Source organism: Pararhodobacter zhoushanensis, assembly GCF_025949695.1.
Classification (GTDB): domain Bacteria; phylum Pseudomonadota; class Alphaproteobacteria; order Rhodobacterales; family Rhodobacteraceae; genus Pararhodobacter; species Pararhodobacter zhoushanensis_A.
Genome location: NZ_JAPDFL010000001.1, coordinates 785,479 through 840,302 on the forward strand (window position 1 = coordinate 785,479; position 54,824 = coordinate 840,302).

Here is a 54,824-nt window from a genome sequence, read left to right on the forward strand (position 1 = left end):
GGCGGTTGCAGAAAGCGGATGCAGGCCGCGTCACGCTGGATGGCATGGACCTTGCAACGGCACCGGGGCGCGAGGTTGCCAAGCGGCTGGCGCTGTTGCGGCAAGACAACCACACCGCCGCCCGGTTGACGGTGCGCGATCTTGTGGCCTTCGGGCGCTATCCGCATTGTCGCGGAAATCCAGGCCCCGAGGATCACCGCCAGATTGCCCTCGCGCTCAGCACGCTGGGGCTGGAGCCGCTGGCCGACCGCTTTCTGGACCAGCTTTCCGGCGGGCAGCGGCAGCGGGCGCATATCGCCATGGTGCTGGCGCAGGACACCGACTGCATCCTGCTGGACGAGCCGCTCAACAATCTCGACATCAGCCATGCCGTGCGGATCATCACATTGGTACGCGAGGCGGCGCGCAGCCTTGGGAAGACGGTTGTCGTGGTGCTGCACGACATCAACATGGCGGCGGCGCATTGCGACCGGATCGTGGTGATGAAGGCCGGCCGCGTCCTGCGCCACGGCCCGCCTGAGGCAGTGATGGAGGACAGCTTTCTGTCCGAGGTCTACGAGACGCCGATCCGCGTTCACCAGCTGGATGGACGGCTGCTCGCGCTCTACTGACCTGCGGTTGTGGTCTTCCGGTTGCGTTGGGCGTGCAGCACCGGACGTCAGCAAGCGTCGCCTGAGTGCGCCCTGCAAGCGACCGCTTTTCGCGCAGTGACGCCCCGCCTCTATCGTTGGCATGCGGGATGTTTTGCGCGTGGCGTTTCCACGATCTGTCGTCCTGAAGACCCGGTTTCGAAACACGCCGCGCGGTTTCGCCGGGCAGGCAAGGCGTGTGGGATCCGGGCGGAAAACCAATGCGCGCAGAGGCGGTGCCATTGCTTCCGCGTAGGGCAATCGCACCGGATAAATACCCACGCCCATCGGGCAAGAGGCTAATGCTATCAAAGAGATGGAAATGGTGCCCAGGGGCGGATTTGAACCACCGACACGAGGATTTTCAATCCACTGCTCTACCCCTGAGCTACCCGGGCACGGGTGAAGGCATCTGCCTTCTGGGTGGCCGTTAATTAGGCGAGGGCGCGGGCGGTGTCCAGAGGGAATTTTGCACTTCCTGCGCCTTTGCCAAGATGTGATAGTAAACCTGTTCACGACCTAGGAGAGCCCATGCGCCCGATCCGCGGCATCCTGTATAAATTGATCGCGGTCACGATGTTCATCGCGATGTCGAGCATGGTCAAGTCGCTGTCCGATGACATTCCTCCGGGCGAAACGGTCTTTTTCCGCTCGGCTTTTGCGTTGCCGGTGATTCTGGGATGGCTGGCTTACCGGAGAGAATTGCGCACCGGACTCAAGGCCTCGCGCCCGCTGGGGCATTTCTGGCGCGGGCTGGTGGGCACCTGCGCGATGGGCATGGGATTTGCCGCGCTGGCCTTTCTGCCGCTGCCCGAGGTGACGGCCATCGGCTATGCCGCCCCGCTGCTGGTGGTGATCTTTGCGTCCATGTTTCTGGGCGAAGAGGTCCGCGTGTTCCGGCTGACCGCCGTTTTCGCCGGGCTTGCCGGGGTGATGATCGTGCTCTCGCCGCGCTTGTCTGTCGGCACGGATCTGAGCGACGGGCAGGCGCTGGGCGCGATGCTGGCGCTGACCGGGGCGGTCTGCGCGGCGCTGGCGCAGGTGACGGTGCGCAAGCTGGTGGCGACCGAGCAGACCTCGGCCATCGTCTTCTGGTTCTCGGTCACCTCGGCTGGGCTGTCGTTGCTGACCATCCCCTATGGCTGGGTGCTGCCCTCACCGGGTGAGGCGGGGCTCTTGGTGCTGATCGGGCTGGTCGGCGGGGTCGGGCAGATCTTCCTCACCTCCAGCTACCGCGAGGCCGATGCGTCGCTGATCGCGCCTTTCGACTATGCCTCGATGCTGATGGCGCTGGCGATCGGGTACTGGGTCTTCGGCGAGGTGCCGACGAAGACGATGCTGATCGGCGCGACCATCGTGGTGTCGGCGGGGATCCTGATCATCTGGCGCGAGCGTCAACTGGGGCTGGAACGTTCCCGCCAAAGGAAGGCGATGTCGCCGCAGGGGTGATGTCCCACGATGGGACAACTTCCGCTGCGTCTGTTTTCAAAGGCTTGCGGGCCCGTATTCGCGAAGTCTTAACGATTTTCCCGCTTTCACGCCACCCCCGCTTTCACGCCAGCGTCGTGCAGAACACCAGCCGGTTGCCGAACGGGTCGCTGATCGCCATGTCGCGGCTGCCCCAAGGCTGTTCGGTGACACCGGGTCGCGCGTTGCGGTAGCCCTTGGCGTTCAGCACGCGGCAATAGGCGTCAACGTCGTCCACCTCGATCCGAAGGGCGGCGCCGGGGCTGGCATCGCCGTAATGCTCGGACAGGTGCACCACGCAGTCGCCCATGCGCAGGCCCAGATAGAGCGGCGCATCGGCGTCGAACCGGTGCTCGAAGACGACCTCGAACCCCAGAAAACCAAGGTAGAACTCCCGCGCTCTGGTTTCGTCAAAGCTGCGCAGGATGGGGATGGGGGCGTGGGTTTTCATCGGGGGTCTCGCGTATTTGCGACAAGGTGAGGGGGCAGGGGCGTTACCGCCCCCGGAACAATCCGCCCAGAACACCGCGCACGATGGCAGTGCCGGCGCGGGTGCCGATAGACCGGGCCATGGATTTGGTGAAGGCCTCGACCACCGAATCGCTGCGCGAGGACCGGCTGGTGCTGCGCCCGGTCGAGCGGGACGGGCTGCGCGGCGTGTCGTCCCCCTCGTCGCGGCGGTTGCGAATGCTGCCCGGCGGCTGGTAGCGCCGGGCGCGGGAATAGCGCTCCTCGGTTTCCTCGTCGTCTTTGCCGCGCGCCTCGAACCCTTCGGCCTGCCGCGCAGCGGCCTCGGCCCGGCGCGCGAGCATTTCCTGCGCCGAATCGCGGTCGATCATCGTGTCGTATTTCCGCCCCATCGGTGAGGCGGCGATGATCTGACGGCGCACGGCGTCATCACAGGGCCCCATCGCCGAGGCGGGCGGGCGGATCAGCGTGCGCTCGACCATGCCGGGGATGCCTTTGGCCTCAAGGAACGAGGTCACGGCTTCGCCCACGCCGACCTCACGGATCGCCACCTCGGTGTCAAAGCGCGGGTTGGTACGGTAGGTCTGCGCGGCGCGGCGCAGCGCCTGCTGGTCGCGCGCGGTAAAGGCGCGCAGGGCGTGTTGCACGCGGTTGCCCAGCTGCGACAGGATCGTTTCGGGCACGTCATCGGGGTTCTGGGTGATGAAATACACGCCCACCCCCTTCGAGCGGATCAGCCGCGCCACCTGCTCGACCTTTTCGATCAGCGCGCGGGGGGCGCCAGAGAACAGCAAATGCGCCTCGTCGAAAAAGAACACCAGCTTGGGCTGGTCGGAATCGCCCACCTCGGGCAGTTCCTCGAACAGCTCGGACAACAGCCAGAGCATGAAGGTCGCATAGAGCCGCGGCGTGGTCATCAGGCGCTCGGCGTGCAGGATGTTGACCTGGCCTTGCCCCTGCGCGGTGACCTGCATCAGGTCGTGGATGTCCAGCGCCGGTTCGCCAAAGAAGCTGGCCGCGCCCTGATTTTCCAACACCAGCAAGCGGCGCTGGATCGCGCCGATGCTGGCGGTGGTGACATTGCCGTATTTCGCCGAAACATCCTGCCGGTTGTCGCCCAGAAACTGCAGCATCGCGCGCAGGTCGGGCAGGTCCAGCAGCGGCCAGCCCTCTTCATCGGCCATGCGGAAGGCGACGTTGATCACCCCTTCCTGCGCCTCGGTCAGCTCCAGAATGCGGCTCAGCAGCAAGGGCCCCATATCGGCCATGGTGGTGCGCACCGGGTGGCCGTTCTGGCCGAACAGATCCCAGAAGGTCACCGGCATCGCGCCGTAGTTCAGCGTACCAAGCCCGATGGTATCGGCGCGGCGCTGGAAGGCGTCGCGCGGCGTTCCGGCCACGGCCATGCCGCCGACGTCGCCCTTGATGTCGGTCAGAAACACCGGCACCCCGGCGCGGCTGAATTCCTCGGCCATGATCTGCATGGTGATCGTCTTGCCGGTGCCGGTGGCGCCCGCGATCAGCCCGTGACGGTTGCCGTATTTCAGCAACAGTGCCTCGGGCGTTGCATAGGCTTCGCCGCCCCCGCCGATGACGATGCTCTCCTGAGCCATGCTCACCCTCCCTGCAGGGCGACTCCGCGCCCTTTCATCTTGCCAAAAATACGCTGCGGGGGTGTGGGGGTGCAAAACCCCCACGTCCGACGCCTCGATCGGCGCTGGCTCAGACTGCCGCGAAATCGCTCACAGCGTAACCCTGAAGATACAGCAGCGCGGTGAGATCGCCGTGATTCACCCGCAACTCGCATTGCGCCGCGACCGAGGGCTTGGCGTGCAGCGCAACGCCCGCGCCCGCCAGATGCAGCATGCCCAGATCATTGGCCCCGTCGCCCACCGCGATGACATCCGCGGGGGTGAGGCCCAGCCGGTCGGTGATCTCGATCAGCGCGTCGACCTTGGCCTGTTTGCCAAGGATCGGCATCGCGACCGTGCCGGTCAGTTTGCCATCGGCTTCCAGCAGCGTGTTGGCGCGGTTTTCGTCAAAGCCGAGGGCGGCCGCGACTTTCTGCGTGAAGGCGGTGAACCCGCCCGACACCAGCGCGGCGTGGCCGCCATGCGCTTTCATCGTGGCGATCAGCACCTTGCCGCCGGGCATGTAGGTGATGCGTTCGGCCAGCACCTGTTCGATGACGGTGACGGGCAGGTCTTTCAGCAGCCCGACCCGCTCGTTCAGCGCCGCCTCGAAATCCAGCTCGCCGTTCATCGCCCGCGCGGTGATGCCCGCGACATGCGCGCCGACACCGGCCATGTCGGCCAGCTCGTCGATGCATTCCTGCTCGATCATGGTTGAGTCCATATCGGCCAGCAGCATCGCCTTGCGGCGATTGGCGCTGTCTTGCACGCACAGGTCCACGCCCATGGATTGCAGCTGGTCCCAGGCTTCCCACCGGCTGGCGGGCAGGGTGGCGACCTCGAACTCGGCGGCGATACCGGGGTTCAGCCAGCGCAGCGTGCCGCCGCCCCAGGCATTGCGCAGCGAATCGGCCAGCGCGGGTTCAAGGGTCGGAGCGGTGGGTGAGGTCAGCAGCGTGGCGGTGAACATGGCGGCGTGGGGCCCTTTTCGTGCAAGCAAAACACGGGGGCGGTTAAACACGAATGCGGCGTTGATGCCAGTGTCTGTGCGGTTTCCCGCGCGCGATGCGCAGGTTTCCGATCGGGAACAGCGGGGGTGAGGAATCGTCAGGGGCGGGCGCGCGGCCGCGATTTTCCCGCTTGTGGAACCGGGGGTGTCGCGGCTATGCCCTGCAGCGGGACACCTCTCCCCAACGAGAGGCATCTATCTGGAAGGGTACTATGTCTACCATGACCACCCCGGCCACGCGGCCGGCAAATCCGCGTTTTTCTTCTGGCCCCTGCGCCAAGATCCCCAATTTTTCGCTGGACATGCTTGCTGACGCGCCGCTGGGCCGTTCGCACCGCGCTGCGGTGGGCAAGTCCAAGCTGGCCGAGGCCATCGACCTGACCCGCGAGGTTCTGGGCGTGCCCGCCGACTACCGCATCGGCATCGTGCCGGGTTCGGACACCGGCGCTGTCGAGATGGCGATGTGGTCGCTGCTGGGTGCGCGCCCGGTCGAGATGCTCGCCTGGGAAAGCTTTGGCGAAGGCTGGGTGACCGATGTGGTCAAGCAGCTGAAACTGGACGCGGTGGTCAAGAAAGCCCCGTATGGCCAGATCGTCGACCTGACCACCGTCGATTTCGACAAGGACGTCGTGTTCACGTGGAACGGCACCACCTCGGGTGCGCGTCTGCCCAACGGCGATGCGATCCCGGCGGACCGAGCGGGCCTGACCATCTGCGACGCCACCAGCGCCGCTTTCGCGATGGAGCTGCCCTTCGACAAGCTCGATGTGGTGACCTTCAGCTGGCAGAAAGTGCTGGGCGGTGAGGGTGCGCATGGCGTGCTGATCCTGAGCCCGCGCGCGGTGGAACGGCTGGAAAGCTACACCCCCGCCTGGCCGCTGCCGAAGATCTTCCGCATGACCAAGGGCGGCAAGCTGATCGAGGGCATCTTCAAGGGCGAGACCATCAACACGCCCTCGATGCTGGCGGTCGAGGATTACCTCGTGGCGCTGAAATGGGCGCAGTCGCTGGGCGGCCGCAAGGCGCTGATCGCACGGGCCGAGGCCAATGCGCAGGTGATCCATGATTTCGTCGCTGCGAAGCCCTGGATCGCCAATCTGGCCGAGGACATGGCGATTGCCTCGACCACCTCGGTCTGCCTGAAGTTCACCGATGCGCGCATCACCGATGGCGCTGCCTTCGCCAAAGCCGTTGCCAAACGGCTGGAGAAGGAAGGCGTGGCGCTGGATATCGGCGCGTATCGCGATGCCCCGGCGGGTCTGCGGATCTGGTGTGGTTCGACGGTGGAAACCGCCGATGTGGCCGCGCTGATGCCGTGGCTTGAATGGGCCTTCGAGGCCGAGATCGCGGCGCTGGCCGCCTGACATCACAAGGGTGGGGTTCAACCCCACCCTACAGAGCCCCGCCCGTAAGGTGGGGTTCAACCCCACCTTACCCCAGATTTCAGGAGCCCCCTCATGGCCCCCCGCGTTCTCGTTTCCGACGCCCTGTCCGAATCCGCCGTCCAGATCTTCCGCGATCGCGGCATCGATGTCGATTTCCAGCCCAAACTGGGCAAGGACAAAGACAAGCTGGCCGAAATCATCGGTCAGTATGACGGTCTTGCCATCCGCTCGGCGACCAAGGTCACCGAAAAGATCATCGCCGCTGCGACCAATCTGAAAGTCATCGCCCGCGCCGGGATCGGCGTCGACAACGTGGATATTCCCGCCGCGTCGAAAAAGGGCATCATCGTGATGAACACGCCCTTCGGCAACTCGATCACCACCGCCGAGCACGCAATCGCGATGATGTTCGCCGTGGCGCGTCAGATCCCCGAAGCCAATGCATCGACCCATGCCGGCAAGTGGGAAAAGGCCAAGTTCATGGGGGTCGAGCTGTTCAACAAGACGCTGGGCGTGATCGGTGCGGGCAACATCGGCGGCATCGTCTGCGACCGCGCCGTTGGCCTGAAAATGAAGGTCATCGCCTATGACCCCTTCCTGTCGGAAGAGCGTGCCAAGCAACTGGGCGTGACCAAGGTCGAGCTGGACGAACTGCTGGCGCGGGCTGATTTCATCACCCTTCACGTGCCGATGACCGACAAGACCCGCAACATCCTGTCGCGTGAGAACCTTGCCAAGACCAAGAAAGGCGTGCGCATCGTCAACTGCGCCCGTGGTGGTCTGATCGACGAGGACGCGCTGGCCGAGATGCTGACCGCAGGCCATATCGCGGGCGCTGCGCTGGACGTCTTCGCCGTCGAGCCCGCCACCGAGAGCCCGCTGTTCAACCTGCCCAATGTGGTCTGCACCCCGCACCTGGGTGCCTCGACCACCGAAGCGCAGGAAAACGTCGCGCTGCAGGTTGCCGAACAGATGTCGGATTACCTGCTGACCGGCGCCGTGCAGAACGCGCTGAACATGCCCTCGGTCACCGCCGAGGAAGCCGCCGTCATGGGCCCGTGGATCGCGCTGGCCAAGCATCTGGGCACTTTCGCCGGGCAGCTGACCGAAGAGCCGATCCGCGCGATCAACGTGCTTTATGACGGCACCGCCGCCGAGATGAACCTCAAGGCGCTGGATTGTGCGGTGATCTCGGGCGTGATGAAATTCTCGAACCCCGATGTGAACATGGTCTCGGCCCCGATCGTCGCGCGCGAGCGTGGCATCCAGATCTCGACCACGCATCAGGAGAAGTCGGGCAGCTTCGCGGGCTACATCAAGATCACCATTGTCACTGACAAGCGCGAACGCTCGCTGGCGGGCACGGTGTTCTCGGATGGCAAGCCGCGCTTCATCCAGATCAAGGGCATCAACATCGACGCCGAGATCGGCGAGCACATGCTCTACACCACGAACGAGGACGTGCCGGGCATCATCGGTCTGCTGGGCATGACCATGGGCAAGAACGGCGTCAACATCGCCAACTTCACGCTGGGTCGGTCGGGTTCGGGCGAGGAAGCGATTGCGCTGTTGTATCTGGATGAGGCGATTGATCCCAAGGTGGTCGATACGCTGAACCAGACCGGCATGTTCCGTCAGGTGCGCCCGCTGAAGTTTGAGATCGCCTGAGGCGGATCAGCCGCATGAATGTGAGAGGGGGCCGCGTTTGGCCCCCTCTTTTTTGCGTATTTTGGGCAAGATGAAGGGTCAGAGCGCCAGACGTGCGCCGGTATGGCCGGTGGTGCTGTCGGGGGTGTTGTGGCTGCGCGAATGGGTCTGATACCGCTCGCAATAGCTGGCGTGGCACAGGTACGAACCGCCGCGAATCACCCGGCCCGGGCCTTGGGCCGGTCCCTGCGGATCGCGCGGTGGCAGGGCGGCGGCGTGCGGCAGGTCGCCGAACCAGCTGGCCGTCCAGTCCCAGACATTGCCGGTCATGTTGTGGATCCCGTAGCCATTGGGCGCGTAGTGATCGGCGGGGCAGGTGCCGGTAAAGCCATCATCGGCGGTGTTGGTGTGGGGGAAGTCCCCCTGCCAGATGTTGTGGCGATGGCCTGAGGCGGGAACGAGGTCATTGCCCCAGGGATAGCGCTTGCCCTTCAGCCCGCCGCGCGCGGCGAATTCCCATTCGGCCTCGGTCGGCAGGCGGGTGCCGGTGAATTCGGCCAGCGCCTGCGCGTCAAACCAGCTCAGATGCACGGCGGGGTGGGTGGCGCGGTCGTGCCAGTCGCTGCCCGGCCCTTCGGGCGCGGCCCAGGTTGCCCCGGCGACGGCGCGCCACCACGGGGTTTGCACCGGGAACTCGCGGTATCCGGCGGGGTCGGCGAGGAACAGGTGGAAGACGAAGGACCAGCCTTCGGTTTCCGCCGTGGTGCGGTAGCCGGACTCGGCAACGAAGGCAGCAAAAAGCTCGTTGGTGACGCTGGTGCGCGCGATCGAGAAGGGCGAGAGCCAGACCCGGCGCGGTGGGCTGTCGCGGTCATCGGGGTAGCGGCCTCTGGCGGCGCCCATCTCGAAGAAGCCGCCCTTGAGCGGGACCAGCGTGGCGGCCACCAGCGCTTTGAGCTCATCCGAGGCACGCCGGGTCAGGGCCGGGGCGGCGGGGACAGTGCCCCTGCCCGATGGTGCGCAACAGCTTTTGCCTTGCATGGCTCCCTCCGTTTTCCCCGACATGCACCGGGGACGCGCCAAAGGCAACGGGCGGCCCCGAAGGACCGCCCGCGCCACCCGGCCGGGAGGGGGTTGCGATTACCAGCCGAATTGGAGTGTCAGGCCGGTTTGTCCGCCGTTCTGGGCGACGGCGGCGTTGGTGTTCTGGCCGAACTGGAAGAGGCCGTAGGCGTTGTTGCCGCCCTGTTGCGAGATCGTGCCGGTGTGGCCTGCGCCTTCCTGATGGATGATCGCCTGATCGGTGGCGCCTTGGGCGATGCCGGCGGCGTTGTTGACGCCGTGCTGGGTGACATGGCCGTTGGCGCGGACGTCGCGGTGCAGGGCATAGGCGGCGAGGCCGAGGCGCAAGAGGTTGGCTTCCTGCTGGTTCGAGGGGGCGACGTTGATCGAGAGCGAGCCCGAGGCCTCGGCCGGGGTGGCGATGGGCAGGGTGGCCGAGGTGGCGAGGGCGGCTGCGAGGGCGAGTTTGGGGAGGAAAGCGGTCATGGCGGGGTTCCTTGGCAGAGGAGGGGTGAAAATTGGGGGCGAGGAAAGTCTGAGGGGTGAAAAGCGGTCGATGAAACGTCAGGGGTCGTCAAAATCCGGTGGCTGGGCGCGGGCCAAAGGGTCCGGGGGTCGCCCGGCCACCGGTGCCGCGTCAGAGGCTGGGATCGGCGCAGGTGAGCCGGCGGCCGTTGACGCGGATTTCGAGATCGACGCTGTGGCTGGCGGGGGAGCCGGTCAGCTCGGTCTCGCCCAGCGGGGTGCGGACATGGGCCGGGGCGGTGAAATCGCCCGACTGGCGGATGGTGGCGCGGCCGCCGGATGAGCGGCTGGTGATCGCCATCTCGTAGGTGCCGCTGATCGGGGTCGGCGAGAGCACGGTGCCGCCGATCTGGGTGCCGCCGGGCAAGGCGCTGAGCGCGATCTCGCAGCGCAGCGGGCCATTGGCGGTATCCGCGGTGGCCGAAGCCGAGGAACAGGCGGCGGCAAAGCCGGCGAGGCTCAGGCCCAGGAAAATGGCGGGGCCACGGTGGCTGGTGCTGAAAGGGCGCATGGGAAACTCCTGTGGCGAAAAGGCGGGATGCGGGGGCGCGCTGCCCCCCGCGAGAGAGGTCAGTACTGAACGATGGCGGCGACGTTGTTCGAGCCGTGCTGCTGCACCGAGGTCGAATGGCCGTTGCCGATCTGCACGACGGCGGCGACGTTGCGGTTGCCGTACTGGCCGACGGTGGCGTCGTTGTTGTTGCCCATCTGGCTGACGCCGACGACGTTGCGGCGGCCATACTGGTCGGTGTCGACCGAGTTGTAATAGCCGGTCTGGCCGACAGCGGCCTCGTTGCGGCGGCCGTCCTGGGTGTTGATCGACAGGTTGGCGCCGCCGTTCTGGATCACGGTCAGGCGCTGGCCACGGCCACCCTGGCCGCCACCGATCTGGTTGTTCCAGCCGTATTGCTCGACATGGACGCGGCTGCCGGTGGCAAGGGCGGGGGCTGCGGTGGCGGCGATGACGGCGATCAGGGCGACGGTTTTAAAGGTCTTGGCGAACATGATGGGGGTCTCCGGTAATCTGTGGCGCTTGGCCGGTTGAATGGGTGTCTGGTGTGGTCGTTCGTCTGAGTGGTCCCGGGGGGCGCTGGCCGCTGTGGGCCGGTGGTGCGCTTCCGATGAACCCAACATGGGGCGGATCGGGGCGGTCAGACAAAATCACCGGGCTGAGGGGCGATAACCGGGGGGTGTTATCGGATAACAACGCGGGGTTTTGCGGTTAGCACATTGGAAACGTGTGATTCTTCAGGCGGAGGCTTTGAGCGCGCTTTGACGCCTGTCGCGCAAGAATCGGTTGCCCCCGGTCGCCAAGCGCCGGAAATCTCGCCAGATCATCCGCCAGAAACGGCGGTGGTTATCGGATTGCAGAGGGGAGGCGCGGCCAAATGCGCCGCGCCGCCGAATCACCCGCAACCGCCGGTGCGCTGAAGCGCACCCTACCCCAGCGACAGGCCGCCCAGCTTAGCGGGTGCCGTCGCCCATCTTGACGGCGATGGAGCTGGCAGCGTCGCGCAGGCGCGACAGATGGAGGCGCGCGAAGTCTTCTTCGCTCATCGCGGTGCCGATCCAGACGACGTTGATCGCCGCGATCGGTTCGCCGAAGACCATCACCGGCACGGCCATCGCCATCACCTTGGCCTCGCTGGGGGCGGTGACGAAATAGCCGTATTGGCGGGTTGCATAGCCGCGCGCGCGGGTCTCGTCGATCAGGGCCTGAACGGCGGCGCGGTCGCGGGCCATGCTCTCGGGGCGGGCGCTGTTGTGCGACAGTTCTGCCAGGATCTCGTCCAGCCGGGCAGGGCTGCTCCAGGCCAGAATCGCGCGGCCCATCGCCGAGGGCAGCACATGGATATGCCGGGCGACAACGTCGCGGTTGACGACAAAGGGCGACAGGCGGCGCGAGCTTTCCAGCACGCGGATGCCGCCCTTGTCATAGATGCCCACGTCGGAGGGCCAGGCGATCTTGCCGCAGAGTTCGTCCAGCACCGGGGCGACGGTATCGGCCAGAATATCGCTGCGCGGGTCGCCGCCGTTGAAGCGGCTGAGGCTGGCCTGCCAATGTCCGTCGGTCCGCCGCCGCCGGGCAAAGCCGCCGGTGCGCAGGGTCTCGAGCATGCGCAGCAGGGTGGATTTCGGCAACTCGGTGCGCTGAGCAAGATCGGTCAGCGAATAGGCCCCGCCGCCTTCGAGGATGCCCAGCACCCTGAGTCCGCGCCCGAGCGATTCGATCTGCTTGACCATGCGCGCTGCTCCTCCGACCCGCTGTGCCACAGTGTGAAACTTGCCACGAAACGAGTTGGGGCGCGAGGGGGGCTGTGCCTATGATCAGGGCAGGAGGAGTTTCCATGTCAGACACCACGGCGCGCAGGCCGCTGCGCACGGTCGTGATCGCCGTTCAGGCGGTGGGGGCCATTGTTTTGGCGCTTATCGGCATCTGGGTTGCGGGATTCGGCAGTTTCAACGAGACGCTGTTGCGCGTCGGAACCTATGCGTTGGCGGCAGCCATCGCGACCGTAACGGTGGCCGCCGTCCGGTTTGACGGCCCGAAATGGGGCCGTTGGCTGTGGGCGCTGGATATTGCCCTGCTCGCCGGTCTGGCGCTGTCGGTCACGCGTTATTTCGAGATCGGCACAGCGCTGGAAACCGGTCTGTATTTCTTTTCCAAGCAAGATATCTGGGTGGGCGTCATTGGCCTGATCGTGTTGCTTGAGGCGACGCGCCGGGCCTTTGGCTTGCCGCTGGTTATCGTGTGTCTGCTGACGCTGGGCTATGCGCTGTATGGCGACAGCCTGCCGTGGATTTTCCGCCATGGCGGTTACTCGTTGCAGCAGGTGATGCAGGTCGTCTGGTATTCGTTCGACGGGGTGTTCGGCGGGCCGCTGTCGGTCGTGGTGACGCTGATTCTGGTCTATATCGTCTTTGGTGCCCTGCTGGAGGGCATCGGTGCCGGGCCGGTTTTGCTGAAATTCGCCTTTGCCGCCACCGGGCGATTCCGCGGTGGCCCGGCGCATGCGGCGATTGCCGCCAGTGGCGTCTTTGGCACCATGTCCGGGTCGGTCAGCGGCAACGTGGTGGGCACCGGGGTGATGACCATTCCGATGATCATCCGCCGGGGCTTTCCGCCGCGCTATGCGGGCGGGGTTGAGGCGGCGGCCAGTGCAGGCGGGCAGTTCATGCCGCCGATCATGGGGGCTGTGGCCTTCATCATGTCGGATGTGACGGGGATTCCCTATCTGACCATCTGTATCGCGGCGTTGTTGCCCGCGCTGTTCTATTACGTCTCGCTCTTCGTGGCCGTGCATCTGGAAGCCGTGCGCCGGGGGATCGAGCCCTTGCCGAAATCCGAAATCCCCAGGATCGAGCGGAGCGACTGGTGGATGGCCTTGTGCTTTGTCATCCCGCTGGCGGTGATGGTGACGGTACTGTTGTCCGGGCGGTCTGCCGCGATGGCCGGGTTTCTGGCCGTGCCGATTGCTGTGGTGCTGGGCTTTATCCTGAACCCCGAGCTGCGCCGCAAGCCGATGATGCTGCTCGAGGCGTTGCGGCAAGGGGGTCAGGCGTCGGCGCAGATCCTCGTTGCGGTGGCGTCCATCGGCATCGTGATCGGTGTGATGAACATGACCGGGCTGGGCCTGCGCTTTGCCGGTGTGATCCGGGTCATCGCGGGGGATTCGCTGTTTCTGGCGCTGGTGATGATGATGCTGGGATCGCTGGTGCTGGGCATGGGGATGCCGACGGTGCCAGCCTATCTGATCGTCATTCTGGTGATGGGGCCGGCGATCGAGCACATGGGCGTGCCGATGCTGATCGCCCACCTGTTCGTGGTCTATTACGGTGTGCTCAGCGCGATCACACCACCGGTGGCGATTGCCGCTTTTGCGGCGGCACCCATCGCACGGGCCAATCCCGTGCTGATCGGGATCGACGCCTGCCGCGTGGCGCTGATCGGCTTCGTGATCCCCTTCGCGCTGGTCTACAACCCGTCGCTGTCGCTGGTCATCGGCTTTGACTGGGTGAGCTTTGGCTGGATCTGCCTGCGGCTGTCGCTGGCGATCTGGATGTTCTCGACCGGGTTCACCGGCGTGTCCTCGGCCCGGCTGGGCATGGCGCAACGCGCGCTGCGGCTGGCGCTGGGGTTCAGCATGCTGGTGCCCGATATCTGGGTCGAGCTGGGGGCGACGGCGCTGACGCTGGCGCTGGTGGCACACGATACGATCCGCCGCGAAAGACCCGTGGCGGCCTGACGGAGAAAGCGGGCGGGAGGCCCGCGCAACTGGGAGAACTGACGATGAAACTGAGACACACGATTGCCGGTTTCGCGCTGGGGCTGGCTGCCCTTGCCGGACCCGCTCAGGCGCAGGAATATTTCCGTCTGGCAACGCTTGGCCCCGGCTCGTCGCCCTATCTGGTGATGAGCACCTTCGCGCAGATCGTCAACGATGCGCTGCCGGATGTCGAGGTTCAGGTCAATGCCACGGGTGCCGCGACCCAGCACGCGCTGGAAGCAGGCGCGGGGCAGCTCGACTTCTTCATGTGGTCGGCCAGCGTGCACCAGCTGATGATCGGTGGTCAGGCGATGTACGCCAACATCCCGCAGGCGGCCGAGCTGTCGACGCATCTGCGCGCCGTGCTGGCTTTCCCGCTGGGGCCGTATCACATCACCACCTACGCGGATTCCGGCATCGAGTCGCTGGATGATCTGCGCGGGCATTCCGTCTTCCTCGGCCCGCCGGGCGGCGGCGCAACGGCGATCATGCAGCGCACCGTCGAGGCGGCGACCGGGCTGGTCGCGGGCACCGACTATGATCAGGTGCAGCTGGGGTGGGACGCCGCCGCGCAGGCGTTTCAGGACGGGCGGATCGACGTTTACATCAACTCGACGCTGGCCCCCTCGCCGGTGATCCAGCAGATGGCGCTGACCCGCGACATCCGCTTTCTGGGCCTGACGGCTGAACAACTGGCGATGCCGGGGGTGCAGGCGATCATGAACCGTCCGGGCGGTGTGCTGGTCGAGATCCCGGCGGGGATCTATGGCGACGGGCAGGTCAACACCGAAGCGGTGACGGTCCCCGGTTCGATCGTCGGCATCGGCGCAGGCGAGCATGTCGATGCGGAGGCGGTTTATGCGATGACCAAGGCCTTCTGGGAAGGGGTCGAGGGCATGGGTTCCTCGGCACCGTGGCTGCGCGCGATCCAGCTGGACCATGCGCTGGACGCGCTGAACCTGCCGCTGCATCCGGGCGCGCTGCGCTATTACGAAGAGATCGGGATGGACATCCCCGACGCGCTGCGCCCGCCGATGTAAGCGAGCCGGGTTGAAGGCGATAGGACGGGGGCGGGCGACTGCCCCCGTTTTGCTTGGCCCCGTTTTGCGTGTCCCATTTTGCGTGACAGCGGTGCGCTGAAGCGCACCCTACCCCAAGCCGTGTAGGGTGCGCTTCAGCGCACCGATCCGGGCACCAGTCCGAGATAGCCGTTGGCGGCGCGCGTCATCCGCGCGGCCAGCGCCACGGTGTCGCTGTCGCCCGCCATCACCGCCGCATCGGCCCAGCCGTTCACCATCGCCGCCAGATCGAACGCCGCTTGTCGCGGGTCCGCGACGCCGCGTTGCGCCAGCACTTTCACCACCAGCGCGTCGATCTGCGCCTTGAGCGCGGCGGTTTCCGCATCCAGCGCCAGTGTCTTTTCCGCCGCCTCCAGCCGCTGCGCCAGCAAAGGGCGGTGCGCGTGGTGCTTGAGCGAGGCCGCGATCAGCAGCGGCACCGTGGCGCGCAGGTCCAGCCCCTCGGCCAGCAGCGCTGCCGCGTTCAGATCCGCCAGCAACGCGGCGCGCTGGGCGCGGACCAGTTCGGCAAGGATCGCCTGTTTGTCGGGGTAGTACTGGTACAGCGAGCCGATAGAGACGCCCGCCCGCTCGGCGATGCGATTCGTGGTCAGGGACTCGGGCCCCGCGCTTTCCAGAATGCGAGCCGTGGCTTCAAGGATCGCGGCGCAGGTGGCTTGCGCGCGGTGTTGGCGAGGGGATTTTCGCGGGGTTGGGGCGGTCATGGGATGCGAGTTGGAAAGCTGAAAGATTGCTCACATTCTGCCTTTCATCCGATGAGAGGACAAGCTGATGACCCTGACGTTCTTCCTTCTGCTCCGCGCCCGTCCCGAATGGCTGGCCCTTCCCCGCGATCAGCGCAATGCGCTGGGGGCCGAGGTGCTGGCGGCAACTGGCCTCGCCGGGCTTGGCCCGGTGCGGTTCTTCGATGCCGAGGCGTTCGGCACCCAGTGCTCGGATGTCTTGATGGTCGAGACCGCCGATCTGCCCGGCTGGTCCCGCGCCATCGACCGGCTGCGCGATTCGGCGCTGCTCAGCGTGCCCTATTTCGAGCTGGTCGCGATCGTGCCCGCCCTTGAAGACGGTTTTCGCCGCTATGCCCCCGAGGCCGCGTGATGGTTTTCGCGGGAAAGGTCGTGTTGCTGACCGGCGCGTCGCGCGGGATCGGGCGGGCGATGGCCGCGCAATTGGCCGAGGCCGGTGCGCAGGTGCTGGCAGTGGCGCGCCAGCCGGTGCCGGGGTTTGACAGCTTTGCTGTCGATCTGGCCGAGCCGGGCGCGGCCGAAGCGGTGGCCGCGTGGGTGGCGCGTTCGCATCCCGACTGCTCGGTCCTGATCAACAACGCCGCCGTGATGGAGCACACCCGCTACACCACCACCGACCCCGCCCATGCCGCCGCGATCCGGCGCGAGGTGGCGATCAATCTGACCGCGCCCATCAGCCTGTGTGTGGCGATGCTGCCGCATCTGCCGCCGGGTGCGGTGATCTGCAACGTCACCTCGGGGCTGGCGATCCAGCCGACAGCTGAGGCTGCGACCTATTGCGCCACCAAGGCCGGTTTGCGCGCCTTCACCAAGGCGCTGCGCTATCAGTTGGACGATGCGCGGCGCGGCATTCAAGTGAGCGAGGCGATCATGACGCTGGTCGACACCACGCTGTCGCTTGGCGATCCCTTGCGAAAACTCTCGCCCGAGGCGGCGGCGCGCGCGGTTCTGGCGGGGATCGCGGCAGGCAAGCGCGAGATCTGGGTCGAGCGCACGAAACTGCTGCGGGTGGTCAACCGGGTCTCGCCGGGCATGGCCGCGCGGATCTTGCGATAGGCGGGGTCAGCGGTGCAGCAGGTAGATGTCCATGATCCACCCGTGCTGTGCCCTGAGTGCGGCGCGGGTGTCGAGGATCTGCTGCGCGACCTCGGCCAGCGGCCCGTGGATCAGCGCCTCATGCGGCATGCCCAGATAGGCACCCCACCAGATCGTCACCCCCTGCGGGTCCAGCGTTGAGAACGCCCCGCCCGCATCCAGCATCACCGCCACGGCATCCGCGTCCGCCGGCCAGCCCGCGTCGCGCAGCCGTCGCCCGGTGGTGATCACCACCGGCGCGCCGAGGTCGTTGAGCGGGATGGCATGCGCCGCCGTCAGCACCGAGAGCGAGGTCACGCCCGGCACCACGCGCGGCGTGATCCCCAGCCGGGCCGCGATGCGCAGGGTGGAATCGTAAAGGGACGGATCGCCCCAGACCAGCAGCGCCACGCGCCCGCCACCCGGCAGATGCGCGTCGATCGTGGCTTTCCAGCAGGCGGCGATGGCGTCATGCCAGTCGTTGACCGCATCGAGATAGGCGGTCTTGGCGTCGCGCAGCGGCAGGTCGAACTCGACCACGCGCGACAGGTCGCTCAGGTGGGTCGCGCAGATCTGGCGGCGCAGGTCCGCCAGATCGCTTTTCTCATCGCCCTTGCGGGGCAGAAGGATCAGATCGGCTTGCGACATCGCCCGGATCGCCGCCAAAGTGACGTGATCAGGGTTGCCGGTGCCGATGCCGATCAGATCCAGCGCGATCATGCTGCCGCGCCACGGTCCCATTGCCGCCCGGCCAGCCAGCCCAGCACAACCCAGACCGCCAGACCAACGCCCAGCACGCGCGACGAGAAGATCGCGCCGACTTCGGTCGGGGCATAGCCGTAATAGGCATCCAGCAGCGGCGCGCCGATGACATGCGGCAGGGCCAGCAACACGATCCCGGCCACGACGGTCAGGATGCTGCGCCCGTAAGCCAGCAAGGCCAGCCCGCCGCCGGTGGCGACAACCGTGCTCCACCACCAGATCTGGCGCGCGGTCAGATCCGCAGCAGCGCTGCCCGGCAGCTCGGGGGCCAGCCCCATGCCCGGCGCCATCTGGAACGCGACAAACCCGGCCAGACCCCAGAGCGCCCCTTCGGTCGCGGTGATCTTGCGGCCGAACTGCGACGCGATGGCGAAACCAGCGGTCAGCAGCATGCCGTAGGCGACATAGAGCAGCACCGTGAAGCCCACCGTCAGCGCATTGCGCTGCAGCACGCTCGGCTCATCGCCATGCTCGTGGCTGCCGTGATCATGCTGGTCGGCGGCGGCATGATCCTCGGTGGCGTGATCGGCAGGCGTCTGGAAATGCACCAGCTCGCCGGTTTCATATTGTTCGCCCAGCAGGATATAGCTTTGGACAAACGCGAAATGCAGCACGGCTGCAAGCAGCCCCGCCGCAATACCGGCGATCAACGCGCCGGTCATCATTTTTTGAAACATTGTTGGCGGCGCTGTTCAGTGGCAGGGGAAGCCGGTGGCGTGACGCATGTCATGCGCCGCGTCATGCAGGGTCGCCGATTGCGCGTGGCCCACGGCCAGCAGCACAGTCAGACCGATCACCGCCATGCCAAGGATCGGGGCCAGCAGCGATTGGGTCTTGGTTTGGGTCGTCGTGGTCATGTTTGCTCTCCTTGCCGTCCCTCCGACGGCGATTTCCAGTTCTCGCGTGTCGGGCCGGTCTCCTGGCTCGCGGGTCGCTGCGGACTGCCGCCTTCCCGTCCCGGATGGAACAGTGGCATGATGGCAGCCAGCTCGTCGCTGACAGTCGCGGGGGCGGCCGGGGCATTTCACCCCGTTCCCGTTTCAGCCCCAAGGCGGGGCACCTGACGCGTTCACAATTGCCGGAAGAGGCCCTCGCGGTCAAGGCGGATCGCGGCACTGCGGCAGCCGTTCGCGACGTTTGGGGGATTGGTGTCGCTATCCGGGGATGCGGGCCAGCGCCTTGAAGCGCAGAGCGCCCAGCGGGCGGGCATCGGCGAACTGCCCGTCGGGGGACCGGGCGTAGAGCTGGGCGAAGCGGGTGAGGTCATCGAGGTCTGCCTCGGTCAGATCGCCGAACAGATAGGCCGTCTTGCCGGGCGCGCGAAATGCCACCGAGGACGGGCGCGTGCAGCCCGAGAGGCACTCGACCGTGGTCACCTCGGCGGCGACGCCTGCCGCGTCCAGCGCCTGTGCCAGCCTTGGCGCAAAGCCCCCGCGCCCCAAAGCGCAGGTGTGGCACAGGGTGACCTTCATTCCGACAGCGGCCCGTACAGGATCAACCCCGGCGCACGCGCGTCGGCCTGCTCGAGCACCGCCGCCAGCCCGGCCACGGTCGAGCGGGTCAGGCGCTGGTCGGGGTGGCTGACATTTTCCGCCAGCAGGGCAGGGGTGTCGCCGGGCAGGCCTGCCGCCAGAAGCATCCCGGCCAGCCTCGCGAAGGTGCGCTTGGGCATGAAGACCACGGTGGTCGCCTGCGGATCGGCCAGCGCAGCAAGGTTGAGCCCCTCGGGCAGCCCCCCGGTCACATCATGCCCGGTCACATACTGCACCCGCCGCGCCTCCAGCCGCCGGGTCAGCGGGATGCCCGCCGCTGCCGCCGCCGCCGAGGCCGAGGTGATGCCGGGAATGATCTCGAACCCGATCCCCGCCGCCCGCAGCGCGGTGATCTCTTCCTCAAGCCGCCCGAAAATCCCCGGATCGCCCGATTTCAGCCGCACCACCCGCGCGCCGCCTTGCGCGTAATCGACCAACAATCGGCTGACATGGTCCTGCTTGGGCGAGGGGCGGCCCGCCCGCTTGCCCACCGCGACCAGTTCGGCCGCCGGGTTCGCCAGCTCCAGAATCGCCCCTGCAGACAGGTCATCAAACAAGATCGCCTCGGCGGCTTTTATCCGGTTCACCGCCTTCACGGTCAACAACTCAGGATCGCCCGGCCCCGACCCGACAAAGGACACGAACCCGCTCATCCCCGCCCTTTCATCTTGCTGACAATACGCATCTTTTTCTTACACCCCGTCCTGCGCGATCAGGTGAAAGAAGGTCCCCGTCACCCGCCCGCGCCGCGATCCCGTCTCCGGCACCGCCGCGCCCTCGGCATCGGTAACGGCGGCAAGCGGCGCATCCGGTTGCTCCAGAATCGTCGAGTAATGGAACTCGTGCCCCCGCAGAACCGCCCCCGCCGCGAACCCCGGCATATCCGCCGTCAGCACCGCGCGGCGATAACCCAGATGCATCTTGCGCGTCTCATAGCTGGTGACCAGCCCCAACAGCCCGGCCATCCGGTGCCGCGTGCCCGCCTTGTCCACCAACCCCTCACCCAGCGCCATATACCCCCCGCATTCGCCATGCACGGGGCGGGTTTCGGCATGCGCGCGCAGGGCAGTGCGGAACCGCTCAGCGCCAGCCAACACGCCGGCGTGCAGCTCAGGATAGCCACCCGGCAGCCAGACCAGATCCGCGCTGCTGTCGGGGGCCTCATCCGCCAGCGGCGAGAACGGCAGGATCTCGGCCCCCGCGCGCCGCCAACCCTCGACCTGATGCGGATAGGCAAAGGAAAACGCTGCATCCTGCGCCAGCGCGATCCGCTGCGCCGGCGGCGCAAGGCGCAACCCCGTAGGGTGGGATTTCATCCCACCTGCCGCCCCACCTGCCGCCGCCGCCCGGATCGCGCCCAGATCGACATTCTCGCGCAGGAACGCGGCATAATCCGCAATCGCGCGGTCCAAATCGGGGTGTTCCACCGCCTGCACCAGCCCCAGATGCCGCTCAGGCAGTTTCAGATCGCCGCGCCGGGGCAAGACGCCCAGCACCGTGATGCCTGCCGCTTCCATCCCCAGCCGCGCCAGCCGCTCGTGCCGGGGCGAGGCAACCCTGTTCAGGATCACCCCCGCAAAGGGCAGATCGGGCGCATAATTCGCAAATCCCAGCGCCGTCGCCGCCGCGCTCTGCGCCTGCCCCGACACGTCGATCACCAGCACCACCGGCCAGCCCATCCGCCGCGCCGTCTCGGCGCTGGACCCGTGCCCCGTCGCCCCGGCAAAGGCCACGCCGTCGTAAAGCCCCATCGAGCCTTCAGCGACAACGATATCCGCCCCCGCCGCCTCGGCCGCGATGGCGTCGAACAGCCCCGGCCCCATCGACCACGTATCCAGATTGAACGACGCCCGCCCGCAAGCCGCGCGGTGGAACGCAGGATCGATGTAGTCAGGGCCGGATTTGAACGGCTGCACGCTCAGCCCGTCCTCGGTGAGCGCGCGCAGCAGGCCCAGCATGACCGTGGTCTTGCCGGTGCCCGAGGCGGGGGCCGAGATCATCAGTCCCGGCACGCTCATTCCTTGCTGTCCGCATAGACCGAATCGGCGCTTTGCGGGCGGAAACGGCGGTCGTATTCGCTCGCATAAAGGCTGCTTTCCGCAAAGCCTTCCCCAGCCAGCGCCGGGCCCACCAAGATCAACGCCGTACGTTCCATCGACCCCGCCACCAGCGCCTCGATGGTTTCCAACGTCCCGCGCAGGATGCGTTGTTCCGGCCAGCTGGCCCGCCAGACCACCGCCACCGGACAGTCCGCGCCATAGCCCGGCGTCAGATCGGCCACCGTCTGTGCAAGGTTATGGATCGAGAGGTGAATGGCCAGCGTCGCGCCGGTTGCGGCGAAGTTGGTCAGCGTCTCGCCCTCGGGCATGGCGCTGGCGCGGCCCGGCGTGCGGGTCAGCACCAGCGATTGCGCGATGCCGGGCAGGGTCAGTTCGGTGCCCAGTGCCGCCGCGGCGGCGGCGAAGGACGGCACCCCCGGCGTCACGGTAAACGGAATGCCCAGCGCCTTGAGCCGCCTGAGCTGTTCGCCCATCGCCGACCAGACCGACAGATCACCGGAATGCAGGCGCACCACGTCCAGCCCCTCGGCATGCGCCGCGCTGATCTCGTCCATGATCTGATCCAGCGACAAGGGCGCGGTATTCACGATCCGCGCGCCCGCCGGGCAGTGGCTCAGGATCGCCTCAGGCACCAGCGAGCCCGCATACAGGCACACCGGACTGGCCGCGATGATATCGCGGCCGCGCAGGGTGAGCAGATCGGGCGCGCCCGGTCCGGCGCCGACGAAGTGAACGGTCATGGGTTTGGTCCTTTCGCGATGGCGCAGGTTGCCAGCCGGTCGGCAGAGATCACGCGGGCGGTCAGCAGATACGCCCCCGGCCCGGCGGCGGCAAGCGCGCAGGCCTCGGCGACGCTGCCGGTCTGGCGCGCGGCAAGGCTGGCGGGGGCGTGGGTTTCGGTCTCGGGCAGCGGGCCAGAGACGGGGATCAGCGGCAGGTTCAGACGGTCGGCCAGTGCTTTGAGAGTGGGGGCCTTGTCCGCCAGCGTCGCCAGCGCCTGCGGCTGTTGCCCCGTCGCCGCAAGCGCGGCCTGCAGCGAGGCCAGTGTCGCTTTCGAGGTGAAGCCGAACCCCGCGACGATCACAGCGTGACGCTCCACTGCACGATGGGATAGGCCGATTTCCAGCCCCGGCGGGTGCCCAGTGCCGCCGCCTCGGCCAGTTCGACCCTCAGCAGCGACCCGCCTTTCGCCGCCTGTCCCTGCGCCAGCAACACCTCGGATTCCAGCGTCACCGCATGCGCCACCAGCCGCGTGCCCGCCGGCAGTTGCGCGAACAGCGCCTCCAGCAATGCCTGCGACAGCCCGCCGCCGATGAACACCGCCTCCGGCAGAGGCTGCCCGCGCAAAACCTCGGGCGCGCGGCCCTCGACGATCTTCAGCCGCTCCACCCCCAGCGCGAGCGCATTCTCCCGCGCCCGCGCGGCGCGCTCAGGGCTGCCCTCGAACCCGATGGCCTGCGTCGAGGGATGGCTCAGCAACCACTCGATCCCGATGGACCCCGACCCTGCGCCAATATCCCACAACAACTCCCCGGCGCGCGGTGCCAGCGCCGACAGGGCCAGCGCCCGCACGGGCCGCTTGGTGATCTGCCCGTCATGCGCGAACCAGTCATCGGCACGGCCAGAGGCCAGCCCCAGCACCGCGCCGTCCCCGGCAACCTCGATCCCCACCACAACCGGATGCCGCACATCCGTCAGCGCATATACCCCGGCTGTCACCCGCCGCACCCGCTCCTGCGGCCCGCCCAGCGCCTCCAGCACCTGCAGCACGCTCGCGCCGAACCCCGCGCCATCCAGATACGCCGCCAACCCGGCCACCGCCGCCCCGTCCCGCAGCGTCACCAGCACCCGTGCCCCCGGCGCCAGCACAGGCCGCAACCGCGCCAAGGGTGCCGCGTGCAGTCCCAGCACCGTCGTGCTCTCCAGCGCCCAGCCCAGTCGCGCCGCTGCCAGCGCAAAGCAGGACGGGCCGGGATGCGCCACCCACTCGCCCGGCTCCAGCGCGCGGGTCAGCACTGTCCCCGCGCCAAACCAGAACGGATCGCCCGAGGCCAGCATCACCACCCGCCGCCCGCGCAACGCCAGCAAGGGCGCGATTCCGTCAGCAAAGGGCACCGGCCAGACCCGCGTTTCAGCGGTCAGCCCCGGCAACAGCGCCAGATGACGCGCCGCGCCGGTGACAATCTCGGCGCCCTCAAGCGCGGCACGGGTTGCATCCGTCAGCCCGGCAAGGCCATCTTCACCCAAACCCACGATGGTCATCCACGGAGCCTCAGCCATGCCGAAAATCCTCGTCCTTGGAGGCACGACCGAGGCCAGCGCCCTTGCTGCCGCACTGGCCGGTGCGGGCCATGACGCGGTTTTGTCCTATATGGGCCGGGTCGAGCGGCCCAAACCGCAGCCGATCCCGGTGCGCATCGGCGGCTTTGGCGGCGTGCCCGGGCTGGTCGCCTATCTGCAGGACAATGCCATCACCCATGTGGTCGACGCCACCCATCCCTTCGCCGCGCAGATGAGCGGCAACGCGGTGCAGGCCTGCGCGCAGACCGGCGTGCCGCTGATCGCCCTGACCCGCCCGGCATGGCAGCCCGGCCCCGGCGACACCTGGCAGCGCGTGCCGGATATGGCGGCGGCGGTCGCCGCGCTCGGCGGTCGGCCGCGAAACGTCATGCTCGCTATCGGCCGCATGCACCTTGCCGACTTTGCGCCCCAGCCCCAGCATCATTATCTGTTGCGTCTGGTCGATGAGCCGGGCGAAACACCGCCGCTGCCCCATCACACCATCGTCGTGGATCGCGGCCCGTTCAGCGCCCAAGCCGACGAACAGCTGATGCGGGCCCACGCCATCGACCTTGTCGTCTCCAAGAACGCTGGCGGCACCGGCTCGGTCTCGAAACTCGACGCCGCGCGCGTGCTCGGCCTGCCGGTGCTGATGATCGACCGTCCCAGCCTGCCGCCGCGGCAGGAGACGCACGAGATCGCAACGGTGCTCGACTGGCTGGAAACCTGACCGCGCGCTTTCATCTTGCTGAAAATACGCTCGGGGGTGAAGGGCCGGAACGGCCCGAGGGGGGCAGAAAGCCCCCTTGCCCGGCCCGGCCGTTCACACCGACCTCGGGGTATACAGGATCGGTCCGCGCGGGGTGTCGATGATCCGTGTGGTCGAAGACCCCACAATCACCATCGTGCGCATGTCGGCCATTTCGGGCGTCGCCTCGGTCAGCGGGACGATGCGCAGGGACTGCTCGGGCGTGGACACGGCGCGGGCGAACAGGATCGGGCGGGCGTCCCGGCAGGCATCGCGCAGGATGTCCAGCGTGCGCGCAAACCCCTCGGGGCGCGATTTCGAGCGGGGGTTGTAGAAGGCCATGGCGAAATCCGCCTGCGCCGCCAGCCGCAAGCGCTTTTCGATCAGCGCCCAGGGTTTGAGGTTATCGCTCAGATTGATCGTGCAGAAATCGTGGCCCAGCGGCGCACCTGCGGCGGCAGCGGCGGCCAGCATCGCGGTGATGCCCGGCAGCACGCGGATCTCCAGCGCGCGCCAGTCGGCAGGCCCGGCCTCCAGCGCCTCGAACACCGCCGAGGCCATCGCAAACACGCCCGGATCGCCCGACGAGACCACCACCACCCGCTTGCCCGCCGCCGCCATCTCCAGCGCGTGACGCGAGCGGTCCAGTTCCACCCGGTTGTCCGAGGCATGCAGCACCAGCCCCTCGCGCGGCGCGACGCGGGCGACATAGGGGATGTAGCCGACGACATCTGTGGCCGCGTCCAGCGCGTCACGCACTTCGGGCGTGACCATCGCCTCGTTCCCCGGTCCCAGCCCGGCGATGACAACCCAGCCGTTCATGGCCGCCGCCCTTGGCCGTGGATCAAGGCGATCGAGAAATAGGGCGCGGTGTCGACCTCGGCCAGCGGCACGACCCGCTGGTCGGGCATGGCGGCGTATTCCACCAGCCACGCGTCGTCCATCCGGCCTGCCTGCTCGGTCGCGCGTTTGAGTTTGCTCAGGTTCTGGCCGATCTTCATCACCACCAGCGCATCGGTCGAGGCGATCCGCGCGGTCAGCGCCGCCTCGCGCAGGGTCGCGGGGACCACGGTCATCACGTCATCGCCCCAGGTGATCGGCGTGCCGGTCGCGGACCACGCCGCCGACATGCCGGTGATGCCGGGCACCACGGCGACGGGCACATGCGGTCGCAGGCGGGTGTAGAGGTGCATGAACGAGCCGTAGAAAAACGGATCGCCCTCGGCCAGCACCACAACATCCTCGCCGCCTTCGGCCAGCGCGCGCAGGGGGGCGGCGACGTCTTCGTAGAAGGCGGCCAGCGTTTCGGCGTAGCGGGGATCAGACAGCGGGATTTCGGTCGTGACCGGGTAGTCCATGGGATATTCCGTCACGTCGTCGCGCAGCATCCCCTCGACGATGCGCCGCGCCTGTCCCGGTTTGCCCGCCTTGCGGAAATAGGCGACGTGGCGGGCGGCGCGGACCAGACGGTCGGCGCGCACGCTCATCAGATCGGGCGAGCCGGGGCCAAGGCCGACGCCGTGAATAGTACCCGCCGTCATTCCTTGCGGCTCGCGATGGCGTTGATCGCGGCGACGGTGATCGCCGAGCCGCCCAGACGCCCTTGCACGATGCAGCACGGCACCGGCTGATCGGCCCAGAGCGCGTCTTTACTCTCCATCGCGCCGACAAAGCCGACCGGGCAGCCGATGATCGCCGCCGGGCGCGGGCAGGCCGGATCTTGCAGCATATTCAGCAGGTGGAACAGCGCGGTGGGGGCGTTGCCAATGGCGACGACCGCGCCTTCGAGATGCGGACGCCACAGTTCCAGCGCCGCCGCCGAGCGGGTGTTCGACATCTCTTTCGCCATCCCCATCACGCGCGGGTCTTGCAGCGTGCAGATCACCGCGTTGTCGGCGGGCAGGCGGGGGCGGGTGACACCCTCGGACACCATGCGCGCATCGCACAGGATCGGGGCGCCGGCCTCAAGGGCTGCGCGCGCGGCTTGGGCGAAACCGGGCGAGAAGCGGATGAACTTCTCCAGCCCCACCATCCCGGCGGCATGGATCATGCGCACGGCGATGGGTTCGTGATCGGCGTCAAAGGCGCTCAGATCGGCCTCGGCCCGGATCATGGCAAAGGACTGCAGATAAATCGCGGCCCCGTCGGTTTCATAGGTGTAAGTCATTCAGACGGCTCCGAAATGGGCAAGCACCTGCGCGGCGCTGAGGTCTTTGAGCACGGGGGTATCCCCGGCGCGGGCGTGGGTGGCAAGGCTATAGCGGCCGTTTTCGCCGGTCAGCACCAGATCGGTAGGGCCGGGGCGGGCGCAGCCTTTGGCGCAGCCGCTGACGTGCAGGCGATTGACGACATGGGGGGCAAGGGCAAGGGCCAGCGCGCGGGTTTCCACGCTGGCCTGCGGGCAAAAGGGCGCGCCGGGGCAGGCATCGACCCGCAGCTCGGGCGCTTCGGGTGACCAGCTGAGACCGGCGCGGGGGCCGGGGCTCGCATCGAGCAACACGATGGTACGCCACGGGGTGAGGCGCAGGGCAGTGGCCTGCGAGTCGGTCAGCGCGCGGGCCAGATCGGCGGCGCGGATCTGACCAAAAGCGCAGCCCTGCACTGCGCCCAAGCTGTGCGGACCGGGGCGCAGCGAGATCGCGGCGCGGGGCGGGGGCGATGGTGCCCTCGGCCCAGCCGGGAAGCGGCGCGCTGTGGCGGGCCATGCGCCCGGCCTGCAGGCCGCCGCTGTCGACAAACCAGTGGCACAGGCGGATCAGCGGGTCGATTTCGCTGCCCGGCATCAGGGCAAGACCCAGCGCGCGACCGTCTGCGCGCAGGATCAGCCGGCGGTCGCTGCCGCGCTCGATGCGGAAATCGGCGGAGGTGTCGCGCAGCACGGGGCCAGAGCCCGCGTCGATGGCGAAGCCCATCTTGGGCGGCAGGACAGGCAGTTCCGCCAGCCGGGCCAGCAGTTCCAGCGTCAGGCGGTGGGTGTCGTCCTGCGCGGTCCATGTCGGGGCAACAACGATGTTGCGGCGCGTCTCGGTGTCGGCATCTGCGTCGAGCAGGCCCAGCGACTCAAGATCAGCCATCAGCGCGGGCCATGCGGTCTCACTCACGCCCCGGATCTGCACATTCGCGCGGTTGGTGACGTCGAGCAGCCCCGCGCCGTGGGTTTCAGCCGCCGCGCACAGGCCCAGCGCCTGAGCCAAGGAGAACTCGCCCAGCCGCGGCCGCACGCGGACGACATAGCCATCGCCCGACATCATCGGGCGATGCGCGCCCGGGCACCAGCCTTTGATGTCATAACTCATGGGTTCAGCCCCGCCAGAATGGAGTTCCTGCGTGTGACCCACAGACCCGCCGCATGCAAGGCGGCAAAGCGGGCCTCCATCGCGGCCAGCGCCTGCGGGTTCTCGGCTTGCAAAAAGGCGCGGACGTCTTCGCGACCCAAAGTCGCCTCGTGGTAGAGGTCGATCAGCTGCGGCGGCACGGCAGCGGCGAGATGGGCGAACGCGCCGAGGTGGTCGAGCGTCGCGGCAATTTCAGCCCCGCCGCGAAAGCCGTGGTTCATCATGCCGTCCACCCAGACCGGGTTGGCGGCACGGGCGCGCACGACGCGGGCGATTTCCTCGGTCAGCGAGCGCGCACGGGGGTTGGCGGGGTCGCGGGCGTCGAGGTGGTAGAGCGCGGCGCTGCCGCCGGTGATCGCTTGTGCTGCGGCAAAGCCCGCCTCATGCGCGGCATAATCGGCGGCGAGCAGCAGGTCGGTTTCGGGCAGGTCTTGCAGGTGGACAAAGGCATCCGCCTGCGCGACGCGGGCGGCGATGCCAGTGCTGTCGCTGCCGTCGAGCGCGTGGGACGAGGCCTTGAGCCACGCCTCGCCCGCCGCGTGCCGGGCCTCATCGGTGTAGGTCTCGGGCGCGTCGCCCATGCCCAGCCCGTAGGTGCCGGGCGCGGGGCCATAGACGCGGGCCAGATCGTCGCGGCCGGCGTAGGGGTTCCAGTCGGGGGCCTCGTCGCGCGCGGCCAGCGCGCGGATCGCCTGACCGTAGAGCGCCGAAAGGTCGGGGAACACGTCGCGGAACAGGCCCGAGACGCGCAGGGTGACGTCCAGCCGGGGGCGGTCGAGTTCGGCGATGGGCAGGATTTCCACGCCGTTGACTCGGCCCGAGCCTTCATCCCACACCGGTTTCACGCCCAGAAGATGCAGCGCCATGGCGAATTCCTCGCCCGCCGTGCGCATTGTCGCGGACCCCCACAGATCCACCACCAGCCCGCGCGGATAATCGCCGTGATCCTGCAAATGGCGGCGCACCAGTTCTTCGGCCAGTGTCACGCCCTGCGCATAAGCGGCGCGGGTCGGCACGGCGCGGGGGTCGGTGGTGAAGAGGTTGCGGCCAGTCGGCAGCACGTCCTTGCGCCCGCGCCACGGGCTGCCCGAGGGGCCGGGGGGCACGAAACGCCCGCTGAGCGCGGCCCGCAGGCCAGCGCGCTCGGATGCACCGTGATCGCCGGTGCCGAAGATATGCAGCCCCTCGCCGAACTGGCTTTCCTTCACATCGCAGACAAAGCGGTCGATGCGCGTGATCGCCTCGGCCAAGGAGGTCGCGCGGGTCAGGCCCAGCTCGTCCTCAAGCCCCAGCGCCTGCGCCTCGGTGCGGATCGAGGCTTGCAGCCGGTCGCGGCGCGCCGGGTCCAGACCGTCGGCGTTGGAGAATTCATCGAGCAACGCCTCCAGCTGCGCCATCCCCGCGCCCTGCTCGGCCACGGCCATCGGCGGCGGGACGTGGCCAAGGGTCACGGCACCGATCCGGCGCTTGGCCTGCGCGGCCTCGCCGGGGTCGTTGACGATGAACGGATAGATCACGGGCAGGCCGCGGGTCAGCGCCTCGGGCCAGCAGGCGTCGGACAGGGCAACGGATTTGCCCGGCAGCCATTCCAGCGTGCCATGCGCGCCGATATGCACCAGCGCGTCGGCCTGCTGCTTGAGCCAGAGGTAGAAGGCGACATAGGCGTGGCGCGGGACGCGGGCGACATCGTGGTAATCGGCGTCGCGGGCGGTGACGATGCCGCGCTCGGGCTGCAGGGCGATCAGGGCGTTTCCAGCGCGCAGGGCGGCGAAATGGAAGGCGCCGTCGACCAGGCTGTCGTCATCATCGGGGTCGCCCCACGCCAGATGGATCGCCTGTTGCAGCTTTTGCGGCAGCTTCGCCAGCGCGAGGCGGTAATCGAAGAGGGACCACTCGATGCGGGCGGTTTCCAGCGCGCGGGGATCGGCGGCGTCGATGGCGTAGCCCTGCGCACTCAGGTCTTGCAGGATCGCGCGGGTGCTTTCCAGCGCGTCGAGGCCGACGGCATGCGCCATCTGCCAGCCCTTGCCCGGATAGGTGCTGAGCACCAGCGCGGGGCGGCGATGGTGCGGCGCGGTCTGGCCCAGCGCGATCCAGCCGGTGACACGCGCCACCAGTGCCGCGATGCGCGGGGCCTCGGCGCGGTGCTGGACGCGGGCGAATTGCAGATCGGGGTCAGGGTCGGTCGCGTCCTTGAAGCTGACGACGCTGCCGAACAGCCGCCCGTCCACCTCGGGCAGAACCACATGCATGGCCAGATCGGCGGGCGACAAGCCGCGCTCGCCACTCTCCCAACCCTGACGCGGGTTGGTGGCCAGCGCGACCTGAAACACCGGCACCCCGGCGGCCTCAAGTGGTGTGCCGCCCTCACCCTGCGCGCTGAAGGCGGTGGCGTTGATCACCGCGACCGGGGCCAGCGCCTTGACCCAGCGCGCCAGCCAGCCGCGCGCTTGCGGGGCTTTGAGGGAAGGCGCGAACAGGCCGATCACGTCATAGCCCTGCGCCTCGAACGCCTGCGCGATGGCTTCCAGCGGCTCGGTATCGGCGGCGGTCAGATAGGCGCGGTAGAAGGTAAGGACGATCCGCGGGCGGGTGCCGAAGGACAGCGCGGCGGGGCAGTGCAGACCCTGCGCGGTCCAGCCGCCAACCTCGGGCAGCGCCCGGACGCCGCGCACGGGCGGCGCATAGAGACCACATGCCAGCGCGAATTGTTGCAGGGCCGCTTGCGCGGCCACCGCGCCGCCCTGATCGCACAGATGCTGCAACCGGCGCAGAGTGGACACCGGCAGCGTGCTGATCTCATCCAGACGCGGATCGGGGCGACCATCGGCGGGCAACACGGCCAGCGCGATGCCGTGGCGCGAGGCCAGCGCCTGCACCTGCTGCAACCCATAGGACCAATAGGGCACCCCACCGATCAGCCGGATCAGGATGCCTTTGGCCCCCTGCAAAGTGCTGTCGACATAGGTATCGACCGAGAGCGGATGCTTGAGCGCCGCCAGATTGGCCAGCCGCAGCGAGGGCAGGTTTCCACCCGCGCGCCGCCACCCCGCCGCGAAAGCGCCAAGGTCAGAGTCCGAGAACGACAGCACCACAAGATCACCGGGCGTCTGGCCCAGATCCTGCGGCGTGGCGCTTTCCTCCAGCCCGTGACTTTCGCGGAAGATGACGTGCATCGCGGTGTCAGACCCCCAGCGCGGCCTTGATGGCAGCGGCGTCGATGCGGTCATGTTCGGCGATGACCACCAGCTGCGTGACGCGCGGCTCACCGGCTTTCCACGGGCGGTCGAACTGGTGACGCACCCGCGCCCCCACCGCCTGCACCAGCGCGCGCATCGGCTTGCCAGCGACGGCAACGTAGCCTTTGACGCGCAGGATATCGAGATCGCGGGCCATCGCCTCGATCTTCACGGCCAGCGCGGGCAGATCGGCAATCTCGCCCATCTCGACCACAACCGTGTCGAAATCATCATGCTCGTGGTCGTCATGGCCATCGTGATGCGAGGGGCGGGCGGCCAGATCATCCTCGGCGGCGGCATTGAGGCCCAGAATGACGCGGGCATCGACGATGCCCTCGGTCACCTCGACCACCGGCAGCGGGCGCGGGGCCTCGGCGGCGATCACCGCGCGGGCTTTGGCGACGCCCTCGGGACCGGCCAGATCGGCCTTGGTCAGCAAGATGACATCGGCGCAGGAGATCTGATCCTCGAACACCTCGCTCAAGGGCGTTTCATGGTCGATGCTGTCGTCGGCGGCGCGCTGGGCCTCGACCGCGGCCAGATCGGGGGCGAAACGACCCGCGGCAACAGCCTCGGCATCGGCCAGCGCGATCACGCCATCGACGGTGATGCGCGAGCGGATCGCGGGCCAGTCGAAGGCCTTGAGCAGGGGCTTGGGCAGAGCCAGACCCGAGGTTTCGATCAGGATGTGATCGGGCGGCGGGGTCATGGCCAGCAAGGCCTCGACCGTGGGCACGAAATCATCGGCGACGGTGCAGCAGATGCAGCCATTCGACAGCTCGACGATGTTCTCCGCCGGACAATCGGGGATCGCGCAGGATTTCAGGATCTCGCCATCAACGCCCAAAGTGCCGAACTCATTGACCACCACGGCCAGACGCAGACCGCCCGCGTTGCGGATCAGATGCGAAATCAGCGTGGTCTTGCCTGACCCGAGAAAGCCGGTGATGACGGTGACGGGGGTTTTGTTCAGCGTGGACATTCAGGCCTCCAGAGGGGGAATTCGGGCAATGCAGTTCTTGCGGAAATGCTCGGGGCGTTCGCGCCAGGGCACCAGCCCATCGGCGCTGGCGTGGTATTTGGCGGCACCCTCGGCGACGGTGTCGGCCTGCTCGGGCGCGAGATTGCCGTAGATATAGGTCCACCGACCGGGCGCGCGCAGGGCGACGGTGCAGCCGCGCGAGCAGTTGGACAGACACTCGGTCTGGCGCAGGGTGATGCCCTCGGGCAACTGACCCGCCAGGGCATCGGCCAGTTGCTGGCCGGGGCGGGGCGCATCGGGGTTCATCCCCTCACGCTTGCAGGTCACGCAGACCAAAAGTTCGACCGTCTCGGCCATCATGCTCCTTTGCGGGGTATGCGGGGGCGGCAGGCCGAACCCGTCGCCAGAACACCCCGTCCGGCTGGTATCGTCACGGCTGGCAGGTCTCCCGGCTTGCGAAGTTCGGGGATCTGGCCCCCGGCGGCGGCCCGCCTTCCCGGCGCAAAGGCCAGTGGCATTGGGCAACCTCTTCGGTCACGGTCGCGGGGGCGGCTGCGCTTTGGGGTTGACCCCCGGACGCATTCCCTTTTCACCTGTCAGATGACAGGCACCAGCCCGCTGGACATGCGCTGCGGGGACAAACGAGTCAAGCAAGGAAGCGACCGGATGAACAGCGAGGGCGACGGCGAGGCCGATAAACACAAGGCGAAGATGCAAAAGATCAAGGCGGCGCGCGACCGGATGAATGAAGACCGGCAGGGCGAGAAGGGCCTGATCATCGTCCATACGGGACCGGGCAAGGGGAAATCTTCGTCCGGGTTCGGCATGATCCTGCGCTCTATCGCGCATGGGATGCCCTGCGCGGTGGTGCAGTTCATCAAGGGCGCCTGGGATACCGGTGAGCGGCGGCTGCTGACCGAGCATTTCGGCGGGTTGTGCCAGTTTTATGCGATGGGCGAGGGCTTCACCTGGGAAACGCAGGACAAGGCCCGAGACATCGCGGCGGCCCAGCGCGGGTGGGAGAAAGCGAAAGAGCTGATCCGCGACCCTTCGGTGCAGATGGTGCTGCTGGACGAGATCAACATCGCGCTGCGGTATGAGTATCTGGATCTGGCCGAGGTTGTGGCGTTTCTGCGCGATGAGAAGCCCTTCATGACCCATGTGGTGCTGACCGGGCGCAACGCGAAACCCGAGTTGATCGAGATCGCCGATCTGGTGACGGAAATGGCGGTGGTCAAACACCCGTTCCGCGCCGGGATCAAGGCGCAGGCGGGCGTTGAATTCTGAAGTTTTTCGCCCTGTGGGCGACCGGGCAAGGGGGCGTCGCCCCCTCTTGGCCTGACGGCCAATTCACCCCCCAGGATATTTAGGGCATAAAGTTGCAGGGTTAACGGATCGTTAAGGCCCAACTTTATGCGTCAAATATCCACGGGGGTTTCCAAAGGGGAGCGTGCTCCCCCTTTGGCGAGGGGGTTCGGGGGCGAGCAGCCCCCCGGTCGCCCGGCGTGTCACCAGGGTTCCGGCTGGTGAGAATAGCTGATGTAGAGCGGATGCTTGGGATGCCCCGCAAGGCTGAGGCCGAGGTGCCAGAGCGGCTTGCCGGTCCCGCGCAGCAGCGCCTCCACCTGCGCGCCGCGCGCCAGATGGGCGCCGTGGGTGCCCCAGGCGCAGACGACTGTATCCGCCCAGGCGGCGCTTTCGGCGATGGCTGCGTCATTGCCCGGGCCGACCGGATCGTCCTGCGCCCGCATCACCTTCGGGTCCGTCGCGCGGTAGGCGAAGATGTTGCACACCCGGAACGCACCAAAGCCCAGCGCGCGCGCGCGGCGCTCGCAGCGCTCGACGGTGGGGTCATTCTGCACCTCGGTCGCGGTGGAAGGGTTGAGCATCACAAAGAGCACACGCCGCCCCTCTGGCGCCCAAGTCCGGGTCAGGGTGTAGCGGAATTTCTCGCAGGGCGAGTAGACGGCGGTTGAGGGCGCATCGCCCTTGGTATGCGTGCGGGTGATCATGCGACGTTCATAGCGCAGCCCGGCGCCGGGCCGCCAGTCCCCGCTGAAAGGGGTTTCGGTTGCGCCGCCGCGCGGCTAAGTTCGCCGCCTGTTCCCCGATGAAAGGCCCGCCTCCGTGACCCTTCCCGCCGACTTGCGCATTCCCCGTCAGATCGCCACTGAGATTGGCGCCCGCCCCGAGCAGGTCTCGGCCGCCGTGGCGCTGCTGGATGAGGGCGCGACGGTGCCTTTCGTGGCGCGCTATCGCAAGGAGGCCACTGGCGGGCTGGACGACACGCAGCTGCGCAATCTGGCGGAACGGCTGTCCTATCTGCGCGAGATGGAGGCGCGGCGGGCGGTGATTTTTGAGTCGATCAGCACGCAGGGCAAGATGACCGACGCGCTGGCCAGGGCGATCACCGGGGCCGAAACGAAATCGGTGCTCGAAGACCTCTACCTGCCGTTCAAGCCCAAGCGCCGCACCAAGGCGATGATCGCGCGTGAGAACGGGCTGGAGCCTTTGGCCGAGGCGATTCTTGCCGACCGCGTCGCTGACCCTGAGGTCTTGGCGGCGGGGTATCTGTCCGAGGCTGTGGCCGATCCCAAGGCCGCACTTGAGGGCGCGCGCGAGATCATTGCCGAGGGGCTGGTCGAGGATGCCGCGCTGAAAGCCCAGTTGCGGGCCTACATGGCGCAGGCGGCGTTTCTGTCGTCCGAGGTCTTGCCGGGCAAGGAAAACGAGGGCGCGAAGTTCTCGGATTATTTCGCGCACTCCGAGCTGCTCTCAGGCGTGCCCAGCCACCGCGCGCTGGCGATGTTCCGGGGGCGCAATGAGGGGTTCCTCGCGCTCGATCTGAAGGTCGAGCCGGAAGCCACGCCCGGCGAGTCGCGGGCCGAGCAGATGGTGAAAACCGCGCTCAACATCGGCCGGGCGGGCAAGGGTGACGTCTGGCTGGACAAGCTGGCCGGCTGGGTCTGGCGCATCAAGCTGAAGCTGTCCCTGACCATCGACCTGATGACCGACCTGCGCGAAAAATCCGAAACCGAGGCAATCCGCGTCTTTGCGCGCAACCTCAAGGATTTGCTGCTGGCCGCTCCTGCCGGAGCCAAGGCCACGATGGGGCTGGATCCGGGCATCCGTACCGGGGTCAAGGTGGCCGTGGTCGACGCAACCGGCAAGGTACTGGACCATGCCACGGTCTATCCCTTCCAGCCGCGTCTGGATGTGCAGGGGACACTGGCCGTGCTGGGGGCGCTGATCCGCAAGCACAACGTCGGGCTGATCGCCATCGGCAACGGCACCGCCAGCCGCGAAACCGATGCGCTGGCGGCGGAACTGTTGACGAAACTGCCCAGCCCGCGCCCGGTCAAGGTGGTGGTGTCTGAGGCGGGGGCTTCGGTCTACTCCGCCTCTGAACTGGCGGCGCGCGAATTCCCCGATCTGGATGTGTCGATCCGTGGGGCCGTGTCGATTGCCCGCCGTTTGCAGGATCCGCTGGCCGAGTTGGTAAAGATCGAGCCCAAGGCGATCGGCGTCGGCCAGTATCAGCACGACGTGAACCAGTCGGCGCTGGGCAAGGCGCTGGATGGCGTGGTCGAAGATGCGGTGAACGCAGTCGGGGTTGAGCTGAACACGGCCTCGGCGCCGCTGCTGGCGCGCGTCTCAGGACTGGGGCCGGGGCTGGCCGAGGCTGTTGTGGCGCACCGGGACGCGAACGGGCCCTTTGCCAAGCGGCGCGATCTGCTCAAGGTGGCGCGGCTGGGGCCGAAGGCCTTCGAGCAGGCGGCGGGATTCCTGCGCATTCAGGGTGGGGCAGAGCCGCTCGATGCCTCGTCCGTGCACCCGGAAGCCTATGATTTGGCGCGCAGAATCGTCAAATCGGTGGGCAAGGATGTGGCCACGCTGATGAAAGACCCTGCGCCGCTGCGGCGGCTTGAGCCGCGCGATTTTACCGATGAGAAATTCGGCCTGCCGACGGTCAAGGACATCCTGTCCGAGCTGGAAAAGCCCGGCCGTGACCCGCGCCCTGAGTTCAAGACGGCCACCTTCGCCGAGGGTGTCAACGAGATCCGCGATCTGAAACCGGGGATGCGGCTGGAGGGCACGGTGACCAACGTCGCGGCCTTCGGTGCCTTCGTTGATGTGGGCGTGCATCAGGACGGGTTGGTGCATGTCAGCCAGCTGGCTGACCGCTTTGTCAAAGACCCGCATGAGGTGGTCAAGGCGGGCGGCGTCGTCAGCGTGCGGGTGGTCGAGGTCGACGTGGCGCGCAAGCGCATCGGCCTGACCATGCGCAAGGACAACGCGGGGGCCGAGGACCGCCCCGCGCGCGACCAGCGCGGTGACCAGCGGGGCAAGGGCGGCGGGAAGCCGATCCATGGCGGCAGTGCCAGCCCGCCCAAGCGCGCGGACTCAACCGGAGCGTTTGGGGCCGCGCTGCTGGACGCGATGAAGAAGCGCTGAGTCGGCGCGGGAGTCTGGGCTGAATCGGCCACAGGTGAAAATCGTTATAGATTCGTGACTTGCCCGAATCCCCGGCTTGGGTCTTGATCGGCCCATAGCTCGGGGGGCATGAATTTATGGCGCAGTCTGCGGCCCAGAAACGAGATCTGGGGCTGGTGGTGGTTCGATTGGGCCAGCCAACCCTACAACACTTTGCTGATCACCTTCATCTTCGGCCCATATGTGGTTGGGATCGTCGGTGACGGCTCTCGCGCGCAGGCCATCTGGGGCTATGGGATCGGCTTTGCCGGTATCCTGCTGGCCCTGCTGGCACCCCTGCTGGGGGCGATCGCGGACAAGAGCGGGCGCCGGATGGGGTTCATCTGGTTTTTCTCCATCCTCTATGTGATCGGGGCCTGGGGCGTGTGGTTTTCCGCGCCTGACAGCTTCAACATCTGGCAGGTGATGCTGTTCTTCTGCATCGGTCTGGTGGGCATGGAGTTCGCCACGATCTTCACCAACGCCATGCTGCCCGACCTCGCCCCGCGTGAGGAATTGGGCAAGGTGTCAGGCTCGGGCTGGGCGTGGGGTTATGTCGGCGGGCTGATCAGCCTGATCCTGATGCTGACGTTGCTGGCCGAGGGGGACACCGGCAAGACGCTGATCGGCATCGACCCGCTTTTCGGTCTGGATGCCGCGGCGCGCGAGGGCACGCGCTCGGTCGGGCCGCTGACGGCGATCTGGTATATCGTGTTCATGATCCCGTTCTTTCTGTGGGTGCGTGAGCCCAAGAAACCCGGCGCGGTGAGCATTGGCGCGGCGATTTCTGGCGCTTGGCCGGAACTTAAGGCGACGTTGGCGAGTTTGCCCAAGAACCGCAGCCTGTTTGCCTTTTTGGGATCCTCGATGCTTTACCGTGACGCGCTCAACGGCGTTTACACCTTTGGCGGCATTTATGCCGCCGGTGTGCTCGGCTGGAGCGTGGTGAGCGTCGGCATCTTCGGCATTCTGGCCGCAACGACCGGTGCGGTGTTCGCGTGGCTGGGCGGCAAGGCGGACAGCCGTTGGGGTCCGAAACCGGTGATCCTGTTCAACGTGATCGTCCTGGCGGTGGTCGCGCTGGCGATTGTGTTTGTCTCGCGGACCTCGGTCTTTGGCGTCGCTGTCGGGCCTGAGTCGAACCTGCCGGATATCTCCTTCTACATCTTGGGCGCGATCATCGGCGCTGGCGGTGGTTCGCTGCAATCGGCCAGCCGCACGATGATGGTGCGCCAAGGGGATGAAGAAAAGATGACCGAGGGTTTTGGCCTTTATGCCCTGTCGGGGAAAGCCACCGCCTTTCTGGCACCGCTGTCGATCGGCATCGTCACCGACATCACGGGCAGCCAGCAATACGGCATCCTGCCGGTGGCGGCACTGTTCTGTATCGGGCTGATTTTGCTGCTGTTTGTTAATCCTGAAGGCTCGAAGAGGGTGTTGGCATGAAGAAACTGGGTCTGGTTCTGGGGGGTCTGGTTCTGGCGGCCTGTGCGAGCACGGCGGTTGTCGACTCAGCCCTCAGCCAGTCGCTGGCCAACCAGTTGTTCGGCGCAGCATCGCGCGGGACCAGTGAACCGGCCCAGACCTATGGATCCTATGCGCGCGGCTGTGCCGACGGGCTGGTGCAATTGCCGGAAACAGGGCCGACCTGGCAGGCGATGCGTCTGTCGCGCAATCGCAACTGGGGTCACCCCCAGATGATTGATTTCCTTGAGGGGCTGAGCCGTCAGGCCGTGCAGATCGGCTGGCGGGGGCTCTATGTCGGGGATATCAGCCAGCCGCGTGGCGGGCCGATGACCTCGGGCCATGCCAGCCACCAGATGGGGCTGGACGCCGATATCTGGATGCTGCCGCCCGAAAGCCTGACCCTGAGCCGGGGTGAGCGCGAAAACATCAGCTCGGTGTCCGTGCGGACCGAGGATCAGCGCGGGCTGACCAGCCACTGGACCCCGCGCCATGCTGCCCTGCTGCGCGCTGCGGCCAGCGATCCGCGTGTGGACCGGGTGTTCGTCGCGGCGGCGGTCAAGATCGAGATGTGCCGCACCGCCACGCCCGAGGATACGGCGTGGCTGCAACGTATTCGCCCCATCGCGGGGCATAATTATCATTTCCATGTCCGGCTGCGCTGCCCAGCCGGATCGCCGCACTGCGAGACGCAAAGCCCGACCGTGGCCGAGCTTTCAAACGGCGGCAATGGCTGTGATGACAGCCTGAGATGGTGGGTGACTGATTACCTGAACCCGCCGCGCACCACGGGTCGCCCCGCGCAACCAACGGAACCGGCACCGCCCCGGCGTCGCCATCCGCGCGAATTCATCATGGCCGACCTCCCACGCCAATGTTCGGAAGTTGTACAACGATGAATGCTGCCAAATCATTAGTCGCTGCTCTCCTGGCGCTTGCCGCATTGCTGCCCGCTGCCGCAAGCGCCCAACCTGCCACCTATTTCGCCGGGGTCGTTCAACACCCGGCGACGAATATCCCGCCTGTTCAAGTCGTTGCGCGCTACACCCTGCCGCTGATGTCGGGGGGCATCAATGACTTTTCGGGGATCGCGACGCGGGACGGCGTGGAGATCTACCTGCTGTCCGACCACGGCTTTATCGCCACGGGCCGGTTGCAACGCGGCTATGGCCAGCAGATCACCGGCTTTCAGCTGCGTCAGGTCGCCGTTCTGAACGACGACCAGAACCGCCCGCTGACCGGCTCGTTGCACGATTCCGAAGGGATCACCCTCGGGCCGGATGGCTCAATCTATGTGTCCTTCGAACAGCACAACCGCGTGCTGCGCTATCGCCGCCTTGGCGGTCCGGGCGAGGATCTGGGCGCACACCGCGACTTTTCGCGCCTGCGGGCCGGGCGCGGGCTGGAAGCGCTGGCGATTGCCGGTGACGGGGCGATCTATGCGATCCCCGAGCGTCCGGCGCGGGCGACCTATGGCTTTCCGTCCTACCGGCTGCGCGCCGGTGTCTGGGATGGGTCGTTCCGTCTGCCCGAGGATGGCGCATTCCTGCCGGTCGGCGCTGACTTTGGCCCTGATGGCCAGCTCTATGTCCTTGAGCGCGAGTATGCCGCGCGTGGCTTTCGCAGTCAGGTCCGTCGCTTCGCCATCCGGGGGCGCGCGATCAGCGAGCCGCAGGTGGTGATGCGCTCGGAATATGGCCAGTTCGGCAATCTTGAAGGCTTGAGTGTCTTTCGCGACTGGAATGGTCGTACCCGCATGCTGATGGTCGCCGATGATGACCTGCATCCCGACCGCAGCGAACTGGTCGATCTGGTGCTGAACCGCTGAGGTGATTGCATCCGGGGCCGGGGGATCCTACCTGAAGAGGGTGTATCGCAAGAGGGCAACCCGTGACCGAGACGCAGCGCAACCTTGAGCCGGCCGTGCCGGTGATCTGGCTTCTGGGCAAGACCGGCGCAGGCAAGACCTCGCTGGTGCGCGCCCTGACGGGGGCGGGTGAGGTCGGCAACGGGTTCGAGCCGGGCACGCGCGGCGCGGCGGTCCATGACTTCCCGCCGCAAGCCGCCGCCGTGCGCTTTCTGGACACGCGAGGCTTGGGCGAGACAGGCTATGACGCCACGCCTGATCTTGAGCGGGCAGGCAGGACGGCGCAGGCGATCCTGGCGGTGATCCGGCTGGATGATCCGGTGCAAGCGCCGGTGGCCGAGGTTTTGCGCGACACCAATCTGCCGGTGCTTCTGGTCTTTACCGGGGCCGATCTGGTGACGGAGCCCGGCGCGCAGGTCCGTGCCCGGGCGCATGTCACGTCGTTGATCGGGCGCGAGTTTCCCAGCGTGACCATGGCGCTGCCCGCCGACGGGCTGGTGGTGGGCATCGAGGCGTTGCTTGATGCGCTTGACAGCTTCATGCCCCGTGCCGCCGCGATCCTGCGCCGGGCCGAAGAGGCGCGCGTTTTCGCCAAGAACCGCCCGCTGGTGCTGCGCTATGCCGCGATGGCCGGGGCGTCGGACGTGGTGCCGCTGACGGGCCTTGCCACGGTGCCCGCAGCCCAAGGCGCGATGCTGCATGCCCTTGCACGCAAATACGATGTCGAACTCACACCGGCGCGGATGGGCCTGCTGGCCTCGGCGCTTGGCACCGGGGCGCTGGTGCGCATGGCCACGGGCATGGCGCTGCGGCAGGGGGCCAAGCTGATCCCGGTCTTTGGCCAGACGCTGGGCGCTGCAGCGGCGGCGGGCACCAGTTTCGCCACGACCTATGCGCTGGGCCGCGCGGCCTCGGCCTGGCTCCACGGGCTGTCGCGGGGTGCGGCACCGGACAGCGCGACCTTGCGCAGCCTTTATGATCAGGCGCTGAAAGGCGCGAAACATGCGGCTGACTGACCGCCTGCGCCACACGCTGTTGCGCTGGGACCGGCTGGGATTGGCGGCGATTCTGGCGCTGCCACTGACGATTTCCATGCTGCTGGGCTTTTTGTGGCTGAACGAACACGGTTACCTGTTGTGGTTCGCGCTGGGCACCGCCGGGTTCTATGCCGTCTTTCGCGTGGCTGTCGGGCTGGCCCGCTGGCGCACCCGCGTTGCCGGGGAACGCGAGCCGCGCGAGCTGGAGGGGCCAAAGGCCGACCCCGAATGGTCCCCCGCCGAAAAGGCCGCGTTCGAGCGTGCCCGCGCCCGCATCGACACCCGCCTGAAAGAGCCGATCCCGTGGGCCACCCTGCCGACCGAGGCGCTGACGGTGGTGGAAGAAGTTGCCACCGACATGTCCAATGGCCAGCGCAGCGCGCTGGATTTCACCCTGCCCGAGGCGCTGTTGCTGATTGATCAGGTGGCGCTGCGGTATCGGGCGTTCCTGCTTGAAAGCATCCCCTATTCCGACCGGCTGTCGGTGCGCACCATGCATTGGCTGTGGCGCAAGCAGGACGCGGCGCTGACGGCGTGGGAGACCGGGTTTCTGGCGTGGCGCGGGGTGCGGCTGTTGCTCAACCCCGCCGTCGGGTTGCTGCGCGAGGCCGAGCGGGTGCTGGCCACCGGGCTGCAGGACCGCCTGACCGAGAAATTCCGCCGCGACGCGCAGGCGATCCTGCTGGAAGAGGCGGCGCAGGCAGCGGTTGATCTGTTCTCGGGGCGGCTCAAGGTCAGCGAAGCCGATCTCAGCCGCCACGGCGCGCGGGTGATCGTGCCCGATGCCGCGCCCGAGGGGGCGGTGCAGATTGTCGTCGTCGGCCAGATTTCAGCCGGGAAATCGACGCTGGTCAATGCGCTGCTGGGCGAGGACGCGACCGAGACCGACGCTGCGCCGACCACCGACACCGCTGCCGGGCACGCGCTGGACAGCGGCGTGCGGGTGATCGACACACCGGGGCTGGATGGCACCGACAAGGTGGCCCGGGCGATTGCCGCGCAGATGGTGACGGCCGATCTGGTGTTGTGGGTGCACCGGGCGAACAGGCCGGGGCGCGCGGCGGATGTGGGGCTGATGGCCGCGTTTCAGGCCGCGATGGCGCGCGATCCGGCGCGGCGGCACCCGCCGGTGGTGCATGTCGCCAACGCCTCGGACCTGTTGCTGCCGGGTTGGCCACGGCCAGAGAACACGCTCACCGCTGAGGATAAGGCCCGCCTGCGCGCCGCCACCGATGCGATTGCCCGCGACATGGGCGGGGCCGAGGTGATCCCGATCCGCGCCGAAGCGCCCGAGTGGAACATCGACGCGCTGAACGCCGCCATCGACGCGGTGCTGCCCGAGGCGCGCATGACCCGGCGCAACCGTCTGCGGCTGGAGGCCTCGCGCAGCGAGGGGTTGCGTGGCAATATCGCCCGCGCCGGACGCGGGGTGAGCGCGGTGGCCAAGGCGCTGGGCAGCCGCTGGCGGCGCTGAGCCGCGCAGCAAGGGGGCGGGATGATCTGGGATTTCTGTGTGATTGGCGGCGGGATTGTCGGGCTGGCGACGGCGCGGGCGCTGCTGGCGCGACAGCCGGGGGCCAGTCTGATCGTGCTGGAGAAAGAGCCGGAACTGGGGCGGCACCAGACCGGGCATAACTCGGGCGTGATCCATTCGGGGATCTATTACCAACCGGGCAGCTTCAAGGCCAGGCTCTGCCGCGAGGGCGCGGCGCGGACCAAGGAATTCTGCCAGCAGCACGCCATTCCCTATGACGAACGCGGCAAGCTGATCGTCGCCACGCGTGAGGACGAGGTGCCCCGGCTGGACGCGCTGTTTGCGCGGGCGGGGGAGAACGGGATCAGGGCTGAGCTGGTTGCAGGGCCACAGATTGCCGAGCGTGAACCGGCGATTGCCGGGCGCAAGGCGATCTGGGTGCCCGAGGCGGCGATCGTCGATTACAAGCGCGTGCTGGCGGCACTGGCTGACGAGATCATCGCGCAGGGGGCCGAGATCCGCTATGGCGCGGCGCCGGTGGGGATTGTCGAGCAGGGCGCGTGGGTCGAGGCGGCGCTGGCGGGCGAGACGGTACGGGCGCGGCGGCTGGTGGCCTGCGCGGGGCTGCAATCGGACCGCGTGGCGACGATGGCGGGGCTGGCGATCCACCACCGGATCGTGCCGTTTCGCGGCGAATACTGGCGGCTGAGGCCCGAGCGGTCGGATGTCGCGCGGGCGATGATCTATCCGGTGCCCGAACCCGGCTTGCCCTTTCTGGGCGTGCATCTGACGCCGCTGATCGACGGCGCGATGACGCTGGGGCCGAATGCGATGCTGGGCTTTGCGCGTGAGGGGTATCCGAAATTTTCGGTTTCATTGCGCGATACGGCCGAGATGCTGGGCTTTCCCGGCTTCTGGCGGGTGATCGGGCAGAACCTCCGCCCCGGGTTGACCGAGATCGGCAACTCCTTGTTCAAGCGGCGCTATCTGGAAGAATGCCGCCGCTATTGCCCGTCCTTGGTGCTGGACGATCTGCTGCCGATGGCACCGGGCATCCGCGCGCAGGCGGTGGGGGCCAAGGGCGAGCTGGTGCAGGATTTCCTGTTTCTGGACACGGCGCGGATGCTGCATGTCTGCAACGCGCCGTCCCCTGCCGCGACCTCGGCGTTGCCGATTGGCGACCTGATCGCGGGACGGGTGATCGGGTAAGGCGGGGGGCCAGCCCCCGCACCCCCGCTTAAGGGGGACGCACGCGCCCCCTTAAGAAACCCCCGTGGATATTTTCAGACAGAAAATGCGGTCAACGGGTCCAGTTGATGGCGAGCTCTTCGCGGAAGGCGAAGCGTTCGAGGTGGCTGGCGATGACGCCTTCCAGGCGTTCAAGCATCTCGGGCTCGGCGGTTTCGGCGGTCAAGGTCAGGGTTTCGCCCGCGGCGGTGAGGTGGCAGGTGCCGAAGGGGAAGTCGATCTTGCCCTTTTCGGTGTCGAAGCTGGCAGGGATCTTGTGGGCAAAATGCTTGCACAGCTGTTGCAGGTAGCGGCTGGCATTGGCGGTGGTGAGCACGGCGGTGCTGGTGGTGACGGTATTGCTCATGGCAGGGCCTTTGATCGGGGGAAGGAGTGGCTGGCCGGCCGTCGATGCGGTCGCGTGGCTCTCAGTTGCGAAAATACCCCGCTTTTGGCGCGAGATCAAGGGGCTGGCAGGTCCAGATCGACCCAGACGATGGCGTGGGTCGCGTCGGGCGTGGGCCAGACAAGGCCGCTGTCGCGCCGGCGCAGCACTGCCGAGGGCAGCACATAATCGACGCGCAGCGCGCCGGGGCCGTCCGGCCAGTGGGCAGTAGGCTGGCCGCTGAGCGGGTCTTGCAGCCGGGGATGGGCGAGGAGGGCGGCGATGTCGCCGCGCTCTCCGGCGCCGGCGGCCGGGTCGAGGTTGGCGTCGCCGAGCAGGACGAACGGTTCGGGGACTGGGCTCAGGCCGCCATCGAGCCGCCAGCGCCAGAAGGCGGTCTCGTCCGCGTTGCGCCAGTGGTTGCGCTGGTGCGGGCCGCCGAAGACAGGGGGGCCGGCGTGCCAGGCGAGCAGGGTGAGGGGGCCTTGGGGCGTGTCGAGGGTGACATCCCACAAGCCGGTCGAGGCGAGGCGCTGGAGGGCGAAGGCCTGAGCGGAGGGGAAGGGCTGGCCACCGACATGCGGGTAGCGGCTGGCGGGCAGGTCGCGCCAGAGGAAGGCGCTGTGATCTGTGGCGGTGACGATCGGATGGCGGGAGAGCAGGGCCATGCCGCCTGCGCCCGCGAAGCGTCCCCAGCCCTGGGCATCGTCGGCCTCGCCCCTGCGCCCGTCGCCGTCGAGATCGAGGCCGGTGGCGAGGCCGGTATTCGGGCGCGGCGCGTAGTGGTGGAGGAGAGGCAGGCCTGCGTCGCTCAGGAGGGTGGCGAAGGCGGACACTGCCAGCAGGTCGCGGTCATGGTCGACATCGAGGAGCAGCACCGCGTCGGGGTTCAGGGCGACCAGCGCGTCGCGGGCGGCGAGGATATCGGGCTCTGTCCGACGGATGTCTCGCAGCAAGAGACCGGGGCCATCGCGGCTCAGGCCGGTGTGGTACACCGCAAGCCGGATCGGTTGCGCAAGCAGGGGGCAGGCGAGCAGGGCTGCGAGCAGCCACGCGATCAGGCCGCTGCGAAGGCGTTTCCTTCGGAATCGGCGAAGCGACGGCGGCTGGCACGGATCATCTTGGCGACCCGGGCCATGGCGACGCCGCGCATGACCAGACTGGCCGGGATATAGGCCCACAGCACGATCCCCCACACGAAGCCCATCGGCGACAGCAGGGTGACCGGGTTGATCAACAGCTCGGACGCGATCACCCCGGCTGGCAGCAAGAATGGCAGTACAACCCCTAACGCAATGTTAATGCGGGCATGGCGTTGCAGGCGCAGAACCACGTCATTGCCCGCAGTCGGGTCAAAGGTGGGCAGGTTGATCCAGACGTTGAACGGGCCCGTGCCCATCGGCCAGGCGTTCAGGCGGATCGCGGTGACAAAGCCCAGAACCGTGGTGATCGCCAGTACCAAGGCCAGCGCCGCGCCGTCGCGCACCAGATCCAGATGGACGGGCGGTGTCGACTCAGGCAGCGCGGCGATCAGCAGGCGCACCGGGCTGATGCCGAAGTCGAGCAACTGACCGCAAAGATTGGCTGCGGACATGGTCAGCCCGCCAAGAAGCCCCGGTTCGACCCCGTTGCGCTGCATCAGCGACAACAGCACGGCAAGGACGGCGATCAGGGCAAAGCGGGTGCGGTTGAACGGCGCGGCATAGCGGAATTCGATCAGGCCGGGATATTCGGTGGCGTATTCAGCAAACACGATGCCACCGGCAAAGGCGGCCAGCAGCAGCATGCTTTGCGCGGTATCAGGGGCGGTAGAGGGCACGACGAGCGCGGGGAAAATTGCCAGTAGAACGACCAAAAGGGCGCGTGCGGCGGCGCCCGGGATGTTCGACTTCGATTTTGCATCACCCATGCTCGACCCCCTTGCCGGCCGGTGAGAGCCGGTGGGTTGTTTGTGCCGCCGTCGGAATGTGGCGGCTTGCCTCAATTTTGCCACAATTCTGCCCACTTTCACGTACTCCCGCAAGAGACCTTCAAACAGTGGGTGACGATCGCGATGATTTCGAGGCGGAAATGTCGCAGCTTTGCATCAAACATAAGGTAAAAATGAGGCGCCCCCGAGGGAGCGCCTTAAGGCATTGAAATTGTTTGAAATCAGACCCAAGGATACTGCAATTTTGCCCGTTCTTCATAGGCATCAATTGCAGACACTTTTTCCAAACTGAGACCAATGTCGTCCAGACCGTTCATCAGGCAGTGTTTCTTGAACGCGTCGACCTCGAACGGGAAGGTTTTGCCGTCCGATGCGGTGACGACCTGCGACTCAAGATCAACGGTGATCCGGGCGTTTGCCCCATTTGTGGCATCATCCATCAGGTAGTTGACGGCCTCGGCTGGCAAGATCACCGGCAGGATGCCGTTCTTGAAGCAGTTGTTGAAGAAGATGTCGGCAAAGCTGGTCGAGATCACGCAGCGGATGCCGAAATCGAGCAGCGCCCAGGGGGCGTGTTCGCGCGACGAGCCGCAGCCGAAGTTGTCACCGGCAACGATGATCTCGGCGTTGCGGTAGGCGGGCTGGTTCAGAACGAAATCGGGGTTCTCGTTGCCGTCGCGATCAAAGCGCATCTCGTCGAACAGGTTCTTGCCCAGACCCGAACGCTTGATGGTTTTGAGGAACAGTTTGGGGATGATCATATCGGTGTCGATATTGACCAGCGGCATGGGCGCCGCGATCCCGGTGAGTGTGGTGAACTTGTCCATGTCGGTCTCCGTGTGGCGGGCGCACCCGCGCGGATAGAAGGGTCAGCGCTTGCGGGCGGTCAGTCCCAGCGCGAGCAGGCCAAGGCCGTCGGCGAGAAGCTGAATGCCCAGAAGCAGGCCAAGAAGCGTGGTGGCAGCCGCCGCGATGTTGCCGACGACCATGAAGCCGATCAGCAAAGACGCCGCGCCCGAAAGCAGCAGGAACCAGAAGAGCCGGGTCTCGCGCAGGCGCCAGGCCATGCCCAGACGCGCGCCGCCGGTGATCAGGAACACGATCCCGACCAGCAGCGTCAGCGAGATGACCCCGGCCAGCGGGTTCGCGATCAGCGAAACCCCGGCGATCAGGCCAACCAGCCCGATCAGCGCCGTCCAGATCCGGTGCGCCGCGTCTTTGTCGGTGACACCGACCCAGAGCTGCAGCGCGCCGCTGAGGATCAGGAGCATCCCCACAAGCGTGGTCACGGCCAGCGAGGCCGCGAAGGGGTTGGCGATGGCCAGAAGGCCACCGACCCCAAGGATCACGCCGAGAACGATCAGAACGGTGCTGCTGCGCATCGGTTTGCCCTTTTAGCTGCGGTTACGCGAAGTCGCGCACGTCGGTCAGATGGCCGGTGACCGCTGCCGCCGCGGCCATGCCGGGGCTGAGCAGATGGGTGCGGCCCTTGTAGCCCTGACGACCCTCGAAGTTGCGGTTCGAGGTGGAGGCGCACCGCTCGCCGGGGGCCAGCTGATCGGGGTTCATCGCCAGACACATCGAGCAACCCGCCATGCGCCATTCAAAGCCCGCGTCGATGAAGATCTGCGCCAGACCCTCTTCTTCCGCCTGTGCCCGCACCAGACCCGAGCCGGGCACGACCATGGCGCGGACGCCATCAGCGATCTTCTTGCCCTTGAGCACGGCCGCCGCCGCGCGCAGATCCTCGATCCGGCCGTTGGTGCACGAGCCGATGAAGACGGTGTCGATCTTGGCGTCGGTCAGTTTCTGGCCCGGCGTCAGGCCCATGTAGTCAAGCGCGCGCTTGACCGCCTCGACCTTGCCGCCGGTGAAATCGTCCGGCGAGGGCACGGTTGCGCTGATCGGCAGCACGTCCTCGGGCGAGGTGCCCCAGGTGACGACGGGCTGGATATCTTCACCGCGCAGCGTGACGACCTTGTCGAAATGCGCGCCTTCGTCGGTGTAGAGCGTCTTCCAATAGGCCAGCGCAGCCTCCCACGCCGCGCCTTTGGGCGCATGCGGGCGGCCCATGACATAGGCGAAGGTGGTCTCGTCGGGCGCAATCAGGCCCGCGCGCGCGCCGCCTTCGATCGCCATGTTGCAGACGGTCATGCGGCCTTCCATCGACAGCGCGCGGATCGCCTCGCCGCAATATTCGATGACATAGCCGGTGCCGCCCGCCGTGCCGGTCTTGCCGATCACCGCCAACGTGATGTCCTTGGCCGTGACACCGGGCATCAGTTTGCCGGTGATCTCGACCTTCATGTTCTTGCCCTTGCGCTGGATCAGCGTCTGCGTGGCCAGAACATGCTCGACCTCGGAGGTGCCGATCCCGTGCGCCAGCGAGCCGAAGGCGCCATGCGTGGCCGTGTGGCTGTCACCGCAGGCGACGGTCATGCCGGGCAGGGTCCAGCCCTGCTCGGGCCCGACGATGTGAACGATGCCCTGACGAGCGTCGGACACGGGGTAGTAGTGGATGCCGAAATCCTTGGCGTTCTTGTCGAGCGCGTCGACCTGAATGCGCGATTCCTCGTTGTCGATGCCCTTCACGCGGTCTTCGGTGGTGGGCACGTTATGGTCGGGAACGGCGATGGTCTTGCCCGGCGCGCGCACGCTGCGACCGGCCAGACGCAGGCCTTCAAAGGCCTGCGGGCTGGTCACTTCATGGACCAGATGGCGGTCGATATACAGCAGGCAGGTGCCGTCTTCAGCTTCCTGGGCGACATGCGCGTCCCAGATCTTGTCATAGAGCGTTTTCGGAGCAGTCATGGCTCTCTCACTTCGCGTATTGGGAATGGATGGCGTGACGGAGTGCCCCGCGCGGGGCAAAAAGGGTCAGGCTGGAAGACGCGCGAGGACAGACCGGTTTTCCCGGCAGAAACGCTGCGGCAAGCGCGCGTGATCGGTCATGTCAAAGAAGCGGATCATGGGGCCTGTCTTACGCCCGAATGCGCGCTCAGGCAACAGGATTGCGGGCGCGTCGCCTGCGGGACGGTGGTGCGCTGAAGCGCACCCTACCCGGCGTGCCACCGCGGGCGGCGACCCCAACACCGCGCGCCGGTCGCTGCCGGGGTAGGGTGCGCTTCAGCGCACCGGGGGCGGGCGAGCCGTCGCCGTCGTGGACTTCTGCCGCGCTTGCCCTAAACTCCTTTCATGAATGGAGAGTTCACGACCTGGCTGAGCAGCGTGGCCGACAGTATCGCAGCCTTCTGGCAGGCTCTGCTTGCGTTTGGCTCGACGATGCTACTGCCCTCGCGGCTGGTGCAGATCGGCGTCGTTATGGCGATGATCGTGCTGGCGTGGCTCCTCGCCCGCCTGATCGTGCCGCGGTACGAGGCGTGGATGCGGGGCCTCGAAGGGCGGCCGAAATGGCAGCTTCGCTGGCTGATCGTGTTGCGGCGCCGGTTGCCATTGATCGAGTTCGTCGCACTGATGTGGCTGTCCGTCGGCGTGTTTGCCGCGCTCTACACCTTTCCCTCGCGCCGCTATGTGCTGGTGCTGGTGGCGACGATCGCCACCGCCTGGCTGGCGATTCGGATCGCCGCGCAACTGGTGCGCAACCGGCTCTTGCGGACTCTGGTCGTCTGGAGCCTGTCGATCTGGGCGACGCTTTACTATCTGGGTCTGCTGGACGAGACATCCTACGCGATGGATCAGGTCGCCGTGACCTTCGGGCAGTTCCGGCTGTCACTGCTGACCGTGGTCAAGGCGCTGGCGCTGACCGCGGCGTTGATCGTTGTTGCGCGTTTCCTGGCGGTCACCTCGTCGCAACGGATCCGGGGCAATGCCGACATCTCGCCCTCGATGCAGGAGTTGCTGGTCAAGCTGTTACGCATATCGCTGTACGGGGCGGCGTTCTTCATCGGCCTGAAAGCCGTGGGTTTCGATCTGACCGGGTTGGCGGTGCTGTCGGGGGCCATTGGTGTTGGTCTGGGGTTTGGCCTGCAGAAGGTGGTGTCAAACCTTGTATCGGGGGTGATCATCCTGCTCGACAAGTCGGTAAAGCCCGGCGACGTGATCAGTCTGGGCGACACCTTTGGGTGGATCAACACCTTGGGCGCACGGTATGTTTCGGTCGTGACACGCGACGGAAAGGAATACCTGATCCCCAACGAAGACCTGATCACCGGGCAGGTGGTGAACTGGTCACACTCGAATGATCTGGTGCGGCTCGATCTGAAATTCGGCACGTCCTATGGCGACGATCCGCACAAGGTCCGCGCGATCGCCATAGCCGCTGCGGCCGGGGCGCAGCGGGTGCTGAGCCAGCCCGCACCCGTCTGCCACATCATCGATTTCGGCGAGTCGTCGGTGGATTATCTGCTGCGGTTCTGGATCCGCGACCCCTCGGCCGGGCTGACCAATATCCGCGGTGCGGTGTATCTGGCCCTGTGGGATGCGTTCAAGGAGAACGAGATTTCGATCCCCTTCCCGCAGCGCGAAGTCAGGGTGCTGGGCGACCGTCCCGTGGTGGCAAACCCGCCGTCGGCGGACTGATGCGCGTCGTCTGCGATCTGTCGTGCGCGCTCCATTGAGATTCGCTGCGGCAAGCGTTACATTAGGGGTCAGATTTACCTGCAGGAGGACAGTTCTCTGTCTTACATCGACCCGGCCGCCCCTGCGGCCCCCGCCCCGGAACCTATGGCCCGTGATTTTACGGCTGACGATGTACTGGCATTGGTCCTGCAATCCCTTGATGACGACAAAGCCGAAGAGGTCGTCAAGATCGACCTGCGCGGTCGCTCGTCGATGTCCGATTACATGGTGATCGCCTCGGGTCGTTCGTCTCGTCAGGTTGGCGCCATCGCCGAAAAGCTGATCGAGCGGCTCAAGGAACAGTTCCGCATCACGCCCCGGTCCGAGGGCAAGGAAACCGGCGACTGGGTGCTGATCGACGCCAATGGCGTCGTGGTGCATGTCTTCCGCCCCGAAGTGCGCGACTTCTATCAACTCGAACGCATGTGGCAGGTGCCAACCGGCCAGGACTAAGGTGCGATGCGGCTGCATCTGTGCGTGGTGGGCAGGATCCGTTCAGGCCCGGAACGCGTTCTGATCGACGATTATCTGAAACGCCTCGACCGGACCGGGCGGCCTTTGGGGCTTGGCCCGGCGGCGGAGCATGAGGTCGAGGACAAGCGCGGCGGCGGCATGGAAGCCGAGGCTGCGCTGCTCGACCGCGCCTGCCCGCAGGGCGCGGTGCGCGTGATGCTGGACGAGCGCGGCGCGGTGATGACCTCGCCCGAGTTCGCCGGGCGGCTGGAGCGCTGGCGTGACACGGGCGCGCAGGATGTGGCGTTCTTTATCGGCGGCGCAGACGGGCTCGCCCCATCGCTGCGCGCGGGGGCAGATGCGGCGCTGTCGTTCGGGCAGATGGTCTGGCCGCACGCCCTGGCGCGGGTGATGCTGGCCGAGCAACTCTATCGCGCGGCGACAATTCTGGCGGGCTCGCCGTATCATCGGGTGTGAGGGGGTGGCGGCGCTCGGGCCCATCGAGGGCCCTCGCGCCGCTCGGGGGCGCTGCCCCCGCCGGGCCGTTCCGGCCCGCCCCGGGATATTTAACGAGCAAAGAGGGGCGTTAACGAAGGGTTAACCGCGCTTTCTTTGCTCTTCAAATATCCTCGGGGGGTGAATTCGGCTTTGGCCGAAGAGGGGGCAGAAGGCCCCCCTTGCCTGGTCGCCTGAAGGCGAAACGCTCACGTCCCCGCGACATCTCGCGTAGCGTCGGCCCTTGGGCATTGCTCCTGCGCCGCCGCCCGCTTAGACAGTCGGCCATGCAACGGAGACCGCCTATGACCCGCGCCAAACCTGTCGTTCTGTGCATTCTGGACGGCTGGGGCATCAACCCCAACCCTCTGGGCAACGCCGTCGCGCTGGCCGACACCCCCAATTTCGACCGTGTCATGGCGACCTGCCCAAACGCCACTCTGGTGACCTTTGGTCCCGACGTCGGTCTGCCCACCGGTCAGATGGGCAATTCCGAGGTCGGGCACACCAATATCGGCGCGGGCCGGGTGGTGGCGATGGATCTGGGGCAGATCGATCTGGCGGTCGAGGATGGCTCCTTCGCCGCCAATGCCGCGCTGGGTGAGTTCATCGCGCGGTTGCAAGACAGCGGTGGCACGGCGCATCTGATGGCCGTGGTCTCGGATGGCGGGGTGCATGGCCACATCAGCCATCTGAAAGCCGCAGTGAAGGCGATTGCCGGGGCCGGGATCCCGGTTGCGATCCATGCGATCACCGACGGCCGCGACGTTGCCCCCAAGTCAGCGCAAGGCTTCATCGATGATCTGCTGTCGGATCTCCCTGCCGGCGCGACAATCGCCACGGTGATCGGGCGCTATTGGGCGATGGACCGCGACTCGCGCTGGGAACGGGTCGAGCGCGCCTATGACGCAATGGTCGAGGGGCAGGGTAAGCCCTGCGCCGGTGCCGCTGAGGCGGTGGCCGAAGCCTATGCCGCCGGGGAGACGGATGAGTTCATCACCCCCACCGTCCTTGGCGACTACAAGGGCGCGCGGGGCGGCGATGGTCTGTTCTGTCTGAACTTCCGCGCCGACCGCGCGCGCGAGATCCTGGCCGCGATCGGTGCGCCGGCGTTCAACGGGTTCGCGGTCAAGAACCGGGTCAACTGGGCCATGCTTTTGGGCATGGTCGAGTATTCCGATGCCCACAACGCCTTCATGCACACGGCCTTTCCCAAGCGGGTGATCCGCAACACGTTGGGTGAATGGGTGGCCAAGCAGGGCCTGCGCCAGTTCCGGCTGGCCGAGACCGAGAAATACCCGCATGTTACCTTCTTCCTGAACGGCGGTCGTGAAACGCCGGAAGAGGGCGAGGATCGCTTCATGCCCTCCAGCCCCAAGGTCGCCACCTATGACCTGCAGCCCGAGATGTCGGCGCCTGAAGTCACCGATCATTTCGTCGCGGCGATCGAGGAAGGCTATGACCTGATCGTGGTGAATTACGCCAACCCTGACATGGTCGGACACACCGGCATCGTCGAAGCCGGGATCAAGGCCGTGGAAGAGGTCGACCGCGATCTGGGTCGCGTGCTGGAAGCGCTGGAAAAGGTCGGCGGGGCGATGCTCCTGACGGCTGATCACGGCAATTGCGAGACGATGATCGATTACGCCACCGGCGGGCCGCACACCGCGCACACCACCAATCTGGTGCCCGTGGCGCTGGTCAACTGGCCCGAGGCGGTGACGCTGGATGAGGGGCGTCTGGCCGATGTCGCGCCGACGTTGCTTGAGATGATGGGGCTGCCGCAGCCCGACGAGATGACCGGTCACAGCCTGATCCGGCGGGGTTGAGGGATGCGGATTGCGCGGGTTCTGGCGGTTCTGGCCTGTCTGAGCGGGGCTCAGGCCGGGGCGGATACGGCGGAGAACGCGCAGGCGGCGGCGGTTGATCTGCTCAATGCGATTGATTCGCTGGCTGACGCGGGCCGCGCGCCCGATCAGGTCGCGGCGTTGACGCAGGCGATTCAGGCGCATGAGGCCGGGTTGTCGGCGCTGCGTGAAGGGCTGCGCGAAGCCTCGCTGCGCGAGGCCGCAATCAACCGCGTGCTTGATGCGCAGCAGGCCGAGGTCAGCCGAGATCCTGGGCGCGATGATGGCCGTCGAACGGATCGAGGGGCCGGTGATGCTGGTCCATCCGCAGGGACCGCTGGCCACGGCACGGTCGGGCATGATGATTGCCGATGTTGCCGCCGGTATGCAGGCCGAAGCCGCGCGCATCGGCGCGCTGGCGCGGGAACTGGCGGCGTTGCGGTCACTGCGCGAAACCGCCGTTGAAACGCTGGCCGACGGGTTGTCCAGTTTGCAGGACGCCCGGGCCGAGCTGTCGCAAGCCATTGCCGACCGCCGTGATCTGCCCCCGCGTGTCGGCGATGACGAAACGCGGATGCTGGCGCTGCTCAATTCGGTGCGCACCTTGCAGGAACTGGCGACCAGTCTGGCCGAGCGTCCGTCGGGCGCGTCGTCGGATCTGCCGGTGTTTGCCAGTGCGCGCGGGCGGCTGGAGCTGCCGGTGATCGGTGCGATCCTGCGCCGGTTCGGCGAGGCCGATACCGCCGGGATCAACCGTCCCGGTCTGGTGATGGCGACCGAGCCGGGGGCGTTGGTGACCGCGCCGTGGTATGGCACCGTGCGCTATCGCGGCCCGCTTCTGGATTACGGCACGGTTGTGTTGCTGGAACCGGGCGAGGGCTGGCTGATCGTTATTGCCGGGCTGGACGCGGTTTATCCGCGCACCGGCGATGTCGTTGCACAGGGCGATGCGCTGGGGATGATGCCCGGCGGCTCGGTCGCGGGTGACGAGTTTGTGCAGGCGGCCCCGGTAGCGGGACGCAGCGAAACGCTGTATCTGGAACTCAGACAGGGCGGGCAAGCCATTGACCCGGCCGACTGGTTCGACTTGAGTGGACAGCGGCCCTGAAGAGGCCGCAGAGGGTGCACCTTGTGCGCCCGACCGACATACGGGATGGAACGATGAACAAATATCTGGTGGCGGCAGCGGCAGGCATTCTGGGCGGCGCGGTGCTGTCGACACAGGTGGCCGGCCCGCTTCTGGCGCAGGAGCAGGACGCCGAGCAATCGGTCTATGATCAGCTCGACCTGTTCGGCAATGTGTTCGAGCTGATCCGCTCGCAATATGTGACCGAGGCCGATAGCGGTGCGCTGGTTCAGGCGGCGATCAACGGCATGCTGAACTCGCTTGATCCACATTCCAGCTATCTGCCCCCCGATGATTACGAAGACATGCGCGTGCAGACGCGCGGTGCCTTTGGCGGTCTGGGGATCGAGATCACCCAGCAGGACGGCTATGTCCGCGTCATCACCCCGATGGACGACACGCCTGCCGCGCAGGCCGGTGTTCAGCCGGGCGATCTGCTGACGCATGTGGACGGCGTGGGGCTGATGGGGCTGACGCTGCCCGAAGCGGTGGATCTGATGCGCGGCCCGGTCGGGTCCGAGATCGTCGTGACCATCCTGCGCG

The 54,824-nt window shown here is 67.0% G+C and carries 55 protein-coding genes, 1 tRNA gene and 2 riboswitches (2 of these 58 only partly in view); of the genes, 23 read left to right on the forward strand and 33 right to left on the reverse strand.

Going from position 1 to position 54,824, the window contains the following annotated elements:
* Window positions 1-611 carry the 3' portion of an iron ABC transporter ATP-binding protein gene (locus tag OKW52_RS03925; RefSeq protein WP_264504545.1) on the forward strand. 142 nt of this gene lie to the left of the window's left edge, so the window shows 611 of its 753 coding nt (coding positions 143-753); its start codon lies beyond the left edge, outside the window; it ends in the stop codon at window positions 609-611.
* A gap of 341 nt (window positions 612-952) precedes the next feature.
* Here the strand turns inward: OKW52_RS03925 and OKW52_RS03930 are convergent.
* A tRNA-Phe gene (locus tag OKW52_RS03930) sits at window positions 953-1,027 on the reverse strand.
* 133 nt (window positions 1,028-1,160) lie between these two features.
* Here OKW52_RS03930 and OKW52_RS03935 point away from each other — a divergent pair.
* Window positions 1,161-2,078: a DMT family transporter gene (locus tag OKW52_RS03935; protein ID WP_264504546.1), complete on the forward strand. Its 918-nt coding sequence runs from the start codon at window positions 1,161-1,163 to the stop codon at window positions 2,076-2,078.
* Between the two features lie 103 nt (window positions 2,079-2,181).
* On the opposite strand, the gene OKW52_RS03940 is transcribed toward OKW52_RS03935, so the two are convergent.
* From OKW52_RS03940 to serB, 3 genes are all read right to left on the reverse strand, one after another.
* Window positions 2,182-2,547: a VOC family protein gene (locus OKW52_RS03940; protein ID WP_264504547.1), complete on the reverse strand. Its 366-nt coding sequence runs from the start codon at window positions 2,545-2,547 to the stop codon at window positions 2,182-2,184.
* A 43-nt stretch (window positions 2,548-2,590) separates the two neighbouring features.
* On the reverse strand, window positions 2,591-4,177 hold the full coding sequence (locus OKW52_RS03945; RefSeq protein ID WP_264504548.1) for a DUF853 domain-containing protein: 1,587 nt from the start codon (window positions 4,175-4,177) through the stop codon (window positions 2,591-2,593).
* A gap of 109 nt (window positions 4,178-4,286) precedes the next feature.
* Window positions 4,287-5,165, reverse strand: a complete 879-nt coding sequence (serB, locus tag OKW52_RS03950; protein ID WP_264504549.1) for a phosphoserine phosphatase SerB — start codon at window positions 5,163-5,165, stop codon at window positions 4,287-4,289.
* Between the two features lie 251 nt (window positions 5,166-5,416).
* On the opposite strand from serB, the gene OKW52_RS03955 reads away from it, so the two are divergent.
* Together OKW52_RS03955 and serA are read left to right on the forward strand one after the other, a co-directional pair.
* Window positions 5,417-6,568 carry a phosphoserine transaminase gene (locus OKW52_RS03955; protein WP_264504550.1) on the forward strand — a complete coding sequence of 384 codons (1,152 nt, stop codon included), beginning with the start codon at window positions 5,417-5,419 and terminating at the stop codon, window positions 6,566-6,568.
* A 93-nt stretch (window positions 6,569-6,661) separates the two neighbouring features.
* On the forward strand, window positions 6,662-8,257 hold the full coding sequence (serA, locus tag OKW52_RS03960; protein WP_264504551.1) for a phosphoglycerate dehydrogenase: 1,596 nt from the start codon (window positions 6,662-6,664) through the stop codon (window positions 8,255-8,257).
* 78 nt (window positions 8,258-8,335) lie between these two features.
* Here serA and OKW52_RS03965 read toward each other — a convergent pair whose 3' ends face one another.
* The 5 genes from OKW52_RS03965 to OKW52_RS03985 all read right to left on the reverse strand — a co-directional run bounded on the left by OKW52_RS03965 (window position 8,336) and on the right by OKW52_RS03985 (window position 12,067).
* Window positions 8,336-9,277, reverse strand: a complete 942-nt coding sequence (locus tag OKW52_RS03965; protein ID WP_264504552.1) for a formylglycine-generating enzyme family protein — start codon at window positions 9,275-9,277, stop codon at window positions 8,336-8,338.
* A gap of 99 nt (window positions 9,278-9,376) precedes the next feature.
* Window positions 9,377-9,784 carry a hypothetical protein gene (locus tag OKW52_RS03970; RefSeq protein WP_264504553.1) on the reverse strand — a complete coding sequence of 136 codons (408 nt, stop codon included), beginning with the start codon at window positions 9,782-9,784 and terminating at the stop codon, window positions 9,377-9,379.
* 151 nt (window positions 9,785-9,935) lie between these two features.
* Window positions 9,936-10,334, reverse strand: coding sequence for a curli-like amyloid fiber formation chaperone CsgH (csgH, locus tag OKW52_RS03975; RefSeq protein ID WP_264504554.1), 399 nt, complete (start codon window positions 10,332-10,334; stop codon window positions 9,936-9,938).
* A gap of 59 nt (window positions 10,335-10,393) precedes the next feature.
* The gene (locus tag OKW52_RS03980) at window positions 10,394-10,828 is read right to left on the reverse strand and encodes a hypothetical protein (protein WP_264504555.1); all 435 of its coding nucleotides are present in this window, start codon (window positions 10,826-10,828) and stop codon (window positions 10,394-10,396) included.
* A 459-nt stretch (window positions 10,829-11,287) separates the two neighbouring features.
* Window positions 11,288-12,067 (reverse strand): helix-turn-helix domain-containing protein, encoded by a 780-nt coding sequence (locus OKW52_RS03985; protein WP_264504556.1) that lies wholly within the window; start codon window positions 12,065-12,067, stop codon window positions 11,288-11,290.
* A gap of 104 nt (window positions 12,068-12,171) precedes the next feature.
* On the opposite strand from OKW52_RS03985, the gene OKW52_RS03990 reads away from it, so the two are divergent.
* Entirely contained in the window at window positions 12,172-14,070 is a 1,899-nt protein-coding gene (locus OKW52_RS03990) for a TRAP transporter permease (protein WP_264504557.1), read from the forward strand.
* Between the two features lie 44 nt (window positions 14,071-14,114).
* Complete coding sequence (locus OKW52_RS03995; RefSeq protein ID WP_264504558.1) at window positions 14,115-15,131, forward strand: TAXI family TRAP transporter solute-binding subunit; 1,017 nt, start codon at window positions 14,115-14,117, stop codon at window positions 15,129-15,131.
* Window positions 15,132-15,265: 134 nt separating this feature from the next.
* Here the strand turns inward: OKW52_RS03995 and OKW52_RS04000 are convergent, their stop codons facing one another.
* Window positions 15,266-15,874: a TetR/AcrR family transcriptional regulator gene (locus OKW52_RS04000; protein ID WP_264504559.1), complete on the reverse strand. Its 609-nt coding sequence runs from the start codon at window positions 15,872-15,874 to the stop codon at window positions 15,266-15,268.
* Window positions 15,875-15,941: 67 nt separating this feature from the next.
* Between OKW52_RS04000 and OKW52_RS04005 the strand changes: the two genes are divergently transcribed.
* Both OKW52_RS04005 and OKW52_RS04010 read left to right on the forward strand, forming a co-directional pair.
* Window positions 15,942-16,265, forward strand: coding sequence for a darcynin family protein (locus tag OKW52_RS04005; protein ID WP_264504560.1), 324 nt, complete (start codon window positions 15,942-15,944; stop codon window positions 16,263-16,265).
* Window positions 16,265-16,969 (forward strand): SDR family NAD(P)-dependent oxidoreductase, encoded by a 705-nt coding sequence (locus OKW52_RS04010; protein ID WP_264504561.1) that lies wholly within the window; start codon window positions 16,265-16,267, stop codon window positions 16,967-16,969. Before OKW52_RS04005 ends, OKW52_RS04010 begins: the two co-directional genes overlap by 1 nt.
* Window positions 16,970-16,975: 6 nt before the next feature.
* Here the strand turns inward: OKW52_RS04010 and cobF are convergent, their stop codons facing one another.
* From cobF to cbiE, 9 genes are all read right to left on the reverse strand, one after another.
* Window positions 16,976-17,707: a precorrin-6A synthase (deacetylating) gene (gene cobF, locus OKW52_RS04015; RefSeq protein WP_264504562.1), complete on the reverse strand. Its 732-nt coding sequence runs from the start codon at window positions 17,705-17,707 to the stop codon at window positions 16,976-16,978.
* Window positions 17,704-18,426 carry a CbtA family protein gene (locus OKW52_RS04020; RefSeq protein WP_406622186.1) on the reverse strand — a complete coding sequence of 241 codons (723 nt, stop codon included), beginning with the start codon at window positions 18,424-18,426 and terminating at the stop codon, window positions 17,704-17,706. Before OKW52_RS04020 ends, cobF begins: the two co-directional genes overlap by 4 nt.
* Window positions 18,427-18,441: 15 nt before the next feature.
* A complete protein-coding gene (locus tag OKW52_RS04025) occupies window positions 18,442-18,606 on the reverse strand; it encodes a CbtB domain-containing protein (RefSeq protein ID WP_127110750.1) in 165 nt (54 codons plus the stop codon).
* A 35-nt stretch (window positions 18,607-18,641) separates the two neighbouring features.
* Window positions 18,642-18,828, reverse strand: a riboswitch (cobalamin riboswitch).
* A gap of 75 nt (window positions 18,829-18,903) precedes the next feature.
* Window positions 18,904-19,221 (reverse strand): DUF1636 domain-containing protein, encoded by a 318-nt coding sequence (locus OKW52_RS04030; protein WP_264504564.1) that lies wholly within the window; start codon window positions 19,219-19,221, stop codon window positions 18,904-18,906.
* Window positions 19,218-19,934 carry a uroporphyrinogen-III C-methyltransferase gene (gene cobA / locus OKW52_RS04035; RefSeq protein ID WP_264504565.1) on the reverse strand — a complete coding sequence of 239 codons (717 nt, stop codon included), beginning with the start codon at window positions 19,932-19,934 and terminating at the stop codon, window positions 19,218-19,220. Before cobA ends, OKW52_RS04030 begins: the two co-directional genes overlap by 4 nt.
* A gap of 39 nt (window positions 19,935-19,973) precedes the next feature.
* Window positions 19,974-21,299, reverse strand: a complete 1,326-nt coding sequence (locus OKW52_RS04040; protein WP_264504566.1) for a cobyrinate a,c-diamide synthase — start codon at window positions 21,297-21,299, stop codon at window positions 19,974-19,976.
* Window positions 21,296-22,081, reverse strand: coding sequence for a precorrin-4 C(11)-methyltransferase (gene cobM, locus OKW52_RS04045; RefSeq protein WP_264504567.1), 786 nt, complete (start codon window positions 22,079-22,081; stop codon window positions 21,296-21,298). The genes OKW52_RS04040 and cobM overlap by 4 nt, the downstream gene beginning before the upstream one ends.
* Window positions 22,078-22,425, reverse strand: coding sequence for a cobalamin biosynthesis protein (locus tag OKW52_RS04050; protein ID WP_264504568.1), 348 nt, complete (start codon window positions 22,423-22,425; stop codon window positions 22,078-22,080). Before OKW52_RS04050 ends, cobM begins: the two co-directional genes overlap by 4 nt.
* The gene (gene cbiE, locus OKW52_RS04055) at window positions 22,422-23,621 is read right to left on the reverse strand and encodes a precorrin-6y C5,15-methyltransferase (decarboxylating) subunit CbiE (RefSeq protein ID WP_264504569.1); all 1,200 of its coding nucleotides are present in this window, start codon (window positions 23,619-23,621) and stop codon (window positions 22,422-22,424) included. Before cbiE ends, OKW52_RS04050 begins: the two co-directional genes overlap by 4 nt.
* Here cbiE and OKW52_RS04060 point away from each other — a divergent pair.
* Entirely contained in the window at window positions 23,620-24,351 is a 732-nt protein-coding gene (locus OKW52_RS04060) for a cobalt-precorrin-6A reductase (RefSeq protein WP_264504570.1), read from the forward strand. The two genes, cbiE and OKW52_RS04060, sit on opposite strands and share 2 nt — an antisense overlap.
* 93 nt (window positions 24,352-24,444) lie before the next feature.
* On the opposite strand, the gene cobJ is transcribed toward OKW52_RS04060, so the two are convergent.
* The 7 genes from cobJ to OKW52_RS04095 form a co-directional block, all read right to left on the reverse strand.
* Complete coding sequence (gene cobJ, locus OKW52_RS04065) at window positions 24,445-25,191, reverse strand: precorrin-3B C(17)-methyltransferase (protein WP_264504571.1); 747 nt, start codon at window positions 25,189-25,191, stop codon at window positions 24,445-24,447.
* A complete protein-coding gene (gene cobI / locus OKW52_RS04070) occupies window positions 25,188-25,910 on the reverse strand; it encodes a precorrin-2 C(20)-methyltransferase (RefSeq protein WP_264504572.1) in 723 nt (240 codons plus the stop codon). The genes cobJ and cobI overlap by 4 nt, the downstream gene beginning before the upstream one ends.
* The gene (locus OKW52_RS04075; protein WP_264504573.1) at window positions 25,907-26,536 is read right to left on the reverse strand and encodes a precorrin-8X methylmutase; all 630 of its coding nucleotides are present in this window, start codon (window positions 26,534-26,536) and stop codon (window positions 25,907-25,909) included. Before OKW52_RS04075 ends, cobI begins: the two co-directional genes overlap by 4 nt.
* An 88-nt stretch (window positions 26,537-26,624) precedes the next feature.
* Window positions 26,625-27,665: a hypothetical protein gene (locus OKW52_RS04080; protein ID WP_264504574.1), complete on the reverse strand. Its 1,041-nt coding sequence runs from the start codon at window positions 27,663-27,665 to the stop codon at window positions 26,625-26,627.
* Entirely contained in the window at window positions 27,662-30,880 is a 3,219-nt protein-coding gene (cobN, locus tag OKW52_RS04085) for a cobaltochelatase subunit CobN (protein ID WP_264504575.1), read from the reverse strand. The genes OKW52_RS04080 and cobN overlap by 4 nt, the downstream gene beginning before the upstream one ends.
* A 7-nt stretch (window positions 30,881-30,887) precedes the next feature.
* The gene (gene cobW, locus OKW52_RS04090; protein ID WP_127110728.1) at window positions 30,888-31,925 is read right to left on the reverse strand and encodes a cobalamin biosynthesis protein CobW; all 1,038 of its coding nucleotides are present in this window, start codon (window positions 31,923-31,925) and stop codon (window positions 30,888-30,890) included.
* The gene (locus tag OKW52_RS04095; RefSeq protein ID WP_264504576.1) at window positions 31,926-32,282 is read right to left on the reverse strand and encodes a DUF1636 domain-containing protein; all 357 of its coding nucleotides are present in this window, start codon (window positions 32,280-32,282) and stop codon (window positions 31,926-31,928) included. It abuts the gene before it with no gap.
* 64 nt (window positions 32,283-32,346) lie between these two features.
* A riboswitch (cobalamin riboswitch) is annotated at window positions 32,347-32,555 on the reverse strand.
* 36 nt (window positions 32,556-32,591) lie between these two features.
* Here OKW52_RS04095 and cobO point away from each other — a divergent pair.
* Complete coding sequence (gene cobO, locus OKW52_RS04100; protein ID WP_264504577.1) at window positions 32,592-33,212, forward strand: cob(I)yrinic acid a,c-diamide adenosyltransferase; 621 nt, start codon at window positions 32,592-32,594, stop codon at window positions 33,210-33,212.
* 221 nt (window positions 33,213-33,433) lie between these two features.
* Here the strand turns inward: cobO and OKW52_RS04105 are convergent, their stop codons facing one another.
* Window positions 33,434-33,937, reverse strand: coding sequence for a DUF1643 domain-containing protein (locus OKW52_RS04105; protein WP_264504578.1), 504 nt, complete (start codon window positions 33,935-33,937; stop codon window positions 33,434-33,436).
* 115 nt (window positions 33,938-34,052) lie between these two features.
* Between OKW52_RS04105 and OKW52_RS04110 the strand changes: the two genes are divergently transcribed.
* From OKW52_RS04110 to lhgO, 7 genes are all read left to right on the forward strand, one after another.
* Entirely contained in the window at window positions 34,053-36,380 is a 2,328-nt protein-coding gene (locus OKW52_RS04110) for a Tex family protein (RefSeq protein ID WP_264504579.1), read from the forward strand.
* 108 nt (window positions 36,381-36,488) lie between these two features.
* Complete coding sequence (locus OKW52_RS04115) at window positions 36,489-37,844, forward strand: MFS transporter (RefSeq protein WP_264504580.1); 1,356 nt, start codon at window positions 36,489-36,491, stop codon at window positions 37,842-37,844.
* Window positions 37,841-38,761, forward strand: a complete 921-nt coding sequence (mepA, locus tag OKW52_RS04120) for a penicillin-insensitive murein endopeptidase (RefSeq protein ID WP_264504581.1) — start codon at window positions 37,841-37,843, stop codon at window positions 38,759-38,761. Before OKW52_RS04115 ends, mepA begins: the two co-directional genes overlap by 4 nt.
* Window positions 38,758-39,690 (forward strand): esterase-like activity of phytase family protein, encoded by a 933-nt coding sequence (locus OKW52_RS04125; protein ID WP_264504582.1) that lies wholly within the window; start codon window positions 38,758-38,760, stop codon window positions 39,688-39,690. The genes mepA and OKW52_RS04125 overlap by 4 nt, the downstream gene beginning before the upstream one ends.
* Before the next feature lie 62 nt (window positions 39,691-39,752).
* Window positions 39,753-40,745, forward strand: coding sequence for a GTPase (locus OKW52_RS04130; RefSeq protein WP_264504583.1), 993 nt, complete (start codon window positions 39,753-39,755; stop codon window positions 40,743-40,745).
* Window positions 40,732-42,240 (forward strand): dynamin family protein, encoded by a 1,509-nt coding sequence (locus OKW52_RS04135; protein ID WP_264504584.1) that lies wholly within the window; start codon window positions 40,732-40,734, stop codon window positions 42,238-42,240. The genes OKW52_RS04130 and OKW52_RS04135 overlap by 14 nt, the downstream gene beginning before the upstream one ends.
* Before the next feature lie 21 nt (window positions 42,241-42,261).
* Window positions 42,262-43,449, forward strand: coding sequence for an L-2-hydroxyglutarate oxidase (gene lhgO / locus OKW52_RS04140; protein WP_264504585.1), 1,188 nt, complete (start codon window positions 42,262-42,264; stop codon window positions 43,447-43,449).
* 91 nt (window positions 43,450-43,540) lie between these two features.
* Here the strand turns inward: lhgO and OKW52_RS04145 are convergent, their stop codons facing one another.
* The 6 genes from OKW52_RS04145 to leuC all read right to left on the reverse strand — a co-directional run bounded on the left by OKW52_RS04145 (window position 43,541) and on the right by leuC (window position 48,593).
* The gene (locus tag OKW52_RS04145) at window positions 43,541-43,834 is read right to left on the reverse strand and encodes a DUF2218 domain-containing protein (RefSeq protein ID WP_264504586.1); all 294 of its coding nucleotides are present in this window, start codon (window positions 43,832-43,834) and stop codon (window positions 43,541-43,543) included.
* Window positions 43,835-43,929: 95 nt separating this feature from the next.
* Complete coding sequence (locus OKW52_RS04150; RefSeq protein ID WP_264504587.1) at window positions 43,930-44,808, reverse strand: endonuclease/exonuclease/phosphatase family protein; 879 nt, start codon at window positions 44,806-44,808, stop codon at window positions 43,930-43,932.
* Between the two features lie 101 nt (window positions 44,809-44,909).
* On the reverse strand, window positions 44,910-45,761 hold the full coding sequence (locus tag OKW52_RS04155; RefSeq protein ID WP_264504588.1) for a hypothetical protein: 852 nt from the start codon (window positions 45,759-45,761) through the stop codon (window positions 44,910-44,912).
* A 242-nt stretch (window positions 45,762-46,003) separates the two neighbouring features.
* Window positions 46,004-46,609 (reverse strand): 3-isopropylmalate dehydratase small subunit, encoded by a 606-nt coding sequence (leuD, locus tag OKW52_RS04160; protein ID WP_264504589.1) that lies wholly within the window; start codon window positions 46,607-46,609, stop codon window positions 46,004-46,006.
* A gap of 42 nt (window positions 46,610-46,651) precedes the next feature.
* Window positions 46,652-47,164, reverse strand: a complete 513-nt coding sequence (locus tag OKW52_RS04165) for an HdeD family acid-resistance protein (protein WP_264504590.1) — start codon at window positions 47,162-47,164, stop codon at window positions 46,652-46,654.
* 22 nt (window positions 47,165-47,186) lie between these two features.
* Window positions 47,187-48,593 (reverse strand): 3-isopropylmalate dehydratase large subunit, encoded by a 1,407-nt coding sequence (leuC, locus tag OKW52_RS04170; protein WP_264504591.1) that lies wholly within the window; start codon window positions 48,591-48,593, stop codon window positions 47,187-47,189.
* A gap of 384 nt (window positions 48,594-48,977) precedes the next feature.
* Between leuC and OKW52_RS04175 the strand changes: the two genes are divergently transcribed.
* The 6 genes from OKW52_RS04175 to OKW52_RS04200 all read left to right on the forward strand — a co-directional run.
* Entirely contained in the window at window positions 48,978-50,321 is a 1,344-nt protein-coding gene (locus OKW52_RS04175; RefSeq protein ID WP_264504592.1) for a mechanosensitive ion channel family protein, read from the forward strand.
* A gap of 144 nt (window positions 50,322-50,465) precedes the next feature.
* Window positions 50,466-50,813, forward strand: coding sequence for a ribosome silencing factor (rsfS, locus tag OKW52_RS04180; protein WP_264504593.1), 348 nt, complete (start codon window positions 50,466-50,468; stop codon window positions 50,811-50,813).
* A gap of 6 nt (window positions 50,814-50,819) precedes the next feature.
* Complete coding sequence (rlmH, locus tag OKW52_RS04185) at window positions 50,820-51,290, forward strand: 23S rRNA (pseudouridine(1915)-N(3))-methyltransferase RlmH (protein ID WP_264504594.1); 471 nt, start codon at window positions 50,820-50,822, stop codon at window positions 51,288-51,290.
* Between the two features lie 323 nt (window positions 51,291-51,613).
* Entirely contained in the window at window positions 51,614-53,137 is a 1,524-nt protein-coding gene (gpmI, locus tag OKW52_RS04190; RefSeq protein WP_264504595.1) for a 2,3-bisphosphoglycerate-independent phosphoglycerate mutase, read from the forward strand.
* 259 nt (window positions 53,138-53,396) lie between these two features.
* The gene (locus OKW52_RS04195) at window positions 53,397-54,263 is read left to right on the forward strand and encodes a murein hydrolase activator EnvC family protein (RefSeq protein WP_264504596.1); all 867 of its coding nucleotides are present in this window, start codon (window positions 53,397-53,399) and stop codon (window positions 54,261-54,263) included.
* 53 nt (window positions 54,264-54,316) lie between these two features.
* A protein-coding gene (locus tag OKW52_RS04200; RefSeq protein ID WP_264504597.1) for a S41 family peptidase crosses the window boundary here: on the forward strand, window positions 54,317-54,824 show its beginning. It continues 824 nt past the right edge of the window; only the first 508 of its 1,332 coding nucleotides appear in the window; its start codon is at window positions 54,317-54,319; its stop codon lies beyond the right edge, outside the window.

Excerpts from the sequence above, each read along its gene's own strand:
- OKW52_RS04010 (WP_264504561.1), top strand. The coding sequence starts at position 16,265 with ATGGTTTTCGCGGGAAAGGTCGTGTTGCTGACCGGCGCGTCGCGCGGG.
- OKW52_RS04000 (WP_264504559.1), bottom strand. The coding sequence starts at position 15,874 with ATGACCGCCCCAACCCCGCGAAAATCCCCTCGCCAACACCGCGCGCAA.
- csgH (WP_264504554.1), bottom strand. The coding sequence starts at position 10,334 with ATGCGCCCTTTCAGCACCAGCCACCGTGGCCCCGCCATTTTCCTGGGC.
- OKW52_RS04125 (WP_264504582.1), top strand. The coding sequence starts at position 38,758 with ATGAATGCTGCCAAATCATTAGTCGCTGCTCTCCTGGCGCTTGCCGCA.
- serB (WP_264504549.1), bottom strand. The coding sequence starts at position 5,165 with ATGTTCACCGCCACGCTGCTGACCTCACCCACCGCTCCGACCCTTGAA.
- OKW52_RS03970 (WP_264504553.1), bottom strand. The coding sequence starts at position 9,784 with ATGACCGCTTTCCTCCCCAAACTCGCCCTCGCAGCCGCCCTCGCCACC.
- OKW52_RS03990 (WP_264504557.1), top strand. The coding sequence starts at position 12,172 with ATGTCAGACACCACGGCGCGCAGGCCGCTGCGCACGGTCGTGATCGCC.
- OKW52_RS04020 (WP_406622186.1), bottom strand. The coding sequence starts at position 18,426 with ATGTTTCAAAAAATGATGACCGGCGCGTTGATCGCCGGTATTGCGGCG.
- rlmH (WP_264504594.1), top strand. The coding sequence starts at position 50,820 with ATGCGGCTGCATCTGTGCGTGGTGGGCAGGATCCGTTCAGGCCCGGAA.
- OKW52_RS04025 (WP_127110750.1), bottom strand. The coding sequence starts at position 18,606 with ATGACCACGACGACCCAAACCAAGACCCAATCGCTGCTGGCCCCGATC.
- OKW52_RS03940 (WP_264504547.1), bottom strand. The coding sequence starts at position 2,547 with ATGAAAACCCACGCCCCCATCCCCATCCTGCGCAGCTTTGACGAAACC.
- OKW52_RS03955 (WP_264504550.1), top strand. The coding sequence starts at position 5,417 with ATGTCTACCATGACCACCCCGGCCACGCGGCCGGCAAATCCGCGTTTT.
- OKW52_RS04030 (WP_264504564.1), bottom strand. The coding sequence starts at position 19,221 with ATGAAGGTCACCCTGTGCCACACCTGCGCTTTGGGGCGCGGGGGCTTT.
- OKW52_RS04075 (WP_264504573.1), bottom strand. The coding sequence starts at position 26,536 with ATGACTTACACCTATGAAACCGACGGGGCCGCGATTTATCTGCAGTCC.
- lhgO (WP_264504585.1), top strand. The coding sequence starts at position 42,262 with ATGATCTGGGATTTCTGTGTGATTGGCGGCGGGATTGTCGGGCTGGCG.
- cobW (WP_127110728.1), bottom strand. The coding sequence starts at position 31,925 with ATGTCCACGCTGAACAAAACCCCCGTCACCGTCATCACCGGCTTTCTC.
- OKW52_RS03945 (WP_264504548.1), bottom strand. The coding sequence starts at position 4,177 with ATGGCTCAGGAGAGCATCGTCATCGGCGGGGGCGGCGAAGCCTATGCA.
- leuD (WP_264504589.1), bottom strand. The coding sequence starts at position 46,609 with ATGGACAAGTTCACCACACTCACCGGGATCGCGGCGCCCATGCCGCTG.
- OKW52_RS04060 (WP_264504570.1), top strand. The coding sequence starts at position 23,620 with ATGCCGAAAATCCTCGTCCTTGGAGGCACGACCGAGGCCAGCGCCCTT.
- cobN (WP_264504575.1), bottom strand. The coding sequence starts at position 30,880 with ATGCACGTCATCTTCCGCGAAAGTCACGGGCTGGAGGAAAGCGCCACG.
- leuC (WP_264504591.1), bottom strand. The coding sequence starts at position 48,593 with ATGACTGCTCCGAAAACGCTCTATGACAAGATCTGGGACGCGCATGTC.
- cobF (WP_264504562.1), bottom strand. The coding sequence starts at position 17,707 with ATGATCGCGCTGGATCTGATCGGCATCGGCACCGGCAACCCTGATCAC.
- cobM (WP_264504567.1), bottom strand. The coding sequence starts at position 22,081 with ATGACCGTTCACTTCGTCGGCGCCGGACCGGGCGCGCCCGATCTGCTC.
- OKW52_RS03995 (WP_264504558.1), top strand. The coding sequence starts at position 14,115 with ATGAAACTGAGACACACGATTGCCGGTTTCGCGCTGGGGCTGGCTGCC.
- OKW52_RS04175 (WP_264504592.1), top strand. The coding sequence starts at position 48,978 with ATGAATGGAGAGTTCACGACCTGGCTGAGCAGCGTGGCCGACAGTATC.
- OKW52_RS03935 (WP_264504546.1), top strand. The coding sequence starts at position 1,161 with ATGCGCCCGATCCGCGGCATCCTGTATAAATTGATCGCGGTCACGATG.
- cobI (WP_264504572.1), bottom strand. The coding sequence starts at position 25,910 with ATGACGGCGGGTACTATTCACGGCGTCGGCCTTGGCCCCGGCTCGCCC.
- OKW52_RS04155 (WP_264504588.1), bottom strand. The coding sequence starts at position 45,761 with ATGGGTGATGCAAAATCGAAGTCGAACATCCCGGGCGCCGCCGCACGC.
- OKW52_RS04005 (WP_264504560.1), top strand. The coding sequence starts at position 15,942 with ATGACCCTGACGTTCTTCCTTCTGCTCCGCGCCCGTCCCGAATGGCTG.
- OKW52_RS03985 (WP_264504556.1), bottom strand. The coding sequence starts at position 12,067 with ATGGTCAAGCAGATCGAATCGCTCGGGCGCGGACTCAGGGTGCTGGGC.
- rsfS (WP_264504593.1), top strand. The coding sequence starts at position 50,466 with ATGGCCCGTGATTTTACGGCTGACGATGTACTGGCATTGGTCCTGCAA.
- OKW52_RS04080 (WP_264504574.1), bottom strand. The coding sequence starts at position 27,665 with ATGAGTTATGACATCAAAGGCTGGTGCCCGGGCGCGCATCGCCCGATG.
- OKW52_RS03980 (WP_264504555.1), bottom strand. The coding sequence starts at position 10,828 with ATGTTCGCCAAGACCTTTAAAACCGTCGCCCTGATCGCCGTCATCGCC.
- OKW52_RS04165 (WP_264504590.1), bottom strand. The coding sequence starts at position 47,164 with ATGCGCAGCAGCACCGTTCTGATCGTTCTCGGCGTGATCCTTGGGGTC.
- mepA (WP_264504581.1), top strand. The coding sequence starts at position 37,841 with ATGAAGAAACTGGGTCTGGTTCTGGGGGGTCTGGTTCTGGCGGCCTGT.
- cbiE (WP_264504569.1), bottom strand. The coding sequence starts at position 23,621 with ATGGCTGAGGCTCCGTGGATGACCATCGTGGGTTTGGGTGAAGATGGC.
- cobA (WP_264504565.1), bottom strand. The coding sequence starts at position 19,934 with ATGAGCGGGTTCGTGTCCTTTGTCGGGTCGGGGCCGGGCGATCCTGAG.
- cobO (WP_264504577.1), top strand. The coding sequence starts at position 32,592 with ATGAACAGCGAGGGCGACGGCGAGGCCGATAAACACAAGGCGAAGATG.
- cobJ (WP_264504571.1), bottom strand. The coding sequence starts at position 25,191 with ATGAACGGCTGGGTTGTCATCGCCGGGCTGGGACCGGGGAACGAGGCG.
- OKW52_RS03965 (WP_264504552.1), bottom strand. The coding sequence starts at position 9,277 with ATGCAAGGCAAAAGCTGTTGCGCACCATCGGGCAGGGGCACTGTCCCC.
- OKW52_RS04040 (WP_264504566.1), bottom strand. The coding sequence starts at position 21,299 with ATGAGCGTGCCGGGACTGATGATCTCGGCCCCCGCCTCGGGCACCGGC.
- serA (WP_264504551.1), top strand. The coding sequence starts at position 6,662 with ATGGCCCCCCGCGTTCTCGTTTCCGACGCCCTGTCCGAATCCGCCGTC.
- OKW52_RS04095 (WP_264504576.1), bottom strand. The coding sequence starts at position 32,282 with ATGGCCGAGACGGTCGAACTTTTGGTCTGCGTGACCTGCAAGCGTGAG.
- OKW52_RS04135 (WP_264504584.1), top strand. The coding sequence starts at position 40,732 with ATGCGGCTGACTGACCGCCTGCGCCACACGCTGTTGCGCTGGGACCGG.
- gpmI (WP_264504595.1), top strand. The coding sequence starts at position 51,614 with ATGACCCGCGCCAAACCTGTCGTTCTGTGCATTCTGGACGGCTGGGGC.
- OKW52_RS04105 (WP_264504578.1), bottom strand. The coding sequence starts at position 33,937 with ATGATCACCCGCACGCATACCAAGGGCGATGCGCCCTCAACCGCCGTC.
- OKW52_RS04145 (WP_264504586.1), bottom strand. The coding sequence starts at position 43,834 with ATGAGCAATACCGTCACCACCAGCACCGCCGTGCTCACCACCGCCAAT.
- OKW52_RS04115 (WP_264504580.1), top strand. The coding sequence starts at position 36,489 with ATGAATTTATGGCGCAGTCTGCGGCCCAGAAACGAGATCTGGGGCTGG.
- OKW52_RS04195 (WP_264504596.1), top strand. The coding sequence starts at position 53,397 with ATGCGCAGCAGGCCGAGGTCAGCCGAGATCCTGGGCGCGATGATGGCC.